This is a genomic window from Roseburia sp. AF12-17LB (genome assembly GCF_003479605.1).
Classification (GTDB): Bacteria; Bacillota; Clostridia; order Lachnospirales; family Lachnospiraceae; genus Roseburia_C; species Roseburia_C amylophila.
Map to the genome: position 1 here is coordinate 1 of NZ_QUHR01000006.1, position 57,671 is coordinate 57,671.

50 protein-coding genes (1 of these 50 running past the window's edge) are annotated in these 57,671 nt (G+C 43.1%); 45 read left to right on the plus strand and 5 right to left on the minus strand.

The genetic code is table 11. The features are described 5' to 3' along the window. Positions 1-115 precede the first annotated feature (115 nt). Complete coding sequence (locus DWV68_RS08495; protein WP_118665522.1) at positions 116-1,054, minus strand: tyrosine-type recombinase/integrase; 939 nt, start codon at positions 1,052-1,054, stop codon at positions 116-118. A 178-nt stretch (positions 1,055-1,232) separates the two neighbouring features. Between DWV68_RS08495 and DWV68_RS08500 the strand changes: the two genes are divergently transcribed. The 30 genes from DWV68_RS08500 to DWV68_RS08640 all read left to right on the plus strand — a co-directional run bounded on the left by DWV68_RS08500 (position 1,233) and on the right by DWV68_RS08640 (position 33,019). Further along, the gene (locus tag DWV68_RS08500) at positions 1,233-1,592 is read left to right on the plus strand and encodes an ArsR/SmtB family transcription factor (RefSeq protein WP_117698030.1); all 360 of its coding nucleotides are present in this window, start codon (positions 1,233-1,235) and stop codon (positions 1,590-1,592) included. A gap of 13 nt (positions 1,593-1,605) precedes the next feature. Next, positions 1,606-1,824 (plus strand): cation transporter, encoded by a 219-nt coding sequence (locus DWV68_RS08505; RefSeq protein WP_117698031.1) that lies wholly within the window; start codon positions 1,606-1,608, stop codon positions 1,822-1,824. A 10-nt stretch (positions 1,825-1,834) separates the two neighbouring features. Then, positions 1,835-3,709: a heavy metal translocating P-type ATPase gene (locus tag DWV68_RS08510; RefSeq protein ID WP_118665524.1), complete on the plus strand. Its 1,875-nt coding sequence runs from the start codon at positions 1,835-1,837 to the stop codon at positions 3,707-3,709. A gap of 189 nt (positions 3,710-3,898) precedes the next feature. Further along, positions 3,899-4,597: an ABC transporter ATP-binding protein gene (locus DWV68_RS08515; RefSeq protein ID WP_117698032.1), complete on the plus strand. Its 699-nt coding sequence runs from the start codon at positions 3,899-3,901 to the stop codon at positions 4,595-4,597. A gap of 8 nt (positions 4,598-4,605) precedes the next feature. Continuing rightward, on the plus strand, positions 4,606-6,867 hold the full coding sequence (locus DWV68_RS08520; RefSeq protein ID WP_334294526.1) for an ABC transporter permease: 2,262 nt from the start codon (positions 4,606-4,608) through the stop codon (positions 6,865-6,867). Between the two features lie 216 nt (positions 6,868-7,083). Beyond that, a complete protein-coding gene (locus tag DWV68_RS08525) occupies positions 7,084-7,701 on the plus strand; it encodes a DUF3793 family protein (protein ID WP_117842031.1) in 618 nt (205 codons plus the stop codon). Between the two features lie 12 nt (positions 7,702-7,713). After that, complete coding sequence (locus DWV68_RS08530) at positions 7,714-8,145, plus strand: flavodoxin (protein ID WP_022243985.1); 432 nt, start codon at positions 7,714-7,716, stop codon at positions 8,143-8,145. 277 nt (positions 8,146-8,422) lie between these two features. Beyond that, entirely contained in the window at positions 8,423-9,706 is a 1,284-nt protein-coding gene (locus DWV68_RS08535) for a M14 family metallopeptidase (protein ID WP_118665528.1), read from the plus strand. Positions 9,707-9,759: 53 nt separating this feature from the next. Next, on the plus strand, positions 9,760-10,710 hold the full coding sequence (locus DWV68_RS08540; RefSeq protein WP_118087601.1) for a leucine-rich repeat domain-containing protein: 951 nt from the start codon (positions 9,760-9,762) through the stop codon (positions 10,708-10,710). Between the two features lie 48 nt (positions 10,711-10,758). Then, positions 10,759-12,054: a vWA domain-containing protein gene (locus DWV68_RS08545; protein ID WP_118087600.1), complete on the plus strand. Its 1,296-nt coding sequence runs from the start codon at positions 10,759-10,761 to the stop codon at positions 12,052-12,054. A 29-nt stretch (positions 12,055-12,083) separates the two neighbouring features. After that, positions 12,084-13,412: an AAA family ATPase gene (locus tag DWV68_RS08550; RefSeq protein ID WP_118087599.1), complete on the plus strand. Its 1,329-nt coding sequence runs from the start codon at positions 12,084-12,086 to the stop codon at positions 13,410-13,412. 41 nt (positions 13,413-13,453) lie between these two features. Beyond that, positions 13,454-16,042, plus strand: coding sequence for a translation factor GTPase family protein (locus DWV68_RS08555; RefSeq protein ID WP_118665530.1), 2,589 nt, complete (start codon positions 13,454-13,456; stop codon positions 16,040-16,042). A 227-nt stretch (positions 16,043-16,269) separates the two neighbouring features. Then, on the plus strand, positions 16,270-16,563 hold the full coding sequence (locus DWV68_RS08560) for a hypothetical protein (RefSeq protein ID WP_118087597.1): 294 nt from the start codon (positions 16,270-16,272) through the stop codon (positions 16,561-16,563). A gap of 83 nt (positions 16,564-16,646) precedes the next feature. After that, positions 16,647-17,522, plus strand: coding sequence for a shikimate dehydrogenase (aroE, locus tag DWV68_RS08565; protein WP_118087596.1), 876 nt, complete (start codon positions 16,647-16,649; stop codon positions 17,520-17,522). A 15-nt stretch (positions 17,523-17,537) separates the two neighbouring features. After that, positions 17,538-18,311, plus strand: a complete 774-nt coding sequence (aroD, locus tag DWV68_RS08570) for a type I 3-dehydroquinate dehydratase (RefSeq protein WP_118665532.1) — start codon at positions 17,538-17,540, stop codon at positions 18,309-18,311. 61 nt (positions 18,312-18,372) lie between these two features. Continuing rightward, a complete protein-coding gene (locus DWV68_RS08575) occupies positions 18,373-18,885 on the plus strand; it encodes a shikimate kinase (protein ID WP_022243993.1) in 513 nt (170 codons plus the stop codon). Continuing rightward, complete coding sequence (locus DWV68_RS08580; protein WP_330417483.1) at positions 18,885-20,057, plus strand: class I SAM-dependent methyltransferase; 1,173 nt, start codon at positions 18,885-18,887, stop codon at positions 20,055-20,057. Before DWV68_RS08575 ends, DWV68_RS08580 begins: the two co-directional genes overlap by 1 nt. Then, positions 20,035-21,393 (plus strand): RsmF rRNA methyltransferase first C-terminal domain-containing protein, encoded by a 1,359-nt coding sequence (locus DWV68_RS08585; protein ID WP_118665534.1) that lies wholly within the window; start codon positions 20,035-20,037, stop codon positions 21,391-21,393. The genes DWV68_RS08580 and DWV68_RS08585 overlap by 23 nt, the downstream gene beginning before the upstream one ends. Positions 21,394-21,550: 157 nt before the next feature. Continuing rightward, positions 21,551-22,252, plus strand: coding sequence for a phosphatase PAP2 family protein (locus DWV68_RS08590; protein ID WP_158561831.1), 702 nt, complete (start codon positions 21,551-21,553; stop codon positions 22,250-22,252). Then, entirely contained in the window at positions 22,242-23,282 is a 1,041-nt protein-coding gene (locus DWV68_RS08595; protein ID WP_117698044.1) for a lysylphosphatidylglycerol synthase transmembrane domain-containing protein, read from the plus strand. The genes DWV68_RS08590 and DWV68_RS08595 overlap by 11 nt, the downstream gene beginning before the upstream one ends. Positions 23,283-23,290: 8 nt before the next feature. Then, positions 23,291-23,974: a CDP-alcohol phosphatidyltransferase family protein gene (locus DWV68_RS08600; protein ID WP_117842020.1), complete on the plus strand. Its 684-nt coding sequence runs from the start codon at positions 23,291-23,293 to the stop codon at positions 23,972-23,974. Between the two features lie 112 nt (positions 23,975-24,086). Further along, positions 24,087-24,971 carry a phosphatidylserine decarboxylase gene (locus DWV68_RS08605; protein WP_118665606.1) on the plus strand — a complete coding sequence of 295 codons (885 nt, stop codon included), beginning with the start codon at positions 24,087-24,089 and terminating at the stop codon, positions 24,969-24,971. Next, positions 24,950-25,705 carry a nickel pincer cofactor biosynthesis protein LarB gene (gene larB / locus DWV68_RS08610; protein WP_118665536.1) on the plus strand — a complete coding sequence of 252 codons (756 nt, stop codon included), beginning with the start codon at positions 24,950-24,952 and terminating at the stop codon, positions 25,703-25,705. The genes DWV68_RS08605 and larB overlap by 22 nt, the downstream gene beginning before the upstream one ends. Then, the gene (gene larC, locus DWV68_RS08615; RefSeq protein WP_118665538.1) at positions 25,692-26,972 is read left to right on the plus strand and encodes a nickel pincer cofactor biosynthesis protein LarC; all 1,281 of its coding nucleotides are present in this window, start codon (positions 25,692-25,694) and stop codon (positions 26,970-26,972) included. The genes larB and larC overlap by 14 nt, the downstream gene beginning before the upstream one ends. A gap of 27 nt (positions 26,973-26,999) precedes the next feature. Beyond that, positions 27,000-28,346, plus strand: a complete 1,347-nt coding sequence (locus tag DWV68_RS08620; protein WP_118665540.1) for an MATE family efflux transporter — start codon at positions 27,000-27,002, stop codon at positions 28,344-28,346. Beyond that, positions 28,343-29,329: a Gfo/Idh/MocA family protein gene (locus DWV68_RS08625; protein ID WP_118665542.1), complete on the plus strand. Its 987-nt coding sequence runs from the start codon at positions 28,343-28,345 to the stop codon at positions 29,327-29,329. Before DWV68_RS08620 ends, DWV68_RS08625 begins: the two co-directional genes overlap by 4 nt. A 218-nt stretch (positions 29,330-29,547) precedes the next feature. Beyond that, positions 29,548-29,715: a hypothetical protein gene (locus DWV68_RS14420; protein WP_156454681.1), complete on the plus strand. Its 168-nt coding sequence runs from the start codon at positions 29,548-29,550 to the stop codon at positions 29,713-29,715. Between the two features lie 95 nt (positions 29,716-29,810). Next, positions 29,811-31,103 carry a C40 family peptidase gene (locus DWV68_RS08630; protein ID WP_118665544.1) on the plus strand — a complete coding sequence of 431 codons (1,293 nt, stop codon included), beginning with the start codon at positions 29,811-29,813 and terminating at the stop codon, positions 31,101-31,103. Between the two features lie 94 nt (positions 31,104-31,197). Beyond that, positions 31,198-31,647, plus strand: a complete 450-nt coding sequence (locus tag DWV68_RS08635) for a winged helix-turn-helix domain-containing protein (protein ID WP_118665546.1) — start codon at positions 31,198-31,200, stop codon at positions 31,645-31,647. Then, positions 31,637-33,019, plus strand: coding sequence for an MATE family efflux transporter (locus DWV68_RS08640; RefSeq protein WP_158561832.1), 1,383 nt, complete (start codon positions 31,637-31,639; stop codon positions 33,017-33,019). The genes DWV68_RS08635 and DWV68_RS08640 overlap by 11 nt, the downstream gene beginning before the upstream one ends. A gap of 21 nt (positions 33,020-33,040) precedes the next feature. Here the strand turns inward: DWV68_RS08640 and DWV68_RS14875 are convergent, their stop codons facing one another. After that, the gene (locus DWV68_RS14875) at positions 33,041-33,175 is read right to left on the minus strand and encodes a hypothetical protein (protein WP_022244007.1); all 135 of its coding nucleotides are present in this window, start codon (positions 33,173-33,175) and stop codon (positions 33,041-33,043) included. 222 nt (positions 33,176-33,397) lie between these two features. On the opposite strand from DWV68_RS14875, the gene DWV68_RS08645 reads away from it, so the two are divergent. The 3 genes from DWV68_RS08645 to DWV68_RS08655 all read left to right on the plus strand — a co-directional run bounded on the left by DWV68_RS08645 (position 33,398) and on the right by DWV68_RS08655 (position 38,417). Next, positions 33,398-34,186: a peptidoglycan recognition protein family protein gene (locus DWV68_RS08645; RefSeq protein ID WP_118665548.1), complete on the plus strand. Its 789-nt coding sequence runs from the start codon at positions 33,398-33,400 to the stop codon at positions 34,184-34,186. An 86-nt stretch (positions 34,187-34,272) separates the two neighbouring features. Further along, positions 34,273-35,751: a methyltransferase gene (locus DWV68_RS08650; protein ID WP_118665550.1), complete on the plus strand. Its 1,479-nt coding sequence runs from the start codon at positions 34,273-34,275 to the stop codon at positions 35,749-35,751. Between the two features lie 5 nt (positions 35,752-35,756). Further along, on the plus strand, positions 35,757-38,417 hold the full coding sequence (locus DWV68_RS08655; RefSeq protein ID WP_118665552.1) for a sensor domain-containing phosphodiesterase: 2,661 nt from the start codon (positions 35,757-35,759) through the stop codon (positions 38,415-38,417). A 56-nt stretch (positions 38,418-38,473) separates the two neighbouring features. Here the strand turns inward: DWV68_RS08655 and DWV68_RS08660 are convergent, their stop codons facing one another. Together DWV68_RS08660 and DWV68_RS08665 are read right to left on the minus strand one after the other, a co-directional pair. Then, positions 38,474-39,229, minus strand: coding sequence for an exodeoxyribonuclease III (locus tag DWV68_RS08660; protein WP_022244011.1), 756 nt, complete (start codon positions 39,227-39,229; stop codon positions 38,474-38,476). 116 nt (positions 39,230-39,345) lie between these two features. Further along, positions 39,346-39,588, minus strand: coding sequence for a hypothetical protein (locus DWV68_RS08665; protein WP_117698055.1), 243 nt, complete (start codon positions 39,586-39,588; stop codon positions 39,346-39,348). 283 nt (positions 39,589-39,871) lie between these two features. Here DWV68_RS08665 and DWV68_RS08670 point away from each other — a divergent pair, with 283 nt between their 5' ends. From DWV68_RS08670 to DWV68_RS08680, 3 genes are all read left to right on the plus strand, one after another. Continuing rightward, positions 39,872-41,428, plus strand: coding sequence for a phosphate--AMP phosphotransferase (locus tag DWV68_RS08670; RefSeq protein WP_117842007.1), 1,557 nt, complete (start codon positions 39,872-39,874; stop codon positions 41,426-41,428). A 93-nt stretch (positions 41,429-41,521) separates the two neighbouring features. Beyond that, positions 41,522-41,983 (plus strand): LytTR family DNA-binding domain-containing protein, encoded by a 462-nt coding sequence (locus tag DWV68_RS08675; RefSeq protein WP_117698057.1) that lies wholly within the window; start codon positions 41,522-41,524, stop codon positions 41,981-41,983. After that, positions 41,980-42,675, plus strand: a complete 696-nt coding sequence (locus DWV68_RS08680) for a LiaF transmembrane domain-containing protein (RefSeq protein ID WP_117842005.1) — start codon at positions 41,980-41,982, stop codon at positions 42,673-42,675. Before DWV68_RS08675 ends, DWV68_RS08680 begins: the two co-directional genes overlap by 4 nt. 58 nt (positions 42,676-42,733) lie before the next feature. Here DWV68_RS08680 and DWV68_RS08685 read toward each other — a convergent pair whose 3' ends face one another. Further along, positions 42,734-44,077 (minus strand): MATE family efflux transporter, encoded by a 1,344-nt coding sequence (locus DWV68_RS08685; RefSeq protein ID WP_118057210.1) that lies wholly within the window; start codon positions 44,075-44,077, stop codon positions 42,734-42,736. Between the two features lie 458 nt (positions 44,078-44,535). Here DWV68_RS08685 and DWV68_RS08690 point away from each other — a divergent pair, with 458 nt between their 5' ends. The 9 genes from DWV68_RS08690 to DWV68_RS08735 all read left to right on the plus strand — a co-directional run. Further along, positions 44,536-44,850, plus strand: coding sequence for a metal-sensing transcriptional repressor (locus DWV68_RS08690; protein WP_117698060.1), 315 nt, complete (start codon positions 44,536-44,538; stop codon positions 44,848-44,850). A gap of 14 nt (positions 44,851-44,864) precedes the next feature. Beyond that, a complete protein-coding gene (locus tag DWV68_RS08695) occupies positions 44,865-47,498 on the plus strand; it encodes a heavy metal translocating P-type ATPase (RefSeq protein WP_118665554.1) in 2,634 nt (877 codons plus the stop codon). Between the two features lie 224 nt (positions 47,499-47,722). Then, entirely contained in the window at positions 47,723-49,030 is a 1,308-nt protein-coding gene (locus DWV68_RS08700; protein ID WP_118665556.1) for an alpha-amylase family glycosyl hydrolase, read from the plus strand. 52 nt (positions 49,031-49,082) lie between these two features. Continuing rightward, positions 49,083-50,417 carry a methyl-accepting chemotaxis protein gene (locus DWV68_RS08705; protein ID WP_117698063.1) on the plus strand — a complete coding sequence of 445 codons (1,335 nt, stop codon included), beginning with the start codon at positions 49,083-49,085 and terminating at the stop codon, positions 50,415-50,417. Between the two features lie 91 nt (positions 50,418-50,508). After that, complete coding sequence (locus tag DWV68_RS08710) at positions 50,509-51,252, plus strand: DUF6062 family protein (protein WP_118665558.1); 744 nt, start codon at positions 50,509-50,511, stop codon at positions 51,250-51,252. Between the two features lie 78 nt (positions 51,253-51,330). After that, positions 51,331-52,926: a potassium/proton antiporter gene (locus DWV68_RS08715; RefSeq protein WP_118176942.1), complete on the plus strand. Its 1,596-nt coding sequence runs from the start codon at positions 51,331-51,333 to the stop codon at positions 52,924-52,926. A 352-nt stretch (positions 52,927-53,278) separates the two neighbouring features. Then, the gene (locus tag DWV68_RS08720; protein ID WP_117841998.1) at positions 53,279-53,788 is read left to right on the plus strand and encodes an RNA polymerase sigma factor; all 510 of its coding nucleotides are present in this window, start codon (positions 53,279-53,281) and stop codon (positions 53,786-53,788) included. Positions 53,789-53,853: 65 nt separating this feature from the next. Continuing rightward, a complete protein-coding gene (locus tag DWV68_RS08725; RefSeq protein WP_118665560.1) occupies positions 53,854-55,980 on the plus strand; it encodes a beta-propeller domain-containing protein in 2,127 nt (708 codons plus the stop codon). 543 nt (positions 55,981-56,523) lie between these two features. Beyond that, positions 56,524-57,671, plus strand: partial view of an aldo/keto reductase gene (locus DWV68_RS08735; protein WP_118173241.1) — the 5' portion only. It continues 31 nt past the right edge of the window; 1,148 of the gene's 1,179 nt are visible here — the first part of the coding sequence; it begins with the start codon at positions 56,524-56,526; its stop codon lies off the right edge, out of view.

The window sequence follows — 57,671 nt, forward strand, 5'->3', positions numbered from 1 at the left end:
ACAGGATATGAATCACCATCAAAAACGATGGATAATCTCCTATTATCCATCAAAAAGAGACATCCCTTCAGAATGTCTCTTCATGTAGCTGTCATAAACTTTCATTTTTCAACTTTTACCCCACCCTGAAATCCTTCCTCGGATGCTTGTTCATCAGAATGTCCCGCTGCTTTGCTGTGGAAACATGGGTGTAGATTTCTGTGATGTGGATGGAACTGTGCCCCAGCATTTCCTGGATGTAGCGGATGTCCACATCGGCTTCTAAGAGGCTGGTGGCGAAGGTGTGGCGGAACATGTGCGGAGTGATGTGCATATCAATGGAAGCAAGGCTGCAGTATTTCCGGATGGTTCGGCGGACGTACTGGGCGGAGAGCGGACGCCCTGCCTGGTTGACGAAGAAGCGGTTGGTACGCTTAATATCAGGAAGGTAACATTTCCAGTATTCCAGCAGGGTGTGGACAACATCGTCATTGCCAATCTGGAGGAGCCGCTCTTTGGAACCTTTGCCGAAGATAAGCAGAGTCCGGTTGGAAAGGTTGATGTCATCCGGTGTGATGGAACACAGCTCAGAGATTCGGATGCCGGTGGCGAAGAGCAGCTCGATAACAGCAGCATCCCGGAGCGCATTTTTACGCTGGAAATCGGTGGCAGCGTGGGAGTATTGGTGATAGATAGAAGATAAAAGCAATTCAATCGTAGGAAGCGGAATGGTTTTAGGCAGAATCACCGGTTCCCGGAATTTGATATGCAATTTGTTAAAAGGGTTGGAGACAATGCGGTCGCGGTAGTCGAGGTAGTGGAAAAAGGCTTTGAGGGAGGCAAGCTTTCGCTTTACGGTTTTGGGCTTGAATTGTTCATGAAGGGTGGCAACATAGGACTCTAATATAGCAGGAGAGATGTCAGATATACTGGAAGCAGAAGGAAAGGCAGCCGCAAGGCTGGTACCAAACTGTGTAAGGTCGATGCGGTATGCTTTTAAGGTTTTGCCATCAAGGCGTTTCTGGGTGCGGCAGTAGGTTAAATACTGGTTCATTTCAAAGTTAAAATCATGCATAATAAATACTCCTTTGTATGTGGCAGGAGGCTGTCCTGCCTGAATATAGATATAAGAGTATATCATAGAAAAATTTTTTATAAAAATTTCCAACTTCATATTGACAATTTGAAATCCCAAGCGTATTATGAACATATGAACAAATGCTCATATGTTGAAACGAGCTGGAGGTGAGAGGATGGCAATGAACGATGTAGAATGCTGCGAAGAAAACTGCATTCATGCAGAGCTTCTTAAGAAGGCACGGGAGAAGATGCCGGATGAAGATGAATTATATGATCTGGCAGAGCTTTTTAAAGTATTTGGTGATTCTACCAGAATCCGGATCCTGTTTGTATTATTTGGCTCGGAAGTATGTGTGTGTGATCTGGCAGAGACGTTGAACATGACGCAGTCAGCAGTATCCCATCAGCTTAAGATTTTAAAACAGGCGAAGCTGGTAAGCAGCAGGCGGGAAGGAAAATCCGTATTTTATTCACTGGCAGATGAACATGTAAGAACCATTATCGACCAGGGCAGAGAACATATTGAAGAATGAGGAGGATATTATAATGAAGAAAAAATTTAAATTGGAAGACTTAGACTGTGCAAACTGTGCAGCAAAAATGGAAGATGCAATCAAGAAAATCCCGGGAGTCAATGATGCAGTAGTAAGCTTCATGACACAGAAAATGACCATCGATGCAGAAGATGAGCGTTTTGAAGAAATTATGGATGAAGTAGCCAAAGTATGTGCAAAGGTAGAACCGGACTGCCGGATTCTGCGATAGGAGATAGCTTATGACAAAGAATCAGAAAAAAATGCTGGAACGTATTCTGGTTACTGCAGTGCTGTTTGTAGCACTTCTGGTATTGGAACACGTTGGTGTCTTAGAACAGATTACACAGCCAGTCCTGATTTTTATTATTTATCTGGTACCATACCTTTTGATTGGCTATGATATTATATTTAAAGCGTTCCGGAATATCAGTCATGGACAGGTATTTGATGAGAACTTTCTGATGATGATTGCAACATTTGGCGCATTTGGTGTACGGGAGTATTCCGAGGGTGTTGCAGTTATGCTGTTTTATCAGATTGGAGAACTTTTCCAGGGCTATGCCGTTGGAAAATCCAGACAGTCCATTGCAGATATGATGGACATTTGTCCGGAATATGCCAATGTGGAAGAGGATGGCAAATTAGTCCAGGTAGATCCGGATGATGTGGAAATAGGCACTGTCATTGTGGTAAAACCGGGCGAGCGTATTCCATTGGATGGAATTGTAGTAGAAGGTGAGTCCATGGTCGATACCGCGGCACTGACCGGAGAATCTGTTCCAAGAAGAGCAGCAGAAGGTGATGAAATCATCAGCGGCTGTGTCAATGGAAGCGGTACTTTAAAGGTAAAAGTAACAAAAGCATTCGAGGATTCCACAGTATCCAAGATTCTGGAACTGGTGGAGAATGCCAGCAGCAAGAAAGCAAGAGTGGAGAACTTTATCACCAGATTTGCAAAATATTACACTCCGGTTGTTACCATTGGAGCAGTAATTCTTGCAATCCTGCCACCGATTATTTTAGGCGGCGGCTGGGCTGAGTGGATTCAGAGAGCCTGTATTTTCCTTGTTATTTCCTGCCCGTGTGCCCTTGTAATCTCAGTCCCATTGGGATTCTTCGGTGGTATCGGAGCATCTTCTAACTTAGGTGTTCTGGTAAAAGGAAGTAACTATTTAGAGGCAGTGGCTGAGATGACCACTATCGTATTTGATAAAACCGGTACACTGACCAAAGGCGAGTTCAAGGTATCTGAGGTACTTCCGGTAAATGGAAGTAAAGAGGAACTCTTAGAGCTTGCAGCCCATGTAGAAGGATATTCTAATCATCCGATTGCTAATTCCATGCGTGAAGCCTATGGCAAAGAACTGGATATGAACCGGGTAAATGGAACGGAAGAAATTGCCGGACATGGAATTCATACATTTGTAGATGGAAAAGAAGTATGGCTTGGAAATGCCAAAATGATGGCAGCCCGGAATATTTCCTATACCGAAAACAGCAGTGCTGGAACCGTAATTTATGTTGCGGTAGATGGCGCATTTGCCGGAACCATTGTAATTTCCGATTCCATTAAGGAAGGCGTAAAAGAAGCTATCCATAGCATGAAGAAGGTAGGCGTGAAGAAATGCGTTATGCTGACCGGAGACCGTAAGGCAGCAGCACAGGCAGTAGCAGATGAACTGGGACTGGATGAAGTGCATGCAGAATTACTGCCGGGTGACAAAGTAAGTCAGGTTGAGGCACTTCTGAAAGAACAGCATGAGAAAGAAAAACTTGCATTTGTGGGTGATGGCATCAACGATGCACCAGTACTGACCAGAGCAGACATTGGAATTGCAATGGGAAGTATGGGTTCCGATGCAGCCATTGAAGCTGCAGATGTAGTTCTTATGGATGATGATGTGCGAAAGATTGCATCTCTTGTGAAGATTGCAAGAAAGACACTTTCCATCGTGCACCAGAATATCGTATTTGCACTTGGCGTAAAAGCAATTGTGCTGATACTCGGTGCATTTGGTATTGCCAATATGTGGGAAGCAGTATTTGCAGATGTAGGTGTATCTGTCATTGCAATTTTAAATTCCATGCGGACACTGCACATTGCAAAGAAATAGTATAAAGGCGTTTATTGAGAAAAAGAATCAGTAAACGCCTTTCTTTTACCAGGAAGATAGCCTATACTAACAAAAGTTACAAAAAGCTAACAGGAAGTTGGAAATAGTACAACATTGGGAAAGAGGGAAGCAGGAGTAACAAAATAAAAGAACTGAAAAAAGAGTCAGAAAAGAAAAAGGAGGATGAATATGTTTCTGGAGATTCAGGATTTGAAAAAAAGTTTTGGACAGGGAGAGGCAAAAACAGAAGTTTTGAAGGGAATTAATTTCTCTGTTGAAAAAGGTGAGATTTGCGTATTGTTAGGACCGTCTGGTTCCGGTAAATCAACACTTTTGAATATTATCGGAGGAATTGACAGTGCAGACAGCGGCTATATTTCCATCAATGGAGAGAAAACAGCAGATATGAACGAAAAGGCACTGACGAATTACCGCCGCCGCCATTTAGGATATGTATTTCAGATGTATAATCTGATTCCAAACCTCAATGTGAAGGAAAATATCGAGGTAGGAGCATATCTGAGTGATAAATCATTAGACATTGACGAATTGCTTAAGACACTGGGACTATATGAGCATCGTCATAAGCTGCCAAACCAGTTATCCGGTGGACAGCAGCAGCGCACAGCCATTGGCCGTGCTATTGTAAAGAACCCGGATATCCTGCTCTGTGATGAGCCGACCGGAGCACTGGATTACAATACATCCAAAGAGATTTTGAAGCTGATTGAGGATGTAAATCAGAAATATGGAAATACCGTTATTATGGTTACCCATAATGATGCCATCAAAAACATGGCAGACCGTGTCATTAAGCTGCGTGATGGACAGATTCGAAAGGATTACACCAATGAAGTGAAGATTCCTGCACAGGAACTTGACTGGTAAAGGCGGTGATGAAAGTGAAGAGTCCATTAAGAAAACGAATTCCAAGGGAATTGAAAACAGATTTTGGAAAATATCTTGTGATTTTCCTGTTCCTGACAGCTACTATCGGATTTGTATCGGGATTTCTGGTGGCAGGAAGCAGTATGATAACTGCCTATAATGAGAGTTTTGAAAAGTACAATATTGAAGACGGTAATTTCGAACTGATGGAAGAAGCTGACGATACGCTGCTTACAGAACTGGAAAAAGAAGGCGTAACAATTTATGAGAATTACTATCTGGAAGAAGAGGTGGTAAATGGCAAGTCAGACAGTACCCTCCGTATTTTTAAACCGAGAAACGAAGTGGATAAAGTATGTCTGATGGATGGAGAAATGCCGCAGCAGGAAGATGAAATTGCAATTGACCGGATGTATGCGGACAATAATTCCTTAAAAGTAGGAGACACCATTAAAGTAGGCGGCGAGAAAAAGACCATCAGTGGTCTGGTGGCATTATCGGATTACAGTGCGCTGTTTTCCGATAGCAAGGATCTGATGTTTGATGCCATAAAATTTGGCGTTGCCATTGCCACAGAGGATGCCTTTGATGCTTATGGTACCGGAAATCTCCATTACAGCTATTCCTGGAAATATGAAAAAACTCCGGCTGATGATACGGAAGCAAAAGAGAAAGCAGAAGATTTTATGAAAGTGCTGGGCAGTAAGGCGGCAATAGCAGCATACATACCGGCATTTTCCAATCAGGCAATTCATTTTACGGGAGATGATATGGGCGGAGACAAAACAATGGTAATGACGTTGTTATATATCCTGATAGCGATTATGGCATTTGTCTTTGCAGTTACCACCAATAATACGATTACAAAAGAAGCGGCAGTCATCGGAACGCTGCGTGCATCCGGCTATACCAGAGGAGAACTGCTGCGGCATTATCTGCATCTTCCGGTATTGGTGACAATCGTAGCAGCAATTATTGGAAATATACTTGGCTATACCGTATTTAAAAATATGGTAGCAGATTTGTACTATGGAAGCTATAGTCTGCCGACCTACCATACCATCTGGAATGGGGATGCGTTTATCCTGACAACGGTGATTCCGGCAATCATAATGATTGTTATAAATCTGCTTTTGATTTCTTCCAAACTGCGTATTTCACCACTGAATTTTCTGCGCAGGGATTTGAGCAGAAGAAAGCGGAAAAAAGCAGTAAAACTGCCGCATTTCAAATTCTTTAACCGGTTCCGTATCCGTATTATTTTACAGAACCGTGCGGGCTACCTGACTTTATTTATCGGTATTGCTTTTGCAGAAATTCTGCTGGTTTTCGGCATGATGATGTCACCACTTTTAAACCATTATCAGGATGAAGTGCTGTCCCACATGCTTGCAGATTATCAGTATGTATTAAAAGCGCCGGTTCCAACGGAAACAGATGGCGCAGAGGCTTATCTTGCCGGTAGTTTAAAGACAATGCCGACAGAATTCAGCAGCGAAGAGGTCAGCGTCTATGGAGTTGAAAAAGACAGTGCTTATGTTGATATTGATTTCCCAAAAGAAGGTGTTTACATTTCGGATAGTTATGCAGAAAAATACCGGCTTGCAGAAGGCGATACTATTGAGTTAAAGGAAACTTATGGAGATAAGAAATACATGTTTAAGGTGGCTGGAATCTATGAGTATCCGGCAGCAGTGGCAATTTTTATGCCGGAAGAGGAATATCGGGATGTATTTGACAAAGAGGAGGATTATTTCAATGGATATTTCTCCGATAAGAAGATTACCGATATTGAGGATGCCTATATCATGACGACCATTACAGAAGATGACCTCACCAAGGTATCAAGACAGCTTGATGTATCTATGGGCGGCATGTTCTATCTGATGAATGTATTTTCTGTTGCATTGGCAGCAATCCTTATTTACCTGATGACAAAGCTGATTATCGAGCGGAATGCTTCATCCATATCCATGGTTAAGATATTGGGTTACAACACCCGAGAAATCGGGAAATTATATCTGACAGCCACCACCTGGATTGTGGTGATATCCGTTATTCTGGGTGAAGCAATTGCTACCGAGACCATTAATGTCATCTACCGGGCAATGATGAGTGATTACTCCGGCTGGCTGAGCATCTACTATGACCCGAACATCTACTGGAAGATACTTCTGATGGTACTGGCGGCATACTTCGTAGTGGCATTGTTCTGCCTTCGGAAGATTCGGAAGATACCAATGGATGAAGCTCTGAAGAATGTAGAGTAGAACTTGAAAATGTAATATTGCAGCGAAACTGCTGGTATTTTTATACAAGTATATTTTCATCCCACCCAGCCAAACTAAAACCATATCAAACTAACTGAAATTCTTAATATGATAAAGAATTCTCACCACGCACATTTTGTGTTGACAACAGAAATGTAATTAGTTATGATAAACACAAGTTAGAAATAACTAACTAGAACGAAAGGAAAAGAAGCTATGAGTACAGAGATTCTGGAAATTGTACAACAGATGGATTTACACAATGCAGAGACGCAGTTAGCGTTACAATGTGCCCCATTGATCGCAGGAGTAAAGATATCCAATCTCTTAGTCGTTTCAACAGGCATGGAGGATGCGGTAAAACAGTGCCTGAGAAAATCCGGAATTTCATTCCTGCTACTGCTCAGGACCAGGGAAAAAGCTCGTTACCTTCTTTTTCGGAAGAAACCGTTGGAGGCGTATCTGATGCGTAAAGAGATACGGGAGCTGCTGCAGGAGTCCGGTTATCAGGACTTTACGCTCGGAAATATTCTCAGTACGTTTCAGAAACGTTACCAGGGTTATATGTGCGGAGAACCTGGTTTTCCTCATGAAATGGGAGTGCTGCTTGGCTATCCGGTAGAAGATGTAAGAGGATTTATGGAACAGAATGGACAGAATGCACTCTATCAGGGTTACTGGAAAGTGTATGCGCACGTTCCGGAAAAGAAACGTCTTTTCGCACGCTATGATATGGAAAAAGAGACCATCATCCAGCTTCTCTCCAATGGAGTGGGAATGCGGGACATCATTGGTATTTATAATGACAGCATGCCGCAGAAAGCGGCTGTTTAGGAGGTAGAAAAAATGAGTAAGATTCAGGTAGTTTATTGGACACAGTCAGGAAACACACAGGCAATGGCTGAGGCTGTTGGAAGAGGAATTGAAGCAGCTGGCAAAGAAGCAGAGGTTGTTGATGTAAGTACAGCTGATATGGATGCATTAAAAGCTTCTTCCGTATTTGCAATGGGATGTCCTGCAATGGGTGCAGAAGTCTTAGAAGAAGGCGAGATGGAGCCATTCGTTGAAGAAGTAGAAGGCTTTGCAGCAGGAAAGAAAATCGCATTATTCGGTTCTTACGGATGGGGCGATGGACAGTGGATGCGTGACTGGGTAGACCGTATGACAAGCGCAGGAGCAACCGTTGTAAATGGTGAAGGTGTGATTTGTCAGGAAGCACCGGATGACGATGCAGTCGCTGCATGCGAAAGTTTAGGCAAACAGTTAGCAGGAATGTAAATTCCAAAAAACAAAATCATTTCCGTAGGGTACAAACAAATTGTATTATATATCATAACCAGAAGAAGTCTTGCAGAAAACTGCAAGGCTTTTTCGCTTTACAGGAAATTGCTTTCCTGTAAAGTGAAAAACGCTCCGCGAGGATGCGCACTGCGGCGTATAAGGTAGATGTCGCAAGCGACCGCCGCAGGCGCGAGAATGTGTCAGGGCACATTCTTTGTTACGTTTTGAAAACAGCTGCATATACTGATATGAAGGACTGGAAACAGGTGAAAGAATGAAAGTATTGAATCCGGGAGAACGCTCCGTGCTGGTACAGTATGTGCAGCTGGCATTAAACCGTGCGGGATATGACATAAGGAAAGATGGAATTTTGGGAGAGAATACCTGCAGGGCATTGCGGCAGTTTTTAAGGAAAAAGGGCGGGGAAGAATTTAACTGTAAAATAGATGATGTAGTGTGGGGAAAGCTTTTCCCTTATTTAAAAGGATATACGATGCATGAAATAAAATCCGGTGATACATTATGGGGTATTGCGGCAAATTATGACACCAGTGTATCAGCGATTATGACAGCCAATCCAACAGTAAATCCGCTGGCACTGCGGACCGGAAGTATTCTTGCAATTCCATTCTCTTTTTCGCTTGTAGCAGAAGATGTGGCTTACACTTCTTATCTCAATGACTGGATATTGGAAGGGCTTACGGTACGCTATCCTTTCTTGGTTCAGGGAAATATTGGAAAAAGTGCGATGGGAAAGGAAATCCCCTATCTTCGGATTGGAACAGGAGAGCGGGAAGTCTTTTACAGTGGAGCATATCATGCCAACGAATGGATTACTACACCGGTCCTGCTTAAATTTGCGGAAGAATATGCCCATGCATTTGCAGCGGGACGCATGCTTTATACTGTGCAGGCAGCGTGGCTTTTTTATGGATTTTCCCTGTATCTTGTTCCCCTGGTAAACCCGGATGGCGTGGATTTAGTGAATGGAGTATTAGAAGAGGGTGCATCCTTAGAAGAGGCAGAGCGCATTGCAGCTGATTATCCGAAGATTCCATTTCCGGATGGATGGAAAGCCAATATAGAAGGAATTGATTTGAATCTGCAATTTCCGGCGGGCTGGGAAAATGCCAGAAACATTAAATTTGCCATGGGATTTACAACACCGGCACCAAGAGATTATGTGGGAGAGGCTCCCCTTGTGGCACCGGAAAGCCGCAGTGTCTATGAATTTACAAGAGCTCATAATTTTTCGTTAATTCTGGCATATCATGCACAGGGAGAAGTGATTTACTGGCGGTATCTTGACTATGAACCGGCAGATTCCAGAAGAATTGCAGAATACTTTGGCGAGGTCAGCGGATACCGGGTGGAAGAGACACCATCTGCGTCGGGTTATGCTGGTTTCAAAGACTGGTTTATTCAGGAATACAATCGTCCCGGCTATACCATTGAGGTGGGAATGGGTGTAAGCCCGCTTCCAATGAGCCAGTTTGCCGGAATCTATGAAGATAACCGTCTGATTTTAGAAGGCGGAATGACGGAACTTGTGCGATAACCGGGGATGTGTTATATTGTAGCAGAGAAAAGTTGAGGAAACTGGAGCGTAAGATGAACACAGCATACAGCTATGAGATACAGCCGCTGGATGAACATTCCATAAGCATAGAGCGTGTATATGGGACGACACCGGTTGTTGTAATTCCAGAACAGATAGATGGATTCACAGTAAAGAGAATAGGCGCATATTGTTTTTCGGAAAGCAAACATGTTCCGGCAGATGCCGTTACCATCGGCGAAGTGGACAGTTTTATGAAGGCATTATGTGGAAATGATATCGAAGAAATTTCTTTGCCGGATTCCGTGGAACAAATCGGGAATCTGGCATTTTATAATTGCCGCAAATTACGAACACTTACCTTGGGGCGTTTCTTAAAAGAATTAGGAAGCGATGCCTTTATGAACTGCCGGAGCTTAAAGCGGCTGGTGCTTCGTTCTTCCATGGAAGAAGCCAGTGGCGCACAGCTTATCTTAAATCAGGTTCGGGCTGATTTGGAAGTGGAATTTAAGGAAGCCTTATTTTTCTATCCGGAATATTACGATTCCTATGAAGAAATCGGACCGGCACATATATTTGCACTGAATATTGCGGGGGAAGGTTTCCGGGCAAGACAGTGTTTTCATGAGCGGATGGTAGATGCCGCCGCATACGATATGATATTTGAGCGGATCTGCATTGAGGAGAAGATGTGGACTGCAGCCAGAATGGCACTTTGCAGACTGGCATATCCGGTGGAATTAAAGGAAGAAGCCCGTGAACGTTATTTTTCTTATTTAAAAGAACATGCCAGTGAGGTATGTGATGTTTTGATTCAGAAAAAAGATTTAGCATTATTAGAGCTGATATGCCGGCTTCAGGTGGTGGAGCGGAGTGGAATCACTGCATTAATCGAGCAGGCGGCAGAAGCCGGCTGGGCAGAAGGCAGTGTCAGCTTAAGCAGCTGGCAGCAGAAATATTATAAGGAAGAAGCAGCTTCTTCCTGTTATGATATTGAGTGGTAAAAACAGCAGAAAATTAAGAAAATATGCAGTGGCAGAAAGGAGTAGAAGATGGCACATATTAAGACCCAGACCGAATGGGAAAATGATATGTCTGTAAAAATCTTGCAGCATGCAAGAAGTGAAATCTATCTGGATTTGCGATATCTTGATGTGGCACTTTCTGCATTGAAGCCTCAGGCAATGGAAGGCTTAGAGACAATGGCTACGGACGGAGAGAGTCTCTTTTTCTCAGCAGGACAGGTAATACGCGTATTCCGGAATAATCCGGCATTTATGAACCGGGCGTACCTGCACACGATATTGCACTGTATTTTTTCACACTTATTTTTAAAAGGAAACAGAGATACGAAGCTTTGGAATCTTGCCTGCGATATTGTAGTGGAGCAGACCATTGACGGCATGGACAAGCCCTGTACCAGGCGCGCATTAAGCTTTCTGCGGCAGCAGACCTATGAAGCGTTGAAGGGTGAGGGGCGGATTTCAGCAGCAGTGGTATACCGCTGGCTGCGGGGAAAATCCATGGAAGAGCTTCTTACCTTAAATCATGAATTTTATACGGATGACCACCGTTTCTGGAAAGAGGAAACCGGCAATGGCGCGGCATCTGCGGCCAGAAATAAATGGAATAAGATAGCAAGGCAGACCAGTATGGCGAAGAAGCGGCATGGAGATGAGCCGGAAAAGGGAGAAGAACTTCTGATGACACAGATCAGTGCTGCGAAAAGCCGCCGGAGTTATAAGGAATTTTTACAGAAATTTTCCATACTACAGGAAGAATTAAAATGCAATCCCGATGAGTATGATTTGAATTATTATACCTATGGGCTGCGGCTTTATAAGAATATGCCCCTGATAGAACCGGTGGAGAGCCGGGAAGTAAAGAAAATCCGGGAATTTGTAGTGGTGGTAGACACCAGTTATTCCACCAGCGGCAGTTTAATCAAAGGCTTTTTAAATGAGACATTTGGCATTTTATCCCAGCAGAACAGCTTCTTTCGAAGATGCAGAATCCGGATTATCCAGTGCGATGATAAAGTGGAAATGGATGAGGTAATCAGCAGTCAGGAAGAAATGGAGCGGCTGCTAAAAAGCTTTCAGGTAGTGGGCGGCGGAAATACAGATTTTCGACCGGCGTTTACTTATGTAAACCAACTAATCAAAGAAGGAAGTATCCGGCATCTGGATGGACTCTTGTACTTTACCGATGGCAAGGGCATTTATCCGGTAAAGAAGCCGGAATATAAGACCGCATTTTTATTCTTGGGAGCCTATGATGAGACGGCAGTACCACCATGGGCAATGCGGCTGCAACTGGAGCCGGGAGAGCTGGAACAGAATGCATGAGAGAAATAATATAGATTGGAAGAAAACAGATGAATATCAAACAGGCAAAGGAAGAAATCAAACATACCGTAACAGCATATTTGAAAAAGGATGATGAGGGCAGATATAAGATTCCTCTGATTCGTCAGAGACCGGTCTTATTAATGGGACCGCCGGGAATCGGCAAGACCCAGATTATGGAGCAGATTGCAGAGGAGTGCAAAATCGGACTGGTAGCATATACGATTACCCATCATACCAGACAGAGTGCAGTGGGACTTCCTTTTATCAAAGAAATGGAATTTGCAGGCAAAGAGTATTCCATAACGGAATATACCATGAGTGAGATTATTGCCAGCGTATACCGGAAAATCGAGGAAGGCTGTCCGGAAGGAATCCTTTTCATTGATGAGATTAACTGTGTGTCAGAGACACTGGCACCGACCATGTTACAGTTTTTGCAGTGCAAGACCTTTGGTAATCAGGCAGTGCCGGAGGGCTGGATTATTGTTGCAGCAGGCAATCCGCCGGAATACAATAAATCGGTGCGGGAATTTGATATGGTAACCTTGGACCGTGTCCGCTGTATGCAGGTAGAGGCAGACCTTGGTGTTTGGAAAGCTTATGCCAGATCAAGACATATCCATGGTGCAATTTTAAGCTATCTTGAGCTTCGTCCAAAGAATTTCTACCGGGTGGAAGCAGATGTAGACGGCTTGCAGTTTGTCACAGCAAGAGGCTGGGAGGACTTAAGCATTTTGATGCAGACCTATGAAGAAATGGGGCTTCCGGTAGATGAAACCGTTGTAGGAGAATTTTTACACCATAAGGATGTGGCAGAGGATGCGGCAGCATATTTTGATTTATACCAGAAATATAAGGATGACTATGGAATTCCGTTAATATTGGAAGGAAAGATTCGGCCGGAAGTATTTGCCCGGATTTATGATGCAGCTTTTGATGAAAGACTCAGCGTGGTCAATCTTTTGTTGGACGGATTACAGAATCTGTTCCGAAGCTATGGAAAAGAAAAGGCTAAGACAGACCGCGACTTTGCAGCCTTGAAAGAGTACCGTAATTCCGAAGGGGCAAAGAAAGAAGTTTTTGAGGAAAAAAAGGCAGCCTTTGATATCCAGAGAAAGACATTAGAAACAATCGAAGAAAAGACCGCAGCAGCCTTAGAGCATGCGTTTGATTTTATGGAGCAGGCATTTGAGGGCGGCCAGGAAATGGTGGTATTTGTAACAGATCTTGCTACCGTGGCAGAATCCGCAAGATTCTTAGCCGAGCACAACTGCGACCGCTATTTACAGTATAATCAGGAACTGCTGATTGGAAGCAAGCGGGCAGAGCTTTTAGCCGAGCTGAACCGGGACTAGTTGTACAGCGTAAAAAAATGTCAGAAAGGATACCTTTAAATATGAAGAAGCTGGTAATCGGAATTCTTGCACATGTAGATGCAGGAAAGACAACATTATCGGAAAGTATGTTGTATACAAGCGGAAGCATACGCCATCTGGGAAGAGTGGATAATAAGGATGCATATCTTGACAATAATGCCATGGAGCGGGAGCGTGGAATTACGATTTTCTCAAAGCAGGCAGAATTTTCCTGGAAAGATATGGCAATCACTTTATTGGATACACCGGGGCATGTGGACTTTTCTGCGGAGATGGAGCGGACCCTTAAAGTGCTTGATTATGCAGTGCTGGTCATCAGCGGAGCCGATGGTGTGCAGGGACATACCAGAACGCTGTGGCGTCTGTTAAAACTTTATCAGGTTCCGGTATTCTTATTTATCAATAAAATGGATCAGCCGGGAGCGGATAAAGAGGCTCTTTTATGGGAAATCAAGGAGCATTTGGACAGCAACTGCATTGACTTTACACAGGAGCAGAACGAAGGCTTCTATGAAGAGGCGGCTATGTGCGAAGAAGCAGCCATGGAGAAATTCTTATCGGAAGGAAGTCTTGCATCCAATGACTTTGCACAAATGATTGCAAAGAGGGAACTTTTCCCCTGCTATTTTGGCTCTGCATTAAAGGTGCAGGGTGTGGAAGAACTGTTAGACGGGCTTTACGAATATGGCAGGACACCTCAGTATCCGGATAAATTTGGTGCTAAAATCTTTAAGATTGCAAGAGAAGAACAGGGAAACCGGCTGACTTATCTTAAAGTGACCGGAGGAACTCTTCGTGTAAAGGACATGCTTAATGGCAAAGCCGGAGAAGAAGAGTGGGCGGAAAAGGTCAATCAGATCCGTATTTATTCCGGAGAAAAATATGAGGCAGTATCCGAGGCGGCAGCAGGTACAGTCTGTGCAGTTACGGGGCTTACGAAGACTTATCCGGGTGAAGGGCTTGGTATAGAAGAAGAATCAATTCTTCCGGTCTTAGAACCGGTACGCAGCGTGAAAATGGTTCTGCCGGGGGAAGTTCCGGTGGCGGTCATGCTGCCAAAATTAAAGCAGTTAGAGGAAGAAAATCCGGAATTGCATATTGTATACCGGGAAGAAACCGGAGAGATTATCGTAAAGCTGATGGGTGAAGTGCAGCTTGAAATCCTGCAGAAATTAATCAAAGAACGTTACGGAGTTGTGGCGGAATTTGGAGAAGAGAAGATTATCTATAAAGAAACCATCCGCAATACCGTAGAAGGAGTCGGACATTTTGAACCACTGCGCCATTATGCGGAAGTACATCTTCTGTTAGAGCCGGGTGAGCGCGGAAGCGGACTGTGTTTTCAGACAGACTGCAGTGAAGATATTTTAGATAAGAACTGGCAGCGGCTGATACTGACCCATCTTGCAGAGCGGGAACATAAGGGCGTATTAACCGGTTCTGCCATTACTGATATGAAGATTACCGTAGTGTCCGGCCGGGCACATCCAAAGCATACCGAAGGCGGCGATTTCAGGCAGGCAACTTACCGGGCGGTAAGGCAGGGGCTGATGGAAGCAGATTCTGTATTGTTAGAGCCATATTATGCATTCCGTCTGGAAATACCGGAAGAATGTCTGGGTCGTGCAATGCATGATATGGAGCAGCGTAACAGCAGAATGGACGCTCCGCAGATAGAAAATGGAATGGCACTGCTCACCGGAAGCGGTCCGGTATCGAAGCTTTCGGATTATCAGAAGGAATTAAATACCTATGCCAAAGGGCGTGGCAAATTCTTCTGCACATTGCAGGGCTACGAGGTGTGCCAGAATCAGGATGAGGTGGTAGAAGCTATCGGTTATCAGCCGGAGGCAGATTTATATAATACATCAGATTCTGTATTCTGTGCCCACGGAGCGGGCTATCTGGTGCCGTGGTATGAAGTAAAAGAGCACATGCATATGCCATCTGTTTTAGAAGAAGATGGCGGCACAAAAGAAGAACGGATAAAAGTCCACCGTCCCGGCGTAGTAGAGGATTGGGTAGATACCGATGAAATCGATGCTATTTTAGAAAAGACCTTCTATGCCAACCGGCAGGAAGGAAAACGCAAAAACGGTGTTGTGCGAAAACGCAAAGCAGAAAACAATGCACCAACCGTCCGTACTTACCACAAGCCGGAAAAACTGGAACGCTATCTACTGGTGGATGGCTACAATGTAATTTATGCCTGGAAGGATTTACATGAACTGGCAGAAGTGAATCTGGATGGAGCCAGAGGCAAATTGCAGGACATTCTCTGCAACTATCAGGGCATCTTTGGTGGCGAAGTCATTGTGGTGTTTGATGCATACCGCCTGACCGGACATAAGACAGAACAGTTGGACTATCACAATATCCATATTGTCTTTACCAAAGAGGCAGAGACAGCAGACCAGTATATCGAACGATTTGCCCACGAACATCACAATCATTATGATGTAACGGTTGCAACCTCCGATGGCTTAGAGCAGATGATTATCCGCGGCCAGGACTGCAAGCTGATATCTGCCCGGGAGTTTGAACAGGAAGTAAAACGGGCGAATAGCACCATGTGGGATAATTACCGGAATGGACAGAATATTTTCTGATAAATATTGCCATGGCATGGAAAAAAAGCTATGATAGAAAAAGAGTTTTACTCGGGTGATTACGATAGAGGAAAACAGGATGCAACCATTGTATCTGCCATTTGACAGATGTTTCTTTTGTAACAGGAAATGCCATCGTTCTAAGACACTGCATTTTGCTTTTGTGATTTAGCCGGTCTTTCCAATGTTTGACAAGATATCTGTACGGTGCGCCGGAATGCGGATGCATGAAGCAGGCTGTTAGGGGCACTTGGAATTTCGTCGGCAAACCGGCAACACTGGCACAGGGATGTGCCAGTGAGGCGCATCTTAAGCATGGATGCGAATATGCGCCGGTTGCCGGACGAATTCGTAACTTTATCGAAATTCTTAGTGCCCCTTGCAGGCTTGCTGTGGCATCCGCCTCCGGCGGACAGTGCAGATATCCCGTCAAAGCAGGCGGAAAGACAGTCTACTACAAGCAAAATGCGTATCTAAGAACGATAGGACATTTCCTGTTCATCAAAAGAAAACATCGTTAAATAGCAGTAACAATTGTTTGGTCGTTGTTTTGCATTATCGTAATCACCCGAACAGAATCATTTCGAACAGAAGGAGAGAAGACATGGAAGGAAAAGGAAGAATAACAGGACATACAGGATTATTGGCATTGATCGGTTCCCCGGTAGGACACTCAGGCTCCCCGGCAATGTATAACTATAGCTTTGAAAAATTAGGATTAGACTATGCATACGTAGCATTCGATATAAAAGTAGAAGAAGTAAAGGCAGCCTTGGATGCCATGCGCCTTTTCCACATGCGTGGCTGCAATGTAACGATGCCATGTAAGACAGAAACTGCAAAATATATGGATGAGCTTTCACCGGCAGCCCGGATTATCGGAGCAGTCAATACCATAGTAAATGAAGATGGAAAATTAATCGGACATATGACAGACGGTGAAGGATTTGTAGGCAATTTAAGAGACCATGGAATTGAGATAAAAGGAAAGAAAATCACAGTAGCAGGAGGCGGCGGAGCAGCCACTGCCATTCAGGTACAGTGTGCGCTGGACGGGGCAAGAGAAATCAGCATTTTCAATATCAAAGATGACTTCTTCGAAAGAACACTGGAAACAGCAGAGAAGATTAGAAAAGAAGTGCCGGGCATTGTGGTAAATGTGTATGACATTGCAGACACTGCAAAGATGACAGAAGAGATTCAAAGCTCTGACATTTTTGCCAATGCAACCATTGTTGGAATGAAACCGATGGAAAAAGAAAGCGTTGTGAAAGATACATCCGCATTCCGTCCGGGACTGGTGGTTGCAGATGCCGTTTATAATCCGGAAGAGACAAGATTACTCCGGGAAGCAAAAGAAGCAGGCTGTACCTGTCTCAATGGAAAAGGAATGTTACTGTGGCAGGGTGTTGCTGCATTCCGCCTGTACACCGGAGAAGAGATGCCGGTACGGGAAGTAAAAGAGAAGTTTTTCCAGTAGGATAAGGAGTAAGAAATGGAGCAGACGGTAGTCAGAATCAGGACATTGGAAATCGGAAGCGGAATGCCAAAGATTTGTGTTCCGGTTGTAGGAAAGACGGAAAAAGAAATATTAGAGGGCGCAGAGCGGGCGAAGGCTGCAAAACCGGATCTGGTGGAATTTCGTGTGGACTGGTATGAAGAAGTTGCAGACAGTAAAAAAGTAGTAGCACTGTTAGAAAAGCTTCGTAAATGTTTGGGAGAACTTCCAGTTTTATTTACCTTCCGAAGCAGCAGGGAAGGCGGAGAAGCTGCCTTAAGCGACGGAGCATATCAAAGCTTAAATGAAGCTGCAATTGCATCCGGGTTTGTGGACTGCGTGGATGTGGAATTATTTTCCGGGGATGCTGTTGTAAAGGCAGTAGTAGCGGCAGCACATAGCAATAATGTAAAAGTCATTGCATCCAATCATGATTTTGAAAAAACACCGGCAGCAGAAGAACTCCATGCCAGACTTCAGAAGATGGAAGCACTTGGTGCAGATATTCCAAAGATTGCCGTTATGCCACAAAGCAGCAAAGACGTCTTAACACTGCTTACGGTAACGGAAAGCTGGAAGGAAACAGGGAAGACACCTGTTATTACTATGTCTATGGCAGGAGAGGGCTTAATCAGCCGTCTTTGCGGAGAAATCTTTGGCTCGGCAGTTACCTTTGGTGCAGCCGGAAAGAGCAGCGCACCGGGACAGATAGATGCAGAAGAACTGCGGCGGATATTGGAAATCATACATCAGAACAGCAATAGACAGTAAAAATAATAGAGAAGAATTTCAATCGATATTTGGAATCATACATATGGAAAGGAATTAGAAAATGGCAGAGAATATTTTTCTGATTGGATTTATGGGAGCCGGGAAAAGCACCATAGCAAAAGTATTAAAAGAGAAATTAAATGTTCCTCTTTGCGAAATGGATGAAATGATTGCAGAGCAGCAGAAAATGGCTATCTCTGACATTTTTGCACAGTATGGTGAAACACATTTCAGAGATTTGGAGACACAGCTTGTAAAAGATATTTCAGAAAAAGACGGTGTCATCGTATCCTGCGGTGGCGGTGCAGTGCTGCGGGAAGAAAATGTATCTTTTATGAAAGAAAATGGCAGAATCGTTCTGTTGTCTGCTACACCGGAAACCATTTATGAGAGAGTCCGCTACAGCAAGGACCGCCCGATTTTAAATGGCCATATGAATGTGGAGTACATCCGTGAACTGATGGAAAAACGCCGTAGCCGTTATGAAAGTGTTGCAGACCTTGCGGTGGCAACAGACGGCAGGAGTGCAGAGACAATCGCAGATGAGATTATTGCAAAGTTAAGAGAAGCATAATGGAAATGAGAGAGTATATAGAAGCAATTGCAGAAAGCTGCAGAAAGCTGATTATCAGTAAGCCCGCCACAAAGCAGGAAGAGTATCGTAAAATTATCGTGCAGAAAAAGGAAGCCTTTTTCCAGATGGAAAAATATACGGACAAGCAGGTATTTCATGAGAATCTATCTGTAGAAGAATTAGAGACAGCATTGGAAGAACTGATGCAGAATCATTTTCGCCAGCTCAATGGATTTGATATAGAAGCAGAGCATATTCTTCTGGTATCCAAAAAAGGAGTGCCGTCTTATAAAAAGAAAAAGCTGCAGAATGCAGTAAATGAGACTGCAACCCATAACCGGAAGAAAAATTATCTCTTAGAAGAAGGTAAGGTCATTCCGCCGTTGGTGGATATGGGAATTTTTACCACAGAGGGTAAAATTGTCCGTACCATGTATGATAAGTTTAAGCAGATTAACCGTTTTATTGAAATCATCGATGATTATGTGAAGGACTGTAAAAAAGAGAAGCTTCATATCATTGATTTCGGCTGCGGTAAGTCCTATCTTACTTTTATTATGTACTACTACTTTACGGAAGTGCGCAAGATTCCGGTAGAGATTGTGGGATTGGATTTAAAGAAAGATGTCATAGAAAAATGTAATCAGGCAGCAAAAAAATACGGATATGACACCCTGCATTTTGAACTGGGAGATATCAATGGCTACAAAGCACCGTTTCCGGTGGATATTGTAGTATCTTTGCATGCCTGCGATACCGCAACGGATTTTGCCTTATACAATGCCATCAGTTGGGATGCGGAAATGATTTTCTCCGTGCCATGCTGCCAGCATGAATTAAATGAGCAGATGGAGAGTGAAAAGCTGCATCTGATGACCCGTTATGGCATTATCAAAGAGCGTTTTGCAGCACTGACAACGGATGCAATCCGTGCCAACCTCTTAGAGTGCTGCGGATACAAGAGCCAGGTCTTAGAATTTGTGGATTTGTCCCATACGCCAAAGAATCTTCTGATCCGGGCGAGAAAGGCAAAGATTTCAAAGGAGCATAAGCAGAAGCTTTTAAAAGAAGTGGATGCCATGTGCGAAGAATTCCAGCTAAAACCGTTACTCTACGGATTACTGCAAGTGGATGAAGGGAGAAATACGGATGCATTCAGAACAGGAAAATAATAGTTTCCCGGCAGAGTTTTTAGAGAGAATGAAAGAAATGTTAGGGGAAGAGTACCCGGCATTTTTCGAAAGCTTAGGGCAGGAGCGGCAGCAGTCGTTCCGGATTAATACAGGGAAAACCAGTGTATCAGGATTTTTACAACAGACAGATTGGAAGCTAAAACCGGTTCCATGGTGTGAGTCCGGTTTTTATTACGGAAAAGAGATTCGTCTGGGAAAACATTCTTATCACAATGCTGGTGTGTATTATATTCAGGAGCCATCGGCAATGGTACCGGCAGAATGTCTTAAGGCACAGCCGGGGGATATCATCTTAGATCTCTGTGCAGCTCCCGGTGGAAAGAGTACCCAGATTGCGGCAGCTATGAAGGGGGAAGGAATCTTAATCTGTAATGAGATTCATCCGGCGAGAGCGAAGATTTTATCTGAAAATATAGAGCGGATGGGAATCAAAAACGCACTGGTATTAAATGAGACACCGGAGCATCTGTCAGAGCGTTTTCCAGGCTGCTTTGATAAAATCATGGTGGATGCACCATGCTCCGGGGAAGGCATGTTCCGGAAAAATGAAGAGGCCGGAAATGAGTGGAGCCTTGACAATGTGAAGCTGTGTGCCGACCGGCAGGACGGCATCTTAGACTGTGCGTATGAGATGTTAAGACCCGGCGGCAGGATGGTATATTCCACCTGCACCTTTGCACCGGAAGAGGATGAAGGAAGTGTGCACCGTTTCTTAGAACGTCATCCGGACTGCCAGATTGCAGAAGGAATTGACTGTGAAGGCTTTATTCATGACAAAGAAGGCTGCATCCGTCTGTTTCCACATAAAATCGAAGGTGAAGGACATTTTGCAGCAGTGATAACGAAAGCAGGCGAAGGTTATGGCGGCTTTGGACTGACGGAAAAGGGCATAAAGGAAAAAGACTGCCCGGAATATCTTTCTTTTGTAAAAGAGAGTTTAAAAGAAAAACCTCAGGGAGCATTGCTTAAATTTGGAGAGCAGCTCTATCTGATGCCGGAAGGATTTCCTGCTTTAAAGGGGCTGAAGGTATTACGGCCGGGACTGCATCTTGGCACCTTAAAAAAGAACCGTTTTGAACCATCCCATGCACTGGCACTTGCCATGCAGCCACAAGAGGCATTTCATGTTGCCATGCTTTCTTCTGGCAGCCAGGAAATCAGACAGTATCTGATGGGACAGACTTTTTCATGGGGAGGAGAAAAGGGCTGGTATTTAATCTGCGTAGATGGCTACAGCATCGGCTGGGGCAAGCTGGCAGGTGGAATCATGAAGAATCATTATCCGAAAGGGCTTCGTATGGTGGATATTACCTGAAAGGAGAGAATCTGAAAAAAGCTGCTTAAAATAAAACAAAATTAAGGAAATATTAATAAACACCGGGAATATCTGCTTGTGATTTAAAAGAAAATCGAATATGATTATTAAGTCGGAAAAAATAGAAAGTTAGAAAATTATGTGTGAAGAGACAAAGTTGGGAAAATTTTATCAAAAATACATAGCAAAATGGATACCATCATACGGACCACTGCCATTGGCATGGTGTGCCATTTTTAATACCATTATTTATTGGGGCACCCAGAGGCTGATGGCAAATGCAAAGCATTATGACCTGACCAGCAATCTGGACAGGAGTATTCCTTTTGTAAAAGAGTGGATTATTCTGTATGTTTTATTTTTTGCGTTCAGTTTAATAAATTATATTTTGGTATCGAGAGAAGATAAGGAAACATTTTTCCGTTTTGCAACAGCGGATATGTTGTCAAGAGTAATCTGTTGTATCTTCTTTATATTGCTTCCAACCACGAATATCAGACCGGAAGTGACAGGGCATGATTTCTGCAGCTGGCTGGTGCGTTTTATCTATGCATCGGATGCACCGACGAATCTCTTTCCATCCATCCATTGTCTGGTAAGCTGGTTCTGCTTCATCGGAGTAAGAAAGAGCCGTAAGATACCGGGCTGGTACAAAGGATGTTCTTTTGTGATGGCAGCATTGATTTGTGCATCCACCCAGTTTACCAAACAGCATTATATGATTGACCTGGTAGCAGGCATTTTTCTGGCAGAATTCTGCTGGTTTGTATCAAAGCATACCGGAATGTACCGTCCGGTAATGAAAGTTTTTGATAAAATCGGAAGAAAGATATTTGGGGTGAAGCATTATGATGAGTAAGAAAAAAGGAATACTGAATGCAGTTTTTCTTATTACCGTATTTGCAATTACCATATATGCAATCTTTCATGGACAGGATTTAGGTGAATTGTTCGGCTATATCCGGAATACGGATTACCGGTACTGGCTTGTTGCGGTGGTCTGCGTGGTATTCTTTATCTGCAGTGAATCTGTTATTATATTTTATATGATGCGAAGCATCCGGCAGAAGATAAAACTTATGCATTGTTTCCTGTATTCCTTTGTTGGATTCTTTTTCAGCTGTATTACTCCATCGGCAACCGGAGGACAGCCGGCACAGATTTATTATATGAAAAAGGATAAGCTGTCCATACCGGTATCGACACTGGTTTTAATGATTGTAACCATTACCTATAAGCTGGTACTTGTGGTACTCGGCACATTGGTTGTAATCATTCGTCCGGCACAGATTATGCATTATCTTGAACCGGTGCTGGGATGGTGTTATTTGGGACTTTTATTAAATGTCTTTTGTGTGGCATTTATGATGTTTCTGGTTTTCCATCCGACACTGGCAGCTAATATGATGGATGCCATCATAAGAGGACTTGGCAAAATTCATCTGATGAAGCGTACTGAATATTACCGGGAAAAAATGGCAAATGCCATGAAGCAGTATCAGGATGTGGCAGGTTATTTCCGTACCCATAAATTGGTCGTAACCAATGTATTTCTGATTACCGTAGTACAAAGACTGTTACTCTTTTTTGTAACATATCTGACCTGCCGTTCCTTCGGAATCAATGGAACAGGGATGGTAACCATTGTTGTATTACAGGGAATGATTTCCGTTGCGGTGGATATGCTTCCGTTACCGGGAGGAATGGGAATCAGTGAATCACTGTTTTTATCTATTTTTGCACCAATCTGCGGCACACTGACATTGCCGGCGATGGTGGTAAGCAGGGGACTCAGTTATTACACAGAATTAATTTTAAGCGCAGTTATGACAGTCGTAGCACATTTTACGATAGGAAGACCGCATAAACAGAAGAGGGAAGAAAGGTAGAGGGAAAAATGATAGGTTTTTATGATTATACAGTAGTACTTACATATATTAGTCTGATGTGTTCTGTTTTTGGAATTACTCAGGCAATTGGAGGACATTACAGAACAGCAATTATCTGTCTGGCATTATCCGGATTATTTGATATGTTTGATGGAAAGATTGCAAGAACCAAAAAGAACCGTACTGATGATGAAAAATTATTTGGCGTTCAGATTGATTCCCTTTGCGATGTAGTCTGCTTTGGTGCGTTCCCGGCAGTAATCTGTTATGTGCTTGGTGTAAGAGGTATTCTTGGAACCATTGTTCTGGCATATTATTGTGTCTGCTCCGTGATTCGTCTTGGATTCTTCAATGTGTTGGAAACCAACCGCCAGAGAGTAGAAGAGGGTGCCAATAAATATTATCACGGACTGCCGATTACAACGATGGCAATCGTACTGCCACTGGCATTTATGCTGAACTTTGTAATTGCAGAGCGTGAATTCAGTGTGTTACTGCTCTTTGTTTTGGCAGTAGTTGGCACATTATTTATTGTAGATTTTAAATTGAAAAAGCCATCCAATGCATTTCTTGCAGTTTTGGTTATCCTTGTGGCATGTGCAGTAATTGCAATCTTCCTATTCTCAAAATATCATATTTCGCTGTGCTTTCCGGGACTGGAGAATTCCATTTTAGATCGTCTGATGAGGTAGAAATTGTGTCGGATGAGACCAGCATTATGTTCAATGAGCCGGAAATGGGATGTAACGTGACAGAAAATGCGTAACATTTCCTGCAATAAGGAAAAATGAGGAGGAAACGAAGATGCGTTGTGTAGACCGGAAGGGAAATGAAATTGGTGAGAATGCAGCACAGGGCAGAGTGTTAAAGGCATTGTATGAGACGGCTGCCGGAAGAATTTTACTTGGAATTTTAGTGAAACCTTTTGTTTCCAAAGCAGGTGGATTCCTTTTGAACCAGCCGGTATCAAAGGCTGCAATTGCACCATTTATAAAAAAGAATCATGTAGATATGACAGATTATGAGGAACGGGAATACCGTTCCTATAATGATTTTTTTACCAGAAAAATCAAGCCGGGACACCGGAAATTTGACCGTGTTAAGGAGAATTTCTGTGCACCCTGCGATAGCAGGCTCAGTATATATCCCATTACAGCAGAGGGAAAAGTCTGCGTCAAGGATACGGAATATACCATGGAGAGTCTTTTCCGTAGCAGGAAAATCGCCCGTCATTATGAGGGCGGAACCCTTTGCATTTTCCGCCTGACGGTAGATGATTATCATCATTACAGCTTTGTGGATGATGGCAGAATGGGGTACATCTATAGGATTCCGGGTGTTTTTCATACGGTAAATCCGCTGGCGGGAGAAATATATCCGATTTATAAGGAAAATACCAGAGAATTTTCTGTGCTGAAAAGTCAGCATTTTGGCAATATTTTAATGATGGAAGTGGGCGCACTTATGGTAGGCAGAATCTGTAATGAGAAAGAAAACTGCCCGGTGCACCGTGGAGAAGAAAAAGGTAAATTTGAATTTGGCGGTTCTACGGTAATTTTGTGTCTGGAAAAAGACAGGGTAGAACTGGACGCAGATATTGTGTATAATTCCAATAAAGGAGTCGAGACGAAAGTCCGGCAGGGGGAAAAGATTGGAAGGATGTCAGAATGGAAGCGCATGAAGTATTAGAACAGGTAAAAAGCGGAAAGATGACCGTAGAAGAAGCGGAGCAGTTTTTTAAAAGGGAACCATTTGAAGAGATGGGCTATGCAAAGATAGACAGCCATCGGAAAGTGCGTTCCGGTTTTGCAGAAGTGGTATTCTGTCAGGGAAAACGGGATGAGTTTCTTCTTGAAATCTTTCAGAGAATATACAAGGATGAAGGCGAGGTCATGGGAACCAGGGCGTCTTTGGCACAGTATGAGCTGTTGCACAAGGAATTACCGCAGGTTACCTATGACCCTGTTTCTCGTATATTAAAAATTGAAAAAAAGGATAAAAAACGCAGTGGACTGATAGCAGTATGTACGGCTGGAACGGCAGATATTGCAGTGGCAGAAGAGGCTGCGCAGACGGCAGAGTTTTTCGGAGCCAATGTGGAACGTATTTATGATGTGGGAGTCAGTGGAATTCACCGTCTCCTTTCAAGGCTTGAGGTAATCCAGAAAGCCAACTGTGTTGTTGCAGTGGCTGGCATGGAAGGAGCACTGGCAAGTGTTTTAGGCGGACTGGTAAGCAGGCCGGTAATCGGTGTACCAACCTCCGTAGGCTATGGAGCGAATATGGGAGGCATTTCTGCATTGCTTACCATGATTAATTCCTGTGCGAACGGTGTTGCAGTGGTAAATATTGATAATGGTTATGGTGCAGGCTGTCTTGCAACACAGATAAACAGACTGGGGGTGCATGATGAAAAAGCGTAGTTTATATCTTGACTGCCATACCGGAATCAGTGGTGATATGGTAGTGGCGGCTTTACTGGATGCAGGAGCAGACAGAGAAGTCTTAGAAAATGTTTTAAAGAGCATTCCGGTATCCGGCTTTGAAATTGCAATCAGCAGAGTACAAAAGGCGGCCCTGTCGGCATGTGATTTTAGGGTCATCTTAGATGCCGCCCATGAGAATCATGATCATGATATGAAGTACCTTTTTGGACAGGAAGGAGTACACGCACATGGAGGGCATTCCCATTTGGAAGAATCCCATACCCATGGGGAACATCATCATCACGAACACCGCGGTCTGACGGAAATTTATTCCATAATCGATGGCACGAATATGCTTGATAGTGCCAGGACACTTGCTGAGAAAATATTTAGGATTTTAGCAGAAGCGGAAGCAAAAGCCCATGGTGTTCCGGTGGAAGAAGTACATTTTCATGAAGTGGGAGCCTTGGATTCAATCGTAGATATTATTGCAGCGGCAGTTTGTGTTGATAATCTTGGAGTAGATGAGGTCATTATTCCTGCCCTGTGGGAAGGGGAAGGAACGGTGCGCTGTCAGCATGGAATCCTGCCGGTTCCGGTTCCGGCAGTGACTAACATAGTGATGGAATATGGAATCCTGCTTGGAAAAATCGGTGAACCGGGAGAATATGTGACTCCGACAGGGGCAGCAATTGCAGCGGCTATCTGTACGTCAAGAGAGCTGCCGGAATGTTACCGGATTGTGGGAAACGGACTGGGCGCCGGAAAGCGGGACTATAAGCGGCCGGGACTGCTCCGGGCATTGTTGCTGGAAACAGAAGAACCGGTCTATGAAAGTGATTCTATTTTAAAACTGGAATGTAATATCGATGACTGTACCGGGGAAGCACTGGGCTATGCCATGGAGCTTTTACTGGAAAATGGCGCAAGAGATGTCCATTATATACCGGTCTATATGAAGAAAAACCGCCCGGCATATCAGTTGACAGTAATCTGCAGAAAAGAAGACCGGGAAAAATTAGAAGCAATTATATTTCGTGAGACAACAACCATTGGAATCCGCTATGTAGAAATGGTGCGGACGATTCTGCCAAGAAGGACAGAAAAGCGGCAGACCTCCTACGGTGAGGTGGTGGTTAAAATATGTGAGGGTGAAGGAGAAGTGCGTATTACTCCGGAGTATGAATCCATCCGGGAGCTATGCAGAGAGAGAGGACTTTCTTTTCAGAAGGTATATGATGATGTATTGCAGGAGTTGAAATAAGGATACGAAAAGGATGAGGTTAAAAGGATGCATACGAAAACAGATTTGTTAAAAGGCAATATTTTAAAATCATTGATTTTATTTGCAATTCCACTTATTATTTCAAATTTATTTCAGCAGCTCTATAATGCGGCAGATACCATGATAGTAGGCCATTTTCTGGGTGATGAATCGCTGGCAGCAATCGGTGCATGTGCAGCGGTTTATGAACTGCTGGTAGGATTTGCACTGGGGTTTGGAAATGGACTTGGCATGGTAGTGGCAAGAAGCTTTGGTGTAGGAGATAAAGACTTGTTAAAGCGTGCAGTTGCTGGCTCTTTGGTAATTGGAGCAGCGGTGACGGCTGGTGTAATGTTGATTGCGCAGATTGGACTTCGTCCGCTTCTGGTCTTGTTACATACACCATCAGAAATCATTGAGGAATCCTATTCTTATATTTATATTGTAACAATCTGTGTTGGAGTAATGTTTGCATATAATCTGTTGTCCGGATTGCTTCGTGCAATTGGAAACAGTTTTATGCCGCTGGCATTTCTGATTATTTCGTCCGTTATCAATATTGTACTGGATGTTCTTTTTATTACACAGTTTCAGATGGGAATCCGCGGTGCAGCAGTGGCAACGGTGGTAGCACAGGGAATTTCTGCAGTATTATGTGCCATTTATATTATGAAAAAATGTAAGATTTTAATACCGGCACGGGAGCATTTTAAAGTAGATGGACCACTTTACCTGGAACTGACAGGCCAGGGGCTTTCCATGGGCTTTATGTTAGCCATTGTATCTGCAGGAACAGTAATCCTGCAATATGCTATCAATCAGCTGGGTTATCTGATTATTGCGGGACATACAGCAGCACGAAAATTAAACAGTTTTTGTTCGTTGCCATTAATGCCACTGGCAATGGCAACAGCAACCTTTGTATCCCAGAACCGGGGAGCAGACCAGCGTGACCGTATCCTTAAGGTAGTACGGTATGCCATGATACTGTCTGTTGGCTGGGCAGTATGTATTACCGTTATTGTTGCATTTGCCGCACCTTCCCTGATTGCATTGCTCTCCGGCTCATCCGAAAGTGTAGTTCTTGAAAATGGTGCCAGATATATCCGCTGGAATACACCGTTTTATTCGGTTCTTGGAATTCTTATGGTACTTCGAAATGTGTTACAGGGACTTGGTAAAAAGGTAGTGCCACTGGTTTCAAGCATGATAGAACTGGTAGGAAAAATTGCATTTGTTTTATTGTTTATCCCAATCTTGAAATATTTTGGTGTAATTATCTGTGAGCCGGTTATCTGGTGCCTGATGTGTATCCAGCTTGTCATATCCTATTACAGAGACCCTTATATCCGTGGAAAGGAAGAAAAGAAATGAAGCTTGGAATCGTAGGAACAGGAACTATCGTAGAAGAAGTACTTCCGGTATTGCAGCAGGTAAAAGGGCTTTCCTGCTATGGAATTTGTGGAACAAAGCGCAGTGAAGCAAAAGCAGAAAAACTAAAAGAACAGTATCAGATGAAGCTTGCAGTAAGTGATTATGAAAAGCTTCTGGATTCGGAAATTGATACTGTCTATATTGCTGTGCCAAATCTTTTACATTTTGAAATGGCAAAAGAAGCAGTTCTTCGTGGAAAACATGTTATTGTAGAAAAACCCATGACAGCCAATGAAAGACAGGCAGAGGAGCTTTGTGCCCTGGCAAAGAAGCAGGGAGTATTTTTATTTGAAGCTATTACCACACGGTATCAGTCGAACTATCAGTTTATTAAAGAGCAGTTACCGACGATTGGCAAAATTAAAATGGCAGTCTGCAATTTCAGTCAGTATTCCAGAAAATATGACCGTTTCCAGAATGGAGAAAACATTCCTGTTTTTGATGCAAAGCAGGCAGGTGGAGCTTTGATGGATTTAAACTTATATAATATCCAGTATTTAGAAGGCTTGTTTGGAGAACCGCAGTCTGTGCATTATACCGCAAACATGGAAAAAGGAATTGACACCAGCGGTGTTGCAATTTTATCTTATCCCGGCTTTCAGGCAGTTGCAATAGGCGCAAAGGACTGTCAGGGACAGCCGGAATATCGCATTGAAGGAAGCGAAGGCTACATTGCCCAGAACAGCCCGTGTAATGTCTGCGGCGCAGTGACCATCCATTACCGGGATGGAAGAGAGGTATCCTATGATGGAAATGGAGATGCACACCGGATGTATGCAGAGTTTGTTTCCTTTGTAAATGAGATAGCATCAAAGGACACTGCAACCTGCTACGAAATGCTCGACCACAGCCTTGCGGTCAGCCGGATACTGACCCGGGCAAGAGCGGATGCCGGAATTGTATTTCCGTGTGATGAAAATTAGTCAAGTATGATTTAGTCAATCGTACTTGACTAAATTGTATTTGACGAAGGTAATCCTTCCATCTCCACACTATCTCCATATCTATGTAATAAGATGTAACAAGTTCGTAACAACTTGCGAATGATTACATAGGAAATTGCGAGAAGAGAAAATTATTTGAATTTATTTTAGAAAATGAACAATAGCCAGGCAGGCCAGCAAAGTGCGAAGGCATTTTCATGGCTGTTAGGGGCACTTGGAATTTCGTATGGGAACAGGCAACGCCGGTACATGGAAGTACCGGCGAGGCGCAGATGAACATGGATGTGAATTTGCACCGCTTGCCGGATAAAAAAGAATATAATCCGAAATTCTTAGTGCCCCTTGCAGTTATGATACAGCCTTAGTACTTGCCGGGCTGCCCGGCTATTTCTTACTTAGTAAAAATAAATAGAATATCTCTTCTGCAATACCTGATGATTACATAGGTAAGGAGACAGATATGAAATACAAAACAGTAAAAAAATTATGGCTTGCAGCCGCAATCCTGACAACTACAACTTCATTATGGACCAATGTCAATGCCATGGAGACACCAGCTGCATCCGGTGCAGGCGTAATCCGGGCACTGAATGAGCAGCGCATTTTATCTGAGCAGTATGCACTGCAGCAGATACAGACAGGAGCTGGAGAACTGGCAGAAGGTGAAGCAGCAGGCGAAGCAGAAATAAATGATGTGGCAGAACTTTCACTTGGAAATGCAGAAGAGGAAATGCCGGCAGCAGACCAGCCGGAACTTGCGGTTGCAATCGCACCGAACTATGTGAATATTCGAAAAGAACCGTCTACAGAAGGAGAAGTGCTTGGAAAACTTTACCGTAATACGGTAGGTGTGATAGAGGCAGCAGAAGAGGGCTGGTATTATATTACTTCCGGTTCAGTCAGCGGATATGTCAGTGCAGAATATGTCTGTGTGGGAGAAGAAGCAAGAGCACTTGCGGAAGAAATTGGCACACAGCTTGCCCTGGTAACTACAACAACTTTAAAAGTGCGTACGGAAGCATCCACAGAGGCCGCCGTATTAGGTTTGGTGCCGGGTGGCGATATACTAACGGTAACAGAGACACTGGATGGCTGGTTAAAGGTTGATGCAGAGGAAGGGGAGGGCTATGTAGCAGCAGATTATGTAGAAACCTATACGGAATATCCCCATGCAGAATCCATTCAGGAAGAAGCAGAACGGTTAGCAAGAGAAGAAGCCGCAAGAAGAGCGGCACAGGAAGCGGAAGAAAGAAGAAAAGCGGCAGAGCAGCAGGCAGCAGCACAAAAGAAGGCAGCAGCGAAGCAGAGCACCAATCATGCAACAGCAGGGAATGCAACATCTAAAGCTTCAACATCTGGAAATGCTGCATCCGGAAACAGCGGAACAGCGGCGTCTGCATCTGATGCCGGTTTAGGCAGGCAGATTGCAGATTATGGATTGCAGTTTGTAGGAAATCCATATGTATATGGTGGAACCAGTCTTACAAATGGGGCGGATTGTTCCGGCTTCGTGCAGAGTGTATATAGGAATTTTGGAATTAATCTGCCAAGAACCTCCGGTGAGCAGGGAGCCTGCGGAAGCGCAGTGGCATCTTTGGCAGAGGCACAGCCGGGAGATTTAATCTGGTATTCCGGTCATATCGGAATCTATATCGGAAACGGACAGATTGTGCATGCAAGTTCAGCAAAGACCGGAATTAAAGTATCAAATGCAGGCTACCGGACGATTCTTTCTATCCGAAGAATTGTATAAAGAGAATAAAAATTTTTATCCGTGGAGATACTGACTACAATAGAAAAGAGTATAAATTAGTAGAAAAGATTGTAGCAGGAAGGATAGAAGATATATGGGAACAAAGGGAACCATTATCATTCAGGAGTCAGAAGGAAGGATGCCCCAGGAACTCTGCCAGCAGCTTTTAGAAGAGGGCTACCGTATTGTATACGAAGAAGACAGGCGGGCAGGAAGTCAGATTGAAATTGGAACGGCCTGTATCTTAGAAGTAGACAATCATTGTATCAGAAGAGGCAGGAAAAAGATTCATCTGACACCTAATGAATATAAAATTTTATATACCATGGTGAAATCTCCCCACCGGGTATATAGCAGAAACCAGTTGATTACTTATGCGTTAGAGGATTCCTTTGATGGCTATGACAGAACCATAGATTCCTATATTAAGAGTATCCGGAAGAAAATTGAAAAGAATCCCAGACGGCCGCGTTATATCATAACGGTGCACGGAGTCGGCTATAAATATGTTCCATCAGACAGTGAGGGCACTCATGGAGAATAAGAGCCTGGAACAGAGGATGGAAACAGAACCGGTGCATCGTGTGATTTTGTCACTGGCGGCACCTACGGTACTTAGTATGCTGGTAATTTCTGCTTACAGTATTGTGGATACCTTCTTTGTAACAAGACTTGGCAGCAGGGCAACCGGAGCGGTCGGAATTACGTTTGCTCTGGTGGCATGGATACAGGCAGTGGGCTATACTGTTGGCATGGGAGCGGGAAGCCTTGTTTCAAGGCTCCTTGGAAAGAAAGAAAAAGAGCAGGCAGAGCAGATTGCAATTTCGGCAATTATGTCAGGGCTGCTGCTTGGACTTATAAGTCTGGGGGCAGGTCTGATTTTTTTGACACCTTTGCTGAAGCTTTCCGGTGCAACAACAGAGCTGCTTCCATATGCAAGGGAATATGCCCTCTTTGTATTGCTGTCGGCACCCTTTACCATAGAGACACTGGTACTTGGTACGCTTCTTCGGGCACAAGGCAGGGCGAAAGCATCCATGGCAGGAATGGTAACCGGTGGAATTCTTGATATTATACTGACACCGGTGTTTCTGTTTGTCTTAAATCTTGGAGTAAAAGGAGCCGCATTAGCGGCATTTATCGGACAGGCAGTGGCAGCGATGGTACTGGGAGGCTGTTTCTGGCATGGCAGAATGAAACTGAATGGAAAGAAACAAAGTAAAAATTTTTTTAAAATAAAGGACTATGGTAGCATTATAAAAAATGGTCTGCCGTCGCTTTGCAGGCAGGGATTTGCCAGCGTGGCAGCTGTATTGTTAAACCGGCAGGCGGTAGGATATGGAGATGCGGCAGTAGCAGCAATGTCTGTAGACGGACGGTTATTTATGGTATTTTTCAGCCTTTTTATCGGATATGGTCAGGGTTTTCAGCCGGTGGCAGGGTATCAGTTTGGAGCTGAAAATAAAAAAAAGTTAAAGCAGGCATTTATTTTTACTTTATGGAGCAGCACCATAGCGGCGGCAGGAATCGGTCTGGCAGGATTCCTTTTCGCACCGATGACCATGAACTTCTTTTTAAAAGAGGATATGGCAGCACAAATCGGCATTTTTACTTTTCGAAGCCAGTGCCTGATTCTTCCGCTGATTCCGATAGGAATTTTAAGTAATATGCTGTTTCAGGGAATCGGGCAGCAGGGGAAGGCGGCATTTCTATCAGCGTGCCGTCAGGGAATTGTATTTCTTCCGTTGATTTTCCTTCTACCGGAATGGATCGGACTGGCGGGAGTGGAAATTGCGCAGGCATTGTCAGATGGGCTGACTGCAATCATCAGCATTCCATTTGTGTTTTGTTATTTCCAAAAGAGTGAGAAAAAAAGAACAAAAAAAAAGACCAGTGACGGAAAGCGGCGGCTATGAAGCGCCGTTTGGTCAACTGGTCTACTGAACCATTTCTACCAGATAAGCTAACATGGTAACAGGTTCTTTCTTCTGTGCTTTCATCTCTCTTACATATGCTTCGTATTTTGCTACGAACCTGGAAAGACCCAGCACTGCATCCTGCTCTAAGAACATACAAATCCCTCCTTATGCAATTTATTATCTGAACAAACCTCTTTGTTCATTTAGTATTATATACTTACCTTTGGTAAATGTCAACAAAAAAGATGTGAAAAAATTGTGTAAAATTACCATAAAAGAAAATTAAGTTTTTGTTAATAAAATGTAAGGAACATTTGGTGTATGATGATAAGGAATGAAATAACAGATAACGCATATAGGAGCAGATAAAAATAAATGAGACAGACCGGAAGAGGAAAGAGAAAAACAGGAAGAAAAAAATATACATATGAGAAACCACATACAGCAGCAGAATACCGGCGTAGAAGAAGACAGCAGCAGGTGCGGATTCAGAGAATGCTGCTGCTTTTAGGAATTGTTCTTGTAGTAATTTTCATATTTGTATTAGGTGGGAAATTGCTCCGCTGGATAAGGGGAAAACATTTGGCAGCAGCAGATGTGCCGGCAGCCGTTACCAAAGTGGTAGAAAATCCGCCGGATTATGATGTGCAGCTTCTTACGATAAATGATTATTCCAGACCGGGACTTGCAATTGATCAGGTAAATGGCATTGTGGTGCATTATACTGCAAATCCGGGAACCACAGCGCAGCAGAACCGTGATTATTTTGAAGGCTTAAAGGACAGCCATGAAACACATGCCAGCAGTCATTTTGTCATCGGACTGGATGGTGAACTGATTCAATGCATCCCATGCAAAGAGATTTCCTATGCATCCAATGACAGGAACAGTGATACTATTTCCATCGAATGCTGTATCCCGGACGATACCGGAAGATTCAACGATGCCACCTACCAGACATTAGTGCATCTGGTGGCATGGCTTTGTGGCAGATATGATCTGACCATGGATGATGTCATCCGTCATTATGACGTAACCGGAAAAAACTGTCCGAAATATTATGTGGAACACGAGGATGCCTGGAAGCAGTTTAAGGTAGATGTGGCAGATTATATAGAAAAGAATGGAGTTGTCCCGGAAAATCTAAAAAATGACAAGGAGTAAGTCTTGCCAAATCTTCTGATTTCAAGTAATATTAAATCATTGATAGTGGAGAGACGAAAAGTCCACTGGTTGTAAGAAGGAAAAACATGTTAGAAGAGATTTGTAAGGCACTGACCGAAGAGACGAATATACGTGAAAATCTGATAGAATTAAAGAAAAGCATAAAAAATCAGGATGCATTGAAGGAATGGAAAGAATACCATGCAACGCATCCGGTTTTGTATGCTTTTTTGAGTTCCGAAGATGCTAAAATCCGGAAAAATGCAGCACTTATTCTGGGTGAGACAAATGAATCAGCGGCGGCAAAAGCACTGTTTGAGGCATACCAGAGGGAGAATACACGCTTTGTGAAAAGTTCTTATCTTACTGCAATGAATGGACTTGATATAGAGAATTATCAGGACGCACTCGGGAAGCGTTACAAGGAATTGATAACAGAAGTTCCGGCAGAAAGCGAAAAGAAGCACAGAACGGAAGAACTGCATGCTCTGGATAAATTGTTAGGTGGGCTGAACCAGAATAAGAAGCATCGTTTTACTGGATATGAAGAAGAGGTAGAAGTGCTTCTGACAACCAATCCTGCATATCGTGAGATTACGGCAGAACAGATAAAAAAAGATCGTCCGGTGCTGGTTCCGGCAGGTGTAAAAGTAAAGACAACACATCTCGGGGATGTGATAAAGATTCGTACTTTCCGGGAGATGCTGTTGCTGTTGTCCGGGGGACACCGGATTGCTGCAGAACCGGAAGCGGTAGCAGAGGCATATGCAAAATCAAATCTTATGGAGTTATTAAACAGGCTGCATGAGGGCAATCCACCATTTCGCTTCCGCATGGAAGTAAGGGGCATTGCACCGGAAGAAAAAGGCAGCTTTATCCGGAAAGCGGCAGCAGCATTAGAAGATTTAACCGGACATCAGCTGTTAAATACGGTAGATGGCTATGAAATAGAATTGCGGCTTACGAAGAATACGGATGGCACATTATATCCATCCTGTAAATTATTTACGATTCCAATGCGGAGATTTTCTTACCGGAAGGAAGCAGTTGCAGCATCCATTCATCCGGCAAATGCAGCATTATTTATGAAGCTGGCAGAACCTTATCTGAAAAAGGGTGCACAGGTATTAGATCCGTGCTGCGGAGTTGGTACCATGTTAATAGAACGTGACCTTCTGGTGCCGGCGGGAGATATGTACGGACTGGATATTTTTGGAGAGGCTGTGATAAAGGCAAGAGAGAATGCCAAAGCGGCAGGAAGGCAGATTAATTATATTAATCGTGATTTTTTTGATTTTACACATAAATACCTTTTTGATGAAATCATTTCCAATATGCCATTGAGAGGGAAGAAAACAAGAGAAGAACAGGATGCCTTTTACAGTCAGTTCTTTGATTGTGCAGGAAAATTCCTGAAAAATGGTGGTCATATGATTTTATATTCCAATGAGGGCGGCTTTGTAAAGAAACAGCTGCGGAGACATATGGAATATCGTCTATTAGACGAGTTCTGTATACGGGAAAAAGAAGGTTTTTATTTATTTATAGTCGGTAAAAAGGGGTAACAAAAATGAAGCAGAAGTTGGACATGCAGGGGAGTAATGAGTTAATGTTTGGAGCGGAATTACTCGACGGAAGAGTGCTTCAGGGATTACAGGACCGTTTCTGTGCCTGTAATAATTTATATTGTGTATGCTTAAGCCAGATGCAGGGGGTTGTGACCAAGGCATATGGTTCCAAGGAAGAACTGAATTATCTTCATGAAAAAGTCGGTATGGCACGCCATATTGTGCTGCTGAACAGACTGATTACCTCTGAGATGGAAGATGTAGTGGAAGAACCATTGGAAGAGGATTATTTGAAAATGAACGGTGTTGCAATCCGTGTAGGCGGTAAGATTGCAGCAATCTGGATTGTCATTGGTGTGCTTTCTGATATAGCCGCACCAGAACAGGAGATTCCGGAGAATATCCAGAAGACTACGACAAAGCAGTATTACAATTCACTTGATTTTTTAACCTATATATCCAAACAGTATTTTGCTACAAAGTTGGATGAGCTTCTGGCACAGGAAGCATTTGCAAAAAACAGGGAAAGCCAGGAGCAGATTAAGACAGAATTACAGCGTACAGAGGTCATGACTTCTATCGTGAAAATGTTGGAGAGTGAAAATGGCTTTTCCAAAATTGCAGACGAAATTCTGACAGATGTATGCAATTATCTGAAAATCAGTAATGCAGCATTGCTCCGTATTAACCGGGATGGCGAGACTGCGGATATGATAAGTGAATGCTGTCTGGAGGAAGAGGATGCATTGATTGCAAAATGCCAGGGCATTTCCACATCAGAATTTCCTTTTACCAATGGCAAGCCTTATATGATTTCAGCAGATTCCATACTGCCGCCCGCGTTTGCACAGTTTTTTGAAAAATGGAATATTCAGGCGGCAATCAGCCTGCCGGTAGAGATTAACGGGGAAGCTGCCATGTATTTATGCTTCTTTGAACTGCGGAAACGCCGTATCTGGGATGTTTCCGATATTAAATTTTTAAATGAAGTAAAACAGATTGTGCAGAGTATTTTGATTAAGCGGATTACAAAGAATTCGCTGGCAAGTTCTTATGCATCCTTAGAGGCAATCCTTGAAAATGTAGGCTGTGGAATCTGTGTAAGGGATATGCTTTCGGAGAAGATTCTTTATACGAACCAGCAGTTTCACAGGTTATTTGCAGATGGCCGGTTTGAAAAGCAGCAGGATGAGATTTTCCGTTACGGTAATAAGCGTTATGGAAATGGTAATTTTGTAGAATATTATTCCAAAGAGGATAACCGGTATTTTGACATTTATCATACCCAGATTAACTGGGTGGATGGCAGAAGGGTTATGCTGCTGACGGTTTATGATGTGACGGATAAAAAGCTTTATCAGCAGAAGATTGAACGCCAGGCGAATAATGATTTCCTGACGGGACTTTATAACAGAATGCGTTGTGAGCATGATGTGGAAATCTATATCCAGAGAGCCAGGGAACAGGGTGGCAAGGGAGCACTCTGCTATATTGACCTGGATGACTTTAAGCATATTAATGATGGTCTGGGACATCAGTATGGGGATATTCTGCTGCAGACGATTTCAAGAAGCCTGCAGGGAGTGACCGGACTGGATTCTACCTGCTACCGCATGGGTGGTGATGAGTTTATCATCATTGTTAATCAGGAAGAATATCAGCGTCTGGATGAGATTTTAACAGAGATTAGGAATATTTTCTCCAAGCCGTGGTTCTTAAAAGGTGGAGATTACTACTGTACCATGAGTATGGGGGTGGTACGTTTCCCGGATGACGGAGACAATGTACAGGAATTAATCAAAAAAGCAGATATTGCTTTATACGAAGCAAAAAAAGGCGGTAAAAACCGTATAGAATTCTATGATGAGAATGTAGAAGCAACATCCTTTAAGCGGCTTGATTTAGAGAAGAATATGCGTTATGCCACTACAAATTCCTGCCAGGAATTTGAGGTGTATTATCAGCCGATTGTGGATATTTCCAGACCGGGAGACCCATGTAGTGGAGCAGAGGCACTTATCCGCTGGAATTCCGAGGCAATGGGGATGATTTCCCCGTCTGAATTTATTCCACTGGCAGAATATTTAGGACTTATCAATCCAATCGGAAGCTTTGCATTGAAAGAAGCCTGCCACCGTTGTAAATACTGGAATGACATGGGACATCCGGAGTATCATGTCAATGTAAATCTTTCGGTGGTACAGCTATTGCAGAATGATATGAAAGAAAAAGTCAGGGAAGTGTTGGAAGAGACAAAGATGGATCCGGCAAACCTTACCCTTGAAGTAACAGAGAGCCTTGCAATTAACGATATGAAGCGTATGAAGAGGATTCTTTCGGATATCAAGAGCCTTGGAGTAAAGGTTGCACTGGACGATTTTGGAACAGGTTATTCTTCCTTGAACCATATCCGTGAGCTGCCGATTGACATTATCAAGATAGACCGCTGCTTTATCATTGACATTGGAAAAGATGAGTATGCAGAGGCCTTTGTAAAGATGGTATCAGAACTGGCAGAGACCATCGGAGTACGGATTTGTGTAGAGGGGGTAGAGGAAACGGAACAGGTGGAGAAGCTCCGCAGCATGAAGGTGCAGTATATTCAGGGTTATTATTATGGTAAGCCAATGCGTGCAGAGGACTTTGAAAAGAAGTATCTGTAGAAATAAAAGAATGAGTAAAAAGCTGATGGAAGGAAAGCTTTTTACTCATTTTAAGTTTAGCAGTCTATCTCCAGTTCTACCGGACAATGGTCGGAACCAGGAACTTCCGTATGAATGGCAGCTCCCTTTAACTTCTCTTTTAAGGACTGGGAAACCAGAAAATAATCAATACGCCATCCGGCATTCTTTTCCCTTGCGTGGAAACGGTAGGACCACCAGGAGTAGATGCCTTCCTGTTCCGGGTAGAAATAACGGAAGGTATCGATAAAACCATTTTCTAAAAGAACAGAGAATTTTTCCCGTTCTTCATCTGTAAATCCGGCATTTTTACGGTTGGTTTTCGGGTTCTTCAAATCAATTTCTTTGTGGGCAACATTCAGGTCACCGCAGAAAATAACCGGTTTCTTTTCTTCTAATCCCTTTAAATACTGTAAAAAAGCATCTTCCCATTCCATACGGTAGGAAAGCCTTGCCAGTTCGCTCTGGGAGTTTGGCGTGTAGCAGGTGATGAGATAGTAGTTTTCATATTCTAATGTGATAACACGTCCTTCTTCATCATGCTCCGGGATGCCAATGCCATAGCTTACAGAAAGAGGTTCCTTTTTGGTAAAGATGGCAGTGCCGGAATAGCCTTTTTTCTTCGCATAATTCCAGTACTGGTAATAGCCCGGAAGGGAAAGGTCAATCTGTCCTTCCTGCAGTTTAGTCTCCTGAATACAGAATGCATCTGCATTGATTTCATGGAAGAAATCTAAAAATCCTTTATTGACACAGGCACGTAAGCCATTTACATTCCAGGAAATAAATTTCATAGTGAGTCTCCTTTTTATTGATACATATCGGTGATTGCGAAAAAGCGGTGTTTTATTTGAAAAAGGTCTGTATTCGAAGAATTGGTGGCTTATGTGATGTGAAATGCCAGCAATTCTTAGCTGCATATTTTTCTTAATGGTAAACTGTCTTTCCGTTGCTTTGACCGGATGCCGTCACTGTCCGCCAGGTGCGGATGCCACATAATAACTGCAAGGGGCACTAAGAATTTCGAGACATATTTTGTCAGGTCCGGCAACCGGCACAAATTCACATCCATGTTCATATGTGCCTCGCTGGCACGTCCCTGTGCCAGCGTTGCCGGGTGCCGGACGAAATTCCAAGTGCCCCTAACAGCCATTAAAAGGCATCCGTACTCCGGCGGACAGTACCGGCATCTTGTCAAACATTGGAAAGACTGCTTTCTATCACAAAAAGAAAAATATGCAGCTTAGAACTGCGGTATTTCATATTAAAGCCAACATTCTTCGAATACAGTCTTTTGAAATAATAATTTCTTTTCGCAATCACATATTTGTTTCATTATACCCATTAGACTGGATATTCTTCAAGAAAAATATTATACTATTTCTATATATAAAAATGCAACGTATTGTGGAGTTATAAGCGAAGGAGGATATGCGATGTTAGAGAAGGTAGATTTAAACCGGAAGATGGGGAAAAAGGAATATAAGGAGTGGATGGACGATTTGCAGCCGAAACTTTCTTATCTGCAGAGAGCCTGTAAGGAACAGAAGATTCCGGTTATGATTGTATTTGAGGGATTTGGTGCAGCAGGAAAAGGAACATTGATTAATAAAATCATTGAGCCTTTAGACCCGAGGGGATTTTCGGTGTACGCTACTGCAGTGGAGACAAAGGAAGAAAAAATGCATCCGTTCCTGTGGCGTTTCTGGACGAAGATTCCATCACAGGGAAGAATTGCAATTTTTGACAGAAGCTGGTACCGGAGAGTGTTGGTGGACCGCTTTGACGGTGTGACCACAAAGGAGCAGCTTGATTATGCGTTCGGAGAAATCTGTTCCTTTGAAAAACAGCTGACGGATGATGGCATGGTAATTATTAAGCTGTTCGCAGATGTGTCAAAGAAGGAGCAGAAGAAGCGTTTTGATAAGCTTCTGGAAGATAAGAAGACTGCATGGCGGGTAACAAAGGACGATTTGGCGAGAAATAAGCATTATGAAGAATATCTTGCCATGAATGAAGAAATGCTGGAAAAGACGGATTCTGAATATGCACCGTGGCATATTTTAGAGTGCACCGACCGGGAATATGCGGCAGCAAAAATGACGGAAATCGTAGTTTCTGTGTTGGAGCAGGCAATCGCAGATAAGAAAGCCGAACAGGAGAAGAGGGAGCAGGAGAAAACAAAGGCGCAGGAAATAAAACAGGAAAAGGATACTTTGCAGGAAGCAGGAGCCGCATCACAAAAGGAGCAGGTACTTAAGAGCTCCGTACTGGCAGGAGTAGACCTTTCAAAGAAGATGGAAAAAGAGGAGTACAAAAAAGAACTTGCACGTCTTCAGGCAAGACTTTCCGAGCTTCATAATGAACTTTATAAATACCGGATTCCGGTGGTGCTGGCATTTGAAGGCTGGGATGCCGGTGGAAAAGGCGGAGCCATCAAACGGCTGACCCAGGCATTGGATCCAAGGGGGTATCAGGTAAATCCGGTGGCAGCACCCAATGATGCAGAAAAAACACATCATTATCTGTGGCGTTTCTGGAAACAGTTTCCAAAGGATGGTCATGTAGCAATATTTGACCGTTCCTGGTATGGCCGCGTTATGGTTGAGAGAATCGAAGGCTTCTGTCAGGAAGAAGAATGGAAGCGTGCTTACCATGAGATGAACGAAATGGAAGAGCAGCTGGCGCATCATGGAACCATTGTTTTAAAATTCTGGATGCACATTGATAAGGATGAGCAGGAGCGTCGTTTTAAGGAGCGTATGGAAAACCCGGCAAAGCAGTGGAAGATTACCGATGAGGACTGGCGCAACCGTGAGAAATGGGATGCTTATGAAAAGGCAGTGGATGAAATGCTGATTCGTACCTCTACCACTTATGCACCATGGATTTTAGTAGAGGCAGACTGCAAGTATTATGCCAGAATTAAAGTGCTTCGTACGGTGGTAGAAGCAATTGAGAAGCGTCTGAAAGAAGAAAAAGAACGGAAATAATTACCACTTGGTTCGTATTTCTTACCACTTATTCCAAAGGCATTTACAGAAAAATGTGTTTGTGTATAATGAGTGACATAGGAAGGAACGACAATGAAGATACGGATTGAATTAGACGAAAACTTAATAGAGGATGAAGTGCTGATTCGCTGCAGATCCTTAGATGAAAATGTAAGGAAAATACAGGAAGCCGTGTCACAGGTGCTTACCGGAAAACAGCAGTTAATCTGTTATAAGGAAGATACGGAATACTATCTGTCTTTGGATGAAATCCTGTTTTTTGAGACAGAGACCAAAGAGGTATGGGTGCATACAACAGATAAGATGTATCAGACCAGATATAAACTGTATGAGCTGGAAGAACTGTTGCCGGGACATTTTATGAGGGTTTCCAAATCCACGATTTTAAATACCAACCGGATTTACTCCATTACAAGAAATCTTACGGCATCAAGTGTGGTGGAATTTATGGGAAGCCATAAACAGGTATATGTATCAAGATATTACTACAAACCATTAAAATGTAAACTGGAAGAAAAGAGGATAAGAAAATGAAAAAAGAGAGAATCTTCTGGGGACTGTTTCTGATTTTTGGAGCGGTATTCCTGATTGTAAGCAAACTGGGACTGGTGGAAGGCATTGGCTTCTGGACGGTAATCGGAACAATATTTTTCGGTTGTATTTTATTAAGCAGCCTGATAAAGCTTCGATTTACCGGAATCTTTTTTTCATTGGCATTTCTTGGAATTATTTATGATGAACAGCTTGGCATACAGGCGATTACACCATGGCCGATACTTGGAGCGGCACTGCTTTTATCCATCGGCTTCGGTATCATTTTTAAGAAGAATACCACAAAATGTTGGAAAAAGAAAAAAGATACGGACTATGAGACCATTATAGATGAAGAGGATGGTAACCGGATTTCTTTCGATACCTCCTTTGGCGCATCCATCAAATATGTGAATACGGATGATTTCCAGTCTGCTTCCTTGGACTGCAGCTTTGGCAGCATGAAAGTGTATTTTGATAATGCGATGATGCAGCAGCCACAGGCAACGATTTATCTGGATGCATCCTTTTCCGGAGTAGAGCTTTATATTCCAAAGAGCTGGGCAATGATAAATAAAGTCCATGCAGCATTTGGTGCAGTGGAAGAGAAAAATCGGAATGTACCGGATGGTGTGCACAGTGTGATACTTACTGGAGAATGTAATTTTTCCGGCGTAACAATTATATATGTATAAGAAATAGCATAGAGAAAGCTGTCAGCAAAATTTTGCTGGCAGCTTTCTCTAATGTATTTTATGCCTGTGTGCCCGGAAGCCGGAGGCTTGATTTCATCAGCAGGGCTGCAATTGCGGCAGTGAGAATTTCCGTAATCCAGAAGGCATGGAATACGCACTGTGGACCAAAGGCTTTGCAGAGAACAAAAGCAAGCGGAATGATAAAAAGGATATAACGGAGCAGTGAAATAATTAAGGACTGTCCGCCCTTTGAAAGCCCTTCCAAAGCACCGGAGGCAGTAATGGATACGGTGGAAATCAGGAAACCACAGCAGATAATCCGAAGGGCATTGCTTCCCACGGAAATTGTGGTGGCATTGTCTGTAAACATTCCGATAAGGTAAGGTGATGCAGTAAAGCAGATAATCATACCAAGGAGCATAATGACACCATTCATACAGAGGGTAAGATGATAGATTTTCTTCACACGCTTTATTTCACCGGCACCGTAATTGAAGCCCACCAGCGGACGCATCCCCTGGATAATTCCATTGGCAGGAAGGTAGAGGAAGGTCTGCAGCTTGTAATAGATTCCGACGACTACCACATAACACTGGTCATATGCGGCAAGGAGTCCGTTTAAAAATGAGATCAGTAAGGACGGCAGAGCCAGATTTAAGATGGCTGGAATGCCGATACCATATAATTTCAAATCAAGATGTTTATCCAGGATAAGATATTTTCTGCTAATCCGTACACTGATTGGGCGCAGAAAATAGGCAAAGAGATAAAAAATAAGAGTCAGCAGCTGTCCGATACCGGTGGCAAGGGCAGCTCCGCGCATTCCCATTTTCGGGAAGATGCCAATTCCGAAAATTAAAAGCGGGTCTAAAATGATATTGGCAATACATCCTAGCATCAGTCCAATCATGGAGACATTCATTCTGCCGACAGACTGAAAGACTTTTTCAAAGGTTAAATTCATCATAATAATGATACTGAATACAAATACAATATTTGCATATTCTACACCTGACTTAAGAACATTACTGTCGGTGGTAAAGCGGCTTAAAAACGTAGGAATCAGGGCAATGCTTCCAATCGTTAAAATGACACCATGCAAAATAGAAAAGAAGAACCCATGGGTTGCAGCAATATTGGCTTTTTCCCCTTCTTTTGCACCAAGGTGAAAAGAAATTAAAGCATTAATTCCGACACCAAATCCAATTGCCACAGCATTGATAAAATTCTGCACCGGATAGACCAGGGAAAGGGCAGTCATGGCATCTTCACTGATTTTGGCCACAAACAGACTGTCTATAATATTATAAAGAGAATTTACCAGCATGGAGATAACCATAGGAAGTGCCATGGTAGTCAGCAGTGGCAAAATCGGTTTTTCTTTCATAAAATCTTCATTCATAATAATTACTCCTTTTTTCTTTTTTCTCACTAATCCAAAGTGTGAGAAAGAACAAAGAATGTGCCTTGGCGCATTCTCGCACCTGCGGCGGTCGCTTGCGACATCTACCTTATACACCGCAGTGTGCATCCTCGCGGAGCGTTTTTTACTTTACAGGAAAGCAATTTCCTGTAAAGTAAAAAACGCCACACAATTATCGCAAGGATAATTGTGTGGCGAAAAGTAGTCAGACTAGAAAAATCCACACCAGTTTTAGCGTTATGAAAATAGCATAAATCATAGGAAAAGTCAAGATAATATCATAGAGCGGAAGAAGATGGCTTGAATATGAATTGGAACATTCAATGGAAAAATGATTGACAAATACCCTATGGGGGTATAATATAAGCATACCGGTAGGGGGTATATGACTATCGGGAAATGTGTATTGGAATGTGAAGATAGAAGGGAGCCTGACTATGGCAGAAGAAAAAGAGATGTGCCCATCCTGCTGTGGACGGAAGAAGCACAGACAGGAAGCAGAATATCAGGATTTATTAAAACGCTTGAACCGGATTGAAGGACAGGTGCGGGGTGTAAAGAAAATGTTGGAAGAAGACCGCTACTGTGTGGATATTTTAACGCAGGTGTCTGCAATTAATTCTGCACTGAACTCCTTTAATAAAGTGTTGTTAGCGGAGCATATCAAATCCTGTGTGGTGGAAGACATCCGTGCCGGAAAGGAAGAAGCGGTGGATGAGCTTTGTGCGACCCTTCAGAAACTGATGAAATAGAGGAGGACAAAAGTGTGAAACAGGAACGTTATGAAGTCACAGGTATGACGTGTTCTGCATGCTCTTCCCGTGTGGAAAAGTGTGTGTCAAAGATTGACGGAGTGGAAAATGTATCCGTAAATCTGCTGACCAACAGTATGCAGGTGTCCTATGACGAGAATAAGGTCAATGAAGATATCATTGTATCAGAAGTAGAGAAGGCAGGTTATGGTGCTGCACTGGCAAATGCCGGAAATGAGAAACGTACCGGCAAAGGGAAAAAGATAAATAAGGCAGAGCAGGAAATTCATGAGATGAAAATCCGTCTGATCTGGTCTGTTATTTTTCTGATTCCGATGATGTATATTTCCATGCACCATATGTTTTATGAATGGTTTGGAATTCCGGTACCGGGATTTATCAAGGCTGCATTTCACGGAGATGAGAATGCACTGGCATTTTCCTTTTCCCAGTTTTTATTGCTGCTTCCGATTATGTATCTGAACCGGAAATATTTTATTGTAGGATTTAAGAATCTTTTTGTACACAGAAGCCCGAATATGGATTCGCTGATTGCACTTGGGGCATCGGCTTCCGTTATCTATGGTGTATTTGCCATTTTCCGGATTGGTTATGGCCTGGGACATCAGGATATGGCACTGGTAAGCCGGTACAGCATGGATATTTATTTTGAGTCTGCAGGAATGATTCTGACATTGATTACAGTTGGAAAATATTTAGAGAGCCGTTCCAAAGGAAAGACCAGTGAAGCTATTGAGAAGCTGATGGACTTGGCTCCGAAGCAGGCAAAGGTCTTAAGAGATGGCAAAGAAGTTACGGTTCCGGCAGAGGAACTGGTAAAAGGTGATTTGGTGCTGGTTCGTCCCGGTGAAACCGTTCCGGTGGACGGAGTAATTGAAGAGGGACAGTCAAGCCTCGATGAATCTGCCATTACCGGGGAGAGCATTCCGGTATATAAGGAAGTGGGGGATATTGCAATTTCCGCAACCATTAACCAGAATGGCTTCTTGAAAATCCGTGCATCCAAGGTCGGGGAAGATACCACCATCAGCCAGATTATTCATCTGGTGGAAGAAGCTGGATCCAGTAAAGCACCGATTGCCAAGATGGCAGATAAGATTGCAGGAGTATTTGTGCCGGTGGTTATTACAATTGCCCTAATTGCTGCAATCATCTGGCTCATCAGTGGGGCAACCTTTGAATTTGCACTTTCTATTGGAATCGCAGTGCTGGTTATTTCCTGTCCGTGTGCCCTTGGACTTGCAACACCGGTAGCTATTATGGTAGGAACCGGAAAAGGTGCAGAAAACGGAATCCTGATTAAGTCTGGCGAAGCGCTGGAAACGGCGCACAGTATCGATACTGTAGTTATGGATAAGACCGGAACCATAACAGAAGGTAAGCCAAGGGTTACAGATGTGAGTGTTGGAACCACAGAATTAAACGAAAAAGAATTTGTGGCAATTGCAGCAGGCGTTGAGCAGGGAAGCGGGCATCCACTGGCACAGGCAATTCTGCAGTATGCGAAGGAGCAGGAGATTATGCCCCTTGCCATGAAGAATTTTAAGACAATTCTGGGCAGAGGAATTGAGGCAGAAGACGAAAATGCATCTTATTATGCGGGAAACGAAGCCTTTATGAAAGAAAAGGGAGTGTCATTGGATGACCTTGGAGATACTCTGGACAAGCTGGCAGAAGAAGGAAAGACTCCATTAATCTTTGCGAAAAACAACAGCCTTCTGGGTATCATTGCAGCAGCAGATGTGGAAAAGAAAACCAGCCGCTATGCTATTGAAGCATTCCGTAAGATGCACATTGAGGTAGTAATGCTGACCGGAGACCATAAACGTACCGCCGAAGCTATTCGTAAGAAGCTTGGAATTCCAAAAGTAATTGCAGAAGTATTGCCGGAGGATAAGGAACGGCATATTGCCAAACTGCAGCAGCAGGGACATAAGGTTGCCATGATTGGAGACGGAATCAATGATGCACCGGCACTGGCAAGAGCTGATGTAGGAATTGCCATTGGGGCAGGAACAGATGTGGCAATCGAAAGTGCAGATGCGGTACTGATGCGGAATGATCTGATGGATGCCGTAACAGCCATCCGGTTAAGCAAAGCGGTTATCCGCAATATCAAGGAGAACCTGTTCTGGGCATTCTTCTATAACAGCATTGGAATTCCACTGGCAGCAGGCGTTTTATACCCGGCATTTCATATTAAATTAAATCCGATGTTCGGTGCAGCAGCAATGAGCTTAAGCAGCGTCTGTGTAGTATGCAATGCTCTCCGGTTAAAGCTTTTTAAACCGCAGCGATTAGAGCAGACAGCAGGAAATGTGGCAGAACAGATAGCGGAAAAAGCAGCAGGAAGTCAGATAGAACAGTCAGCAGAAAAAGTGACAGATAATAATGAAAATTATAAGGAGGATAATAAAATGAAAGAAACACTTAAAATTGAAGGAATGATGTGTGAACACTGTAAGAAACATGTGGAAGAAGCATTAAATGCCATGGAAGGAGTACAGGCAGCTGTCAGCCTTGAGACAAAGAGTGCTGAAGTAACCATGGACAAAGAGATTCCGGATGCAGCATTTGCAGAAGTGATTGAAAAAGCAGGATATCAGCTTACCAGTGTTGAAAAATAACAAAATAACGTTATAAAAATCAAAAAAAATTAGGAAAAATGCAAGAAAAAAATTCCCTTATGCTATAAAGTTATGTTATAATAAGCGTAATTGAAACAACATGGGCGAAGGTAGAGGGAAGAAGTTAGGAGGACGGTTCCCGCAAAAGGAACCGTCCTCTTTTATTTACGCAGGTAGCGGGAAAAACCACAGCACATGATGGACAGACAGGAGGAACAGTTTTTATGTGGTCATATGACAGTGTATTTTATCAGATTTCAACATTGGGATTTTGCGGGGCTCCAACAGAAAATGATGGTGTTCTGGCTCATCGGATAAAGAAAGTGGAAGACTGGATTCCGCATATGGTAAAGCTTGGAGTGGATGCAATATATTTCTGTCCGGTTTTTGAATCAGACCGTCACGGTTATGATACCAGGGATTATACAAAGTTAGATGTAAGACTTGGAACCAATGAGGACTTTAAAGAAGTATGTGGAAAATTACATGACAACAATATCAAAGTAGTGTTGGACGGAGTGTTTAATCATGTGGGAAGAGGCTTCTTTGCATTTCAGGATTTACTGAAAAACAGAGAAAATTCTCCATATAAGGACTGGTTCACAAATGTGAATTTTTGCTGGAATAATAATTATAACGACGGACTTTCCTATGAAGGCTGGGAAGGACATAATGAGCTGGTAAAGCTGAATTTGCGGAATGAAGAAGTAATCCGGCATATCTTTTCAGCAGTAGAAGGATGGATAAAAGAATTTGATATTGACGGACTGCGTCTGGATGTTGCATACAGTCTGGATATGGATTTTGTAAGAAGATTACGTCAGTTCGTAGATTCGAAAAAGGATGATTTTTATCTCCTGGGCGAGATGATTCATGGTGATTATAACCGTCTTCTGGATGAACAGAATATGTTGCATAGTGTAACAAATTATCAGGCATATAAGGGAATGTGGTCCAGCTTTAATGACCGCAACCTCTTTGAAATCAATTATACCCTGGAGCAGCATTTCTGTGGAATGTATCAGGGCAAACATTTATTAAATTTTCTGGATAACCATGATGTGAACCGTCTGGCAAGCACTTTAAAGGAAAAAGAACATCTTCCACTGGTATATGCAATGCTGTTTGCAATTCCTGGCATTCCATGTGTCTATTATGGCGGTGAATGGGCAGCAGAGGGAAAGAAGGAAAATGGCGGGGATGAAGCACTCCGCCCTTCCTTTGAAGCACCGGAATGGAATGAACTTACCGATTATATTTCCAGACTGGCGAAGGTTCATAAATCGGAAAAAGCACTTTGCTATGGCAGCTACCGAAAGGTATTCTTAACAAACCGGCAGATTGTATTTGAGAGAAGCTTTGAAGGTGAGCGGATTCTTGTAGCAATCAATCTGGAAGAGAATCCCTTCCATGCATCCTTTGATGCAGGAGCAGCAGAAGCAGTTGACCTGCTGACCGGAGAAAAAGCGGTATTTCAGGGTGGTCTCGATATGCCGGCATTTTCCGCAGCTTATTTAAAGATAACCGGATAAAAAGATAATACATAAGAATAAGAGATAAGAGCTATAAGGAGGAAGTGTAGTAATGGCAGAAAAACGTAAATCTTCAGAAAAAAGTAATATAGGAAAGAAACTGGCACTTGGATTAATTGCAGTAATTTCACTCCCGATTCTTCTGGTTGGACTTGCCGGAATTATCATAATGCATCTGGTACAGAATACAGCATTAAATGCAGGTGTGGGAACGATTATTTTAATTGTGGTTTTAGCGGTATTTGTGGCAGGTTCCCTGTGGCTTGCAGTAGCAATTGCCGGAAAACTGAAAGCTGTAATTGGAAGTATGGATAAGATTGCGGATGGAAGCCTTCAGTTAGAAGAACCAAAACATAATGAAAAAAATGATGAAATCAGCAAATTGTTAGGCTCTGCCAATGATTTGGTAAGAAGCTTTGCACAGATTGTAACCGGAATCCGTAGAGCCAGCAGGGAATTAAGCGAACTGTCTACGACATTCAGCCAGTCCTTTGACACTATGAATGAAGCGTTGGATCAGGTGAGCGGTGAAGTTGCTTCCATTACAGATAATACCGTTTCACAGGCAGAGAAAACACAGCATGTACAGCAGAAAGTAGCAGAAATCGGTAATGCCATTGAAGTGATTGCCAGCAATATTACACTTCTTTCGGACAGTGCATTAAAAATGAAAGACTGCAATGAATCAGCAGAGGTGATTATGCAGCAGCTGGTGGAAATCAGCAGACAGAACAGGCAGTCTATTGATGAAGTGCAGAGCCAGACAGACAGAACCAATCAGTCTGCCTTACAGATTCGTACTGCAACAGAGATTATTGCAGGAATTGCAAGCCAGACAAATCTGCTTGCTTTAAATGCAAGTATTGAAGCTGCGCGGGCAGGAGAACAGGGAAAAGGATTTGCCGTAGTTGCAGAAGAAATCCGTACCTTGGCAGACCAGTCCAGAGAGTCTTCAGAGCAGATTAATAAAATTGTTAATGAACTGATTGATAATTCTAATGTCAGTGTAGACATTACCGGAAAAGTATCAGAAGCATTTGAACAGCAGAATGCAAAGATTCGCGAGACAGAGACAATCTTTACTGCCTTGAATCATGAAATTGAAAGTGTCAGCACTTCTATTCAGGGAATCAATTCAGAAGTCGGTGGCTTGAATGAACATAAGAGTGCCATTGAAGAGAAAATGGATTCGCTTGCTGCAGCAGCAGAGATAAATACAACAAGTGCCAGAGATACATCTGAGGCAATGAACGAGTTTGAAGCTTTGGTAGAAGAATGTAAGAATGCAACTGCCAGAATTACTTCTGTAGTAGCAGAACTGGATGAAAATATCCGTAAGTTTAATGTTTCTTCCATGAAAGAAGAAGTAGAGAAAAACATGATGTAATAAACGGTATACAATTGCAAAGAGAAGGGTATTCCACAGGCCGAAGGAGTGCATATGGAATACCCTTTTGTGTATCTTTAAGGAGATTAAAATGAAAACAGAGATTTATACGATACCAATACAGGATGCATTTGCAGAGGAAAGCGAATGTCCGGTCTGCAGAATGTATCAGAAATTAGAAGAAAATGCCATCAATTATACCATTGGACCGGGCGCAAGTTACATGGAGGGAGATATCCGGGAGCAGAGTGATGAACAGGGCTTCTGTCAGAAGCATTTGGAAATGTTATATGAATATCCGAATAAATTAGGACTTGCCATGATGCTAAAGACCCATATGGATAAGACAGCTAAGGAGTTAAAAAAAGCAATGAAAGCACCACTGCCTCAGGCAGCTGTACTTTTCAGGAAAAAGAGCCAGACGGTCCATCCGGTGATTACCTTTGTGGAAGAAAAAGAGAAAAAGTGCTTTGTGTGTGATTACATTAATCACAGCTTTACAAATTATATCAATACCATTTACTATTTATATGAAAAAGAAGAGGACTTCCGCAAACAGTTTGCAGCATCCAAAGGCTTTTGTGTAAATCATTATAAAGTTCTGTTTTCCGGTGCCCCGGAATATATGGGTAAGAAATACCTGAATGAATTTCTGATGACTTTAAATGAGACTTTTATTAATGGATATGAGAGGGTGCGGGATGATTTAGAATGGTTCATCTGTAAGAATGATTACCGTTATAAGGAGCAGCCTTGGAAGAATGCAAGGGATGCACTGCAGAGAGGACTGGTAAAGGCAGGAAGTATCATGGCGGCAGAAGAAAAGAAGGAATAGGTAGAGGTAATAAAAGAAAAGGGGATAGAAGAAGACGTAAGAGCAACAGGTAAATAAAAACAGGAAAGAGAGGTATTTATGACAAGTTATATTTTACTGGTAGCAGCAGTGATTTTATTGTGCCTGTCATTGAATAAAATGTCCAACAAACTGGGAATTCCAATGCTGTTGGCATATATTCTTCTTGGCATGATGTTTGGAACAGATGGAATTTTAAAGATTCCTTTTGATAATTTTACGATTGCCGAACAGATTTGTACGGTGTCCTTAATCTTTATCATGTTTTACGGTGGATTTGGAACCAACTGGAAACAGGCAAAGCCGGTGGCTGGTAAAGCAGTATTATTATCAACAGTGGGTGTTATACTGACCGCAGTAACAACCGGAGCATTCTGTCATTTTATATTGAAAATGGATTTCTGGGAAAGTATGCTGATTGGCTCTGTAATCAGTTCTACGGATGCGGCATCGGTCTTTTCAATCCTTCGTTCCAGACGGCTGAATCTTAAGAACAATACTGCATCCATGCTGGAGGTGGAAAGTGGTAGTAATGACCCATGTTCTTATATGCTGACTGTAATTATATTAACAATAATGAGCGGAGAATTAAATGGTTCTTCGCTGGTTGTCATGATATTCTCGCAGATTATTTTTGGCATATTAGTGGGGGTAGTTGTGGCACTGGCAGCAGCATTCATTTTAAAAAAAGTGAATTTTGCAACGGATGGATTTGATACGATATTTGTATTCAGTATGGCACTGGTATCCTACGCCGGAGCATCCATGATAAATGGAAATGGTTATCTGGCAGCATACATTGCCGGAATTATCCTTGGCAACACTCCACTTCATCACAAAAAATCACTGGTGCATTTCTTTGATGGAATCACCGGATTGATGCAGATGCTGATTTTCTTCCTGCTTGGTCTGCTGGCATATCCATCCCAGCTGCCGAAGATATTGCCGATGGCACTGGCAATTGCGGTATTTTTAACATTTGTGGCAAGGCCGGTTTCTGTATTTGCTATCTTGATGCCATTCCGCTGCCCGGTAAAGCAGCAGCTTCTGGTGTCCTGGGCGGGGCTTCGTGGAGCGGCATCCATAGTATTTGCAATTATGGCAACAGTAAGCCCGGCATATACGAAAAATGATTTGTTCCACATAGTTATTTTCATTGTCCTGTTCTCTATCAGTATTCAGGGTACACTGCTTGGACTGGTGGCGAAGAAGCTTGACATGATAGACGAAAATGGCAACGTCATGAAGACCTTCAGTGACTACTCCGATGAAATGCCGGTGGAGTTTGTTAAAATCAGTATCAAGGCAGGACATCCATGGGAGAACCGCAAGATAAAAGACCTTGCTTCCCTGCCGGATTTATTACTGGTGCTGATTCTAAGAGGCGAGGAGCGTATCATTCCAAATGGCAACACGGTAGTGCTTGCCGGAGACAAGATTGTCTTAAGTGCCTTATCTCCGGAAGAAAATCTTGGCATCTGTCTGACAGAAATCCCAATCGAAAAAGACAGCAAGTGGATTGGAAAGCCATTATCCAGAATAAAACTGGGAGAAGAGAAGCTGGTTCTTGTTCTAAAGCGGAATGAGAAGGTTGTGATACCGAACGGAAATACTGTGATTCGTGAAAATGATGTGCTGGTAATCAGCCAGTTATAAATATGTTTTTTTGAATTTTGAAGAATAGCAGGAGTGTTCGCCGAAGTGCAGATGCATTTTAAGGGCTGTTAAGGGCACTTGGAATTTCGTTAGATATTAGGCAATGCCGGCACAAGGATGTGCCGGCAAGGTGCATAGGAACATGGATGTGACTTTGCACCGGTTGCCGGATATAAAAATGATTTTTCGAAATTCTTAGTGCCCTTTACAGCACTTAGACAGCATCTGTATTCGGTGAAGAGTACTGCTATTTTTAAAAATTTAAAAATATATGCAACAGAATGGAATTCAGCGACACTATATATATGAGACCGGTCAAAGGAAAGGACTTAGGAAGGTATAGGGTGAGCATATGGAGCAGGAACTGCAGCTGGTGCGCAGGGCACAAAGTGGGGATACTGGTGCATTTGCACAATTATATGAAGGCGTTTATCAGGACTTGTATCGCTTTGCGTTATATGTGCTGAAGCATCCGCAGGATGCACAGGATGTGGTCAGCGATACCGTGACAGATGCATTTGCACAAATCGGGGAGCTTCGAAAGACAGAAGCGTTCCGGGCGTGGATATTCCGTATTTTAAGTAATAAGTGCAAACGTAAATTAAAAGAGTATGCGACCCGTCCGGAAGAGCTGACACCGGAGCTTTTAGAGCATCTGGGAAAATCCGGAATGGATGAGCATGCAGCAGTCCGGAGCCTGTTCTTTGAGCTGCCTTCCGAGGAACGAATGATTATCGCCATGCATTTATTCTGTGGGTATAGCAGCAAGGAAATCGGAAAACTGTTAGACCTTAACGAAAATACCGTCCGCTCAAAAGAGAGCCGGGGAATAAAGAAAATGGTGGAGAAATATTGGAAGTGAGAAACGGAAGATATGCAAAAAGTCTGGAAAACAACAGAAAATTCAGATGAGATGGAGGTGCCGGTATGAATGAACAGGAGATTTTAACCCAGTTAAGAAAAGCGGCGGAGGAGATTGAGATACCAGAGGCTCTGAAACCGGAACAGATAGAAAAACAATTACAGGAACAGAAAAAATCAAAGAAAATAATTCCATGGCGCAGACTTGGAAGCATGGTGGCAGTGCTGGCACTGGTGGTATGCAGCGGTATTTATTTAACAGTAACCCATTTCGATAAGAATTCCGGTACAGGGCAGACGGATTCCGTAGCAATGGCAGATACGCAGCAGACTGTGGGAGAAACAGGTGAAACAGGGTATGTGGATGTGGCAGCTATTGGAACAATGTATCATCCTGCATCGGATTATAAGGAGGTATATCAGACTCTTCTTAAGGGGTATCAGCAGAACTGGATAGAAGAGGAAACAAGTGCAGAGACAAGCGAAGCTGCATCGGGAGCAATGAATTCCGGCAGTGACAAATATTACTACAGTGATGTAACTGATTACGGAAGTGCCGATGCCGATTTGTCGGAGGGCAGCAAGGAAGGCGGAAAAGATTATTCTACGACAAATCTGCAGATGGAAGGTGTAGACGAGAGTGATATTGCTAAAATTGATGGCAGTTACATTTATACGGTAGAGGATAAATACATTGTTATAACGGATATCCGGGATGGAAAATTAGAAGAAGTAACACGATTTCTCCCGAAAGACTGTGGCGCAGCAGACCGGGTGATGGAAATTTATGTAGATGGAGACCAGCTGATTCTGGTTGTGCAGGGCTATGAGACATCTTTAGGAGAAAGCAGCAAAGCTGGCTCTGATAAGGAAACTTCTGATAAGGAAACCAAAGATGAGGAAAACTCAGATAAAGAAAACCCGGATGAAGAAACTGCTGTATCAGATGTTGCTGAGGACGGTGCATTCTGCTATGAAATGAATGGAAAAAGCACCACACAGATTCAGGTATACAGTATCGTAGACCGCAGGAATCCGGAATTTGAAGGGAGATTAATCCAGGATGGTTATTATAATACTTCCCGGAAAATCGGAGATGTAGTCTATCTTTTTACACAGTATCATATGACATCAGATGTGGTGGGATATGCAGAAGAGGAATATACCTCAGTGATTCCGAAGGTAAATGGAGAGAAGGTTGCCGCCGGTGAAATTTATCTGCCGGAGTCATCAGGAGAAAGTGGTATACTGGTTTCTTCACTGGATGTAAATAAGCCGGATAAAGTGCTGGACAGTAAGCTTGTAATCTCTGGATATGCCCAGACTTATATCAGCAAAGATGCCCTGTATTTATATGAGGAAGATTATGATGGGGCAATGATTACCAATATTGCAAAATTTGCACTGGATGAGGGCAGAATCAGTGGTGTGGCGGCAACGGCAGTAAGGGGTTATGTCAGAGATACCTTTGCAATCAATGCCAGTGATGGATATCTCAGGGTATTGACCACCGATTATAGTACAGAGGATGAGGTGAATGCACTTTATATTCTGGATGAGAACATGAAATTAACCGGGCAGTTGACAGGCATTGCACCGGGAGAAGAAATCTATGCTGCCCGTTTTATGGGAAACACTGGTTACTTTGTAACCTACCGGAATACCGACCCGCTGTTTACCGTGGATTTATCAGACCCGGCAAAACCGGAAATTATCGGCGAACTCAAGGTGACCGGCTTCTCCGAATATCTGCATTTCTGGGATGATACACACTTACTGGGAATCGGCTACGAATCTGATGAGAAGACCGGAAATATAGAAAACATTAAGATTTCCATGTTTAATATAGAAAATCCGGGAGAAGTAATCGAAGAAGCAAAGCTTGTATTAAAGGATGTAGATTATAGCGAAGCATTATATGATTATAAGAGTGTCATCATTTCAAAAGATAAGAATTTAATCGGTCTGGTTTGTGAGGATTATAGCAGCAGCAGAACAAAGCAGACCTACCAGATATATTCCTATGAAAATGGAACCTTTAAGAAACAGGCAGAAATTCCGGGCATTAACGGAGCCAATTACGAGAATGTCCGTGGAATGTATAGTGGCAATGTATTTTACCTCTGGATTAATGATAACATTACATCCTATGACATGACCGATAGATTTAAAATGTTAAAGGAGCGGGAGTGATTCTTGCAAAACTTTCCCGATAGCTTTATAATGACAGTATATGTGCCGGGTGGTGGTATGAAAATATCATCACCCGGCAACTTATGCAGAATCGGTGACTGCGAAATGGGAAATGATAAAAAAGATGGCAATCAATCCTAAGACACGAATATTTGATGATTGATACAGAATGTATTGTAATTCTTAGGATGCGTGTGTGTCTGATGTGAGGATGTCTTACCGCTGCTTTGACTGGATACGCCTTTTGTACGCCTGTAGCGAATACTGCTCCAGCTGCAAGGGGCTCTAAGAATTTTGAAAAAGCTATTTTATATATGGCAAACGGTGCAAAGTCACATCCATGTTCTTCTGCACCTCGCTGGTACATCCTTGTACCAGCGTTGCCGGGTTTTGCCAAAATTCTAAGAGCCCCTAACAGTCTGCACAAATGTATTTGCCTACAGGCGAACAGAAGGCAGTATCTTGTCAAACATTGGGAAGACAGACTCATTATTATTAAACATTTCGCAGCAGCCATAACAACAAGTGCAAGGGAGAATAAACATGCAATATAGAGAAAATCCGGGAAACAAAGACCAGCTGTCCATCTTAGGCTACGGCTGCCTGCGTTATTCAAAGAAGGGAACCACAATCGACCAGGAAAAGGCAGAGCGGGAGATGGCAGCAGCAGTGGAAGCCGGGGTCAATTATTTTGATACCGCATATACTTACGGTGGAAGTGAAGCCTGTCTGGGAAAATTTTTGGCAAAAGGCTATCGGGATAAAGTGAAGATTGCGACCAAACTGCCGCATTATTACATAAAAGCAGAAGGGGATATGGAACGGTATTTTAAGGAGCAGTTAGAACGCCTTCAGACGGATCATGTGGAATATTATCTGATGCATATGTTAAATGATATTGCAGCATGGGAGCGTCTTATAGAACTTGGTATACAGGACTGGATTGCAGAGAAGAAACAATCAGGACAGATTGGAAATATCGGTTTTTCTTTCCATGGAGGAGCAAATCAGTTTAAGAAGATTATAGATGCTTATGACTGGGATTTCTGCCAGATACAGTATAACTATATGGATGAGCATACCCAGGCAGGAACAGAAGGCTTAAAATATGCAGCAGCAAAGGGAATTCCGGTGATTATCATGGAACCGCTGCGGGGAGGCAGACTGGTCAACGCACTGCCAAAGGATGCCAGAGCCATATTTGCATCCGCAGAACCACATCGTTCCCCGGCAGAATGGGGACTCCGCTGGATATGGAATCATCCGGAAGTAACTGTGGTACTTTCCGGAATGAATGATATTGCACAGGTAGAAGAAAATGTGCGGATAGCATCAGATGCCACAGCAAATGCACTGACAGAAGAAGAACTGGAAATTTTTGAAAAAGTGAAGAAGTCAATTAATCAGCATATGAAAGTGCCATGTACCGGCTGCGGCTACTGTATGCCATGCCCTCATGGAGTAGATATTCCGACCTGTTTTGCAGCATATAATACACGCTATACCGACAGCTTTTATTCCGGTATGAAGGCATATATTATGTGTACCACTTTAAAGACAAATCCGACCAATGCTTCAAAATGCCGTCAGTGCGGAAAATGTGAGAAACACTGCCCGCAGTCCATTGCCATCCGACAGGAATTAAAACAGGTGGCAAAGAAGATGGAGAATCCGGTTTATAAGGTAGCAAG

Bases quoted from the DNA above. Each gene is read 5' to 3' on its own strand.
- DWV68_RS08495 (WP_118665522.1), bottom strand. From the start codon at position 1,054: ATGCATGATTTTAACTTTGAAATGAACCAGTATTTAACCTACTGCCGC.
- DWV68_RS08500 (WP_117698030.1), top strand. From the start codon at position 1,233: ATGGCAATGAACGATGTAGAATGCTGCGAAGAAAACTGCATTCATGCA.
- DWV68_RS08505 (WP_117698031.1), top strand. From the start codon at position 1,606: ATGAAGAAAAAATTTAAATTGGAAGACTTAGACTGTGCAAACTGTGCA.
- DWV68_RS08510 (WP_118665524.1), top strand. From the start codon at position 1,835: ATGACAAAGAATCAGAAAAAAATGCTGGAACGTATTCTGGTTACTGCA.
- DWV68_RS08515 (WP_117698032.1), top strand. From the start codon at position 3,899: ATGTTTCTGGAGATTCAGGATTTGAAAAAAAGTTTTGGACAGGGAGAG.
- DWV68_RS08520 (WP_334294526.1), top strand. From the start codon at position 4,606: ATGAAAGTGAAGAGTCCATTAAGAAAACGAATTCCAAGGGAATTGAAA.
- DWV68_RS08525 (WP_117842031.1), top strand. From the start codon at position 7,084: ATGAGTACAGAGATTCTGGAAATTGTACAACAGATGGATTTACACAAT.
- DWV68_RS08530 (WP_022243985.1), top strand. From the start codon at position 7,714: ATGAGTAAGATTCAGGTAGTTTATTGGACACAGTCAGGAAACACACAG.
- DWV68_RS08535 (WP_118665528.1), top strand. From the start codon at position 8,423: ATGAAAGTATTGAATCCGGGAGAACGCTCCGTGCTGGTACAGTATGTG.
- DWV68_RS08540 (WP_118087601.1), top strand. From the start codon at position 9,760: ATGAACACAGCATACAGCTATGAGATACAGCCGCTGGATGAACATTCC.
- DWV68_RS08545 (WP_118087600.1), top strand. From the start codon at position 10,759: ATGGCACATATTAAGACCCAGACCGAATGGGAAAATGATATGTCTGTA.
- DWV68_RS08550 (WP_118087599.1), top strand. From the start codon at position 12,084: ATGAATATCAAACAGGCAAAGGAAGAAATCAAACATACCGTAACAGCA.
- DWV68_RS08555 (WP_118665530.1), top strand. From the start codon at position 13,454: ATGAAGAAGCTGGTAATCGGAATTCTTGCACATGTAGATGCAGGAAAG.
- DWV68_RS08560 (WP_118087597.1), top strand. From the start codon at position 16,270: ATGAAGCAGGCTGTTAGGGGCACTTGGAATTTCGTCGGCAAACCGGCA.
- aroE (WP_118087596.1), top strand. From the start codon at position 16,647: ATGGAAGGAAAAGGAAGAATAACAGGACATACAGGATTATTGGCATTG.
- aroD (WP_118665532.1), top strand. From the start codon at position 17,538: ATGGAGCAGACGGTAGTCAGAATCAGGACATTGGAAATCGGAAGCGGA.
- DWV68_RS08575 (WP_022243993.1), top strand. From the start codon at position 18,373: ATGGCAGAGAATATTTTTCTGATTGGATTTATGGGAGCCGGGAAAAGC.
- DWV68_RS08580 (WP_330417483.1), top strand. From the start codon at position 18,885: ATGGAAATGAGAGAGTATATAGAAGCAATTGCAGAAAGCTGCAGAAAG.
- DWV68_RS08585 (WP_118665534.1), top strand. From the start codon at position 20,035: ATGCATTCAGAACAGGAAAATAATAGTTTCCCGGCAGAGTTTTTAGAG.
- DWV68_RS08595 (WP_117698044.1), top strand. From the start codon at position 22,242: ATGATGAGTAAGAAAAAAGGAATACTGAATGCAGTTTTTCTTATTACC.
- DWV68_RS08600 (WP_117842020.1), top strand. From the start codon at position 23,291: ATGATAGGTTTTTATGATTATACAGTAGTACTTACATATATTAGTCTG.
- DWV68_RS08605 (WP_118665606.1), top strand. From the start codon at position 24,087: ATGCGTTGTGTAGACCGGAAGGGAAATGAAATTGGTGAGAATGCAGCA.
- larB (WP_118665536.1), top strand. From the start codon at position 24,950: ATGGAAGCGCATGAAGTATTAGAACAGGTAAAAAGCGGAAAGATGACC.
- larC (WP_118665538.1), top strand. From the start codon at position 25,692: ATGAAAAAGCGTAGTTTATATCTTGACTGCCATACCGGAATCAGTGGT.
- DWV68_RS08620 (WP_118665540.1), top strand. From the start codon at position 27,000: ATGCATACGAAAACAGATTTGTTAAAAGGCAATATTTTAAAATCATTG.
- DWV68_RS08625 (WP_118665542.1), top strand. From the start codon at position 28,343: ATGAAGCTTGGAATCGTAGGAACAGGAACTATCGTAGAAGAAGTACTT.
- DWV68_RS14420 (WP_156454681.1), top strand. From the start codon at position 29,548: ATGGCTGTTAGGGGCACTTGGAATTTCGTATGGGAACAGGCAACGCCG.
- DWV68_RS08630 (WP_118665544.1), top strand. From the start codon at position 29,811: ATGAAATACAAAACAGTAAAAAAATTATGGCTTGCAGCCGCAATCCTG.
- DWV68_RS08635 (WP_118665546.1), top strand. From the start codon at position 31,198: ATGGGAACAAAGGGAACCATTATCATTCAGGAGTCAGAAGGAAGGATG.
- DWV68_RS08640 (WP_158561832.1), top strand. From the start codon at position 31,637: ATGGAGAATAAGAGCCTGGAACAGAGGATGGAAACAGAACCGGTGCAT.
- DWV68_RS14875 (WP_022244007.1), bottom strand. From the start codon at position 33,175: ATGTTCTTAGAGCAGGATGCAGTGCTGGGTCTTTCCAGGTTCGTAGCA.
- DWV68_RS08645 (WP_118665548.1), top strand. From the start codon at position 33,398: ATGAGACAGACCGGAAGAGGAAAGAGAAAAACAGGAAGAAAAAAATAT.
- DWV68_RS08650 (WP_118665550.1), top strand. From the start codon at position 34,273: ATGTTAGAAGAGATTTGTAAGGCACTGACCGAAGAGACGAATATACGT.
- DWV68_RS08655 (WP_118665552.1), top strand. From the start codon at position 35,757: ATGAAGCAGAAGTTGGACATGCAGGGGAGTAATGAGTTAATGTTTGGA.
- DWV68_RS08660 (WP_022244011.1), bottom strand. From the start codon at position 39,229: ATGAAATTTATTTCCTGGAATGTAAATGGCTTACGTGCCTGTGTCAAT.
- DWV68_RS08665 (WP_117698055.1), bottom strand. From the start codon at position 39,588: ATGGCTGTTAGGGGCACTTGGAATTTCGTCCGGCACCCGGCAACGCTG.
- DWV68_RS08670 (WP_117842007.1), top strand. From the start codon at position 39,872: ATGTTAGAGAAGGTAGATTTAAACCGGAAGATGGGGAAAAAGGAATAT.
- DWV68_RS08675 (WP_117698057.1), top strand. From the start codon at position 41,522: ATGAAGATACGGATTGAATTAGACGAAAACTTAATAGAGGATGAAGTG.
- DWV68_RS08680 (WP_117842005.1), top strand. From the start codon at position 41,980: ATGAAAAAAGAGAGAATCTTCTGGGGACTGTTTCTGATTTTTGGAGCG.
- DWV68_RS08685 (WP_118057210.1), bottom strand. From the start codon at position 44,077: ATGAATGAAGATTTTATGAAAGAAAAACCGATTTTGCCACTGCTGACT.
- DWV68_RS08690 (WP_117698060.1), top strand. From the start codon at position 44,536: ATGGCAGAAGAAAAAGAGATGTGCCCATCCTGCTGTGGACGGAAGAAG.
- DWV68_RS08700 (WP_118665556.1), top strand. From the start codon at position 47,723: ATGTGGTCATATGACAGTGTATTTTATCAGATTTCAACATTGGGATTT.
- DWV68_RS08705 (WP_117698063.1), top strand. From the start codon at position 49,083: ATGGCAGAAAAACGTAAATCTTCAGAAAAAAGTAATATAGGAAAGAAA.
- DWV68_RS08710 (WP_118665558.1), top strand. From the start codon at position 50,509: ATGAAAACAGAGATTTATACGATACCAATACAGGATGCATTTGCAGAG.
- DWV68_RS08715 (WP_118176942.1), top strand. From the start codon at position 51,331: ATGACAAGTTATATTTTACTGGTAGCAGCAGTGATTTTATTGTGCCTG.
- DWV68_RS08720 (WP_117841998.1), top strand. From the start codon at position 53,279: ATGGAGCAGGAACTGCAGCTGGTGCGCAGGGCACAAAGTGGGGATACT.
- DWV68_RS08725 (WP_118665560.1), top strand. From the start codon at position 53,854: ATGAATGAACAGGAGATTTTAACCCAGTTAAGAAAAGCGGCGGAGGAG.